Annotated in this window: 62 protein-coding genes, 3 tRNA genes and 1 pseudogene (1 of these 66 cut by a window edge); 18 read left to right on the top strand and 48 right to left on the bottom strand. The window is 44.1% G+C overall.

Annotated features, from left to right (window positions below; genetic code table 11):
• Positions 1-95: 95 nt before the first annotated feature.
• The 4 genes from AOC33_RS05375 to AOC33_RS05360 all read right to left on the bottom strand — a co-directional run bounded on the left by AOC33_RS05375 (position 96) and on the right by AOC33_RS05360 (position 4,094).
• Positions 96-183 (bottom strand) — tRNA-Leu (locus AOC33_RS05375).
• Between the two features lie 164 nt (positions 184-347).
• Complete coding sequence (locus AOC33_RS05370) at positions 348-2,267, bottom strand: TRAP transporter large permease (RefSeq protein ID WP_089515512.1); 1,920 nt, start codon at positions 2,265-2,267, stop codon at positions 348-350.
• A gap of 2 nt (positions 2,268-2,269) precedes the next feature.
• Positions 2,270-2,857: a TRAP transporter small permease subunit gene (locus AOC33_RS05365; protein ID WP_089515511.1), complete on the bottom strand. Its 588-nt coding sequence runs from the start codon at positions 2,855-2,857 to the stop codon at positions 2,270-2,272.
• 103 nt (positions 2,858-2,960) lie between these two features.
• Positions 2,961-4,094: a TRAP transporter substrate-binding protein gene (locus AOC33_RS05360; protein ID WP_089515510.1), complete on the bottom strand. Its 1,134-nt coding sequence runs from the start codon at positions 4,092-4,094 to the stop codon at positions 2,961-2,963.
• Positions 4,095-4,224: 130 nt separating this feature from the next.
• Between AOC33_RS05360 and AOC33_RS05355 the strand changes: the two genes are divergently transcribed.
• Entirely contained in the window at positions 4,225-6,798 is a 2,574-nt protein-coding gene (locus tag AOC33_RS05355; RefSeq protein ID WP_089515509.1) for a penicillin acylase family protein, read from the top strand.
• Positions 6,799-6,803: 5 nt separating this feature from the next.
• The gene (locus tag AOC33_RS05350; protein WP_089515508.1) at positions 6,804-7,400 is read left to right on the top strand and encodes a histidine phosphatase family protein; all 597 of its coding nucleotides are present in this window, start codon (positions 6,804-6,806) and stop codon (positions 7,398-7,400) included.
• 16 nt (positions 7,401-7,416) lie between these two features.
• Here AOC33_RS05350 and AOC33_RS05345 read toward each other — a convergent pair whose 3' ends face one another.
• Both AOC33_RS05345 and AOC33_RS05340 read right to left on the bottom strand, forming a co-directional pair.
• Positions 7,417-8,187: a 2OG-Fe dioxygenase family protein gene (locus tag AOC33_RS05345; protein ID WP_425439820.1), complete on the bottom strand. Its 771-nt coding sequence runs from the start codon at positions 8,185-8,187 to the stop codon at positions 7,417-7,419.
• Between the two features lie 106 nt (positions 8,188-8,293).
• On the bottom strand, positions 8,294-9,061 hold the full coding sequence (locus AOC33_RS05340; RefSeq protein ID WP_089515506.1) for a hydroxypyruvate isomerase family protein: 768 nt from the start codon (positions 9,059-9,061) through the stop codon (positions 8,294-8,296).
• Positions 9,062-9,099: 38 nt separating this feature from the next.
• Between AOC33_RS05340 and AOC33_RS05335 the strand changes: the two genes are divergently transcribed.
• Positions 9,100-9,708, top strand: coding sequence for an MOSC domain-containing protein (locus tag AOC33_RS05335; protein ID WP_089515505.1), 609 nt, complete (start codon positions 9,100-9,102; stop codon positions 9,706-9,708).
• Positions 9,709-10,197 carry a low molecular weight protein-tyrosine-phosphatase gene (locus AOC33_RS05330; protein ID WP_089515504.1) on the top strand — a complete coding sequence of 163 codons (489 nt, stop codon included), beginning with the start codon at positions 9,709-9,711 and terminating at the stop codon, positions 10,195-10,197. It begins immediately after the preceding gene.
• Between the two features lie 18 nt (positions 10,198-10,215).
• On the opposite strand, the gene AOC33_RS05325 is transcribed toward AOC33_RS05330, so the two are convergent.
• Both AOC33_RS05325 and AOC33_RS05320 read right to left on the bottom strand, forming a co-directional pair.
• On the bottom strand, positions 10,216-10,434 hold the full coding sequence (locus AOC33_RS05325) for a hypothetical protein (RefSeq protein WP_089515503.1): 219 nt from the start codon (positions 10,432-10,434) through the stop codon (positions 10,216-10,218).
• A 289-nt stretch (positions 10,435-10,723) separates the two neighbouring features.
• A complete protein-coding gene (locus AOC33_RS05320; protein ID WP_089515502.1) occupies positions 10,724-10,933 on the bottom strand; it encodes a DUF3820 family protein in 210 nt (69 codons plus the stop codon).
• 63 nt (positions 10,934-10,996) lie between these two features.
• Between AOC33_RS05320 and AOC33_RS05315 the strand changes: the two genes are divergently transcribed.
• The 3 genes from AOC33_RS05315 to AOC33_RS05305 all read left to right on the top strand — a co-directional run bounded on the left by AOC33_RS05315 (position 10,997) and on the right by AOC33_RS05305 (position 13,347).
• Positions 10,997-11,632, top strand: a complete 636-nt coding sequence (locus tag AOC33_RS05315) for an LON peptidase substrate-binding domain-containing protein (RefSeq protein WP_089515501.1) — start codon at positions 10,997-10,999, stop codon at positions 11,630-11,632.
• Positions 11,633-11,701: 69 nt separating this feature from the next.
• Complete coding sequence (locus AOC33_RS05310) at positions 11,702-12,970, top strand: MFS transporter (protein ID WP_089515500.1); 1,269 nt, start codon at positions 11,702-11,704, stop codon at positions 12,968-12,970.
• Positions 12,967-13,347 carry a hypothetical protein gene (locus AOC33_RS05305; protein ID WP_089515499.1) on the top strand — a complete coding sequence of 127 codons (381 nt, stop codon included), beginning with the start codon at positions 12,967-12,969 and terminating at the stop codon, positions 13,345-13,347. The genes AOC33_RS05310 and AOC33_RS05305 overlap by 4 nt, the downstream gene beginning before the upstream one ends.
• A gap of 40 nt (positions 13,348-13,387) precedes the next feature.
• On the opposite strand, the gene AOC33_RS05300 is transcribed toward AOC33_RS05305, so the two are convergent.
• The 3 genes from AOC33_RS05300 to AOC33_RS05290 all read right to left on the bottom strand — a co-directional run bounded on the left by AOC33_RS05300 (position 13,388) and on the right by AOC33_RS05290 (position 15,838).
• On the bottom strand, positions 13,388-13,924 hold the full coding sequence (locus AOC33_RS05300; RefSeq protein WP_089515498.1) for a hypothetical protein: 537 nt from the start codon (positions 13,922-13,924) through the stop codon (positions 13,388-13,390).
• A gap of 115 nt (positions 13,925-14,039) precedes the next feature.
• Complete coding sequence (gene umuC / locus AOC33_RS05295; RefSeq protein WP_089515497.1) at positions 14,040-15,350, bottom strand: translesion error-prone DNA polymerase V subunit UmuC; 1,311 nt, start codon at positions 15,348-15,350, stop codon at positions 14,040-14,042.
• A gap of 2 nt (positions 15,351-15,352) precedes the next feature.
• On the bottom strand, positions 15,353-15,838 hold the full coding sequence (locus AOC33_RS05290) for a LexA family protein (RefSeq protein ID WP_089515496.1): 486 nt from the start codon (positions 15,836-15,838) through the stop codon (positions 15,353-15,355).
• 84 nt (positions 15,839-15,922) lie between these two features.
• Between AOC33_RS05290 and AOC33_RS05285 the strand changes: the two genes are divergently transcribed.
• Positions 15,923-16,282 carry an HNH endonuclease signature motif containing protein gene (locus AOC33_RS05285; RefSeq protein ID WP_089515495.1) on the top strand — a complete coding sequence of 120 codons (360 nt, stop codon included), beginning with the start codon at positions 15,923-15,925 and terminating at the stop codon, positions 16,280-16,282.
• On the opposite strand, the gene AOC33_RS05280 is transcribed toward AOC33_RS05285, so the two are convergent.
• Both AOC33_RS05280 and AOC33_RS05275 read right to left on the bottom strand, forming a co-directional pair.
• Entirely contained in the window at positions 16,257-16,598 is a 342-nt protein-coding gene (locus tag AOC33_RS05280) for a hypothetical protein (protein WP_143744019.1), read from the bottom strand. The genes AOC33_RS05285 and AOC33_RS05280 overlap by 26 nt on opposite strands.
• Positions 16,599-16,618: 20 nt before the next feature.
• Positions 16,619-17,803, bottom strand: coding sequence for a GNAT family N-acetyltransferase (locus AOC33_RS05275; protein WP_089515493.1), 1,185 nt, complete (start codon positions 17,801-17,803; stop codon positions 16,619-16,621).
• A 102-nt stretch (positions 17,804-17,905) separates the two neighbouring features.
• On the opposite strand from AOC33_RS05275, the gene AOC33_RS05270 reads away from it, so the two are divergent.
• Complete coding sequence (locus tag AOC33_RS05270; RefSeq protein ID WP_089515492.1) at positions 17,906-18,556, top strand: DsbA family oxidoreductase; 651 nt, start codon at positions 17,906-17,908, stop codon at positions 18,554-18,556.
• Positions 18,557-18,563: 7 nt separating this feature from the next.
• Here AOC33_RS05270 and AOC33_RS05265 read toward each other — a convergent pair whose 3' ends face one another.
• The 6 genes from AOC33_RS05265 to AOC33_RS05240 form a co-directional block, all read right to left on the bottom strand.
• Positions 18,564-18,950 carry a hypothetical protein gene (locus AOC33_RS05265; RefSeq protein WP_089515491.1) on the bottom strand — a complete coding sequence of 129 codons (387 nt, stop codon included), beginning with the start codon at positions 18,948-18,950 and terminating at the stop codon, positions 18,564-18,566.
• A 328-nt stretch (positions 18,951-19,278) separates the two neighbouring features.
• Complete coding sequence (locus AOC33_RS05260) at positions 19,279-20,247, bottom strand: tripartite tricarboxylate transporter substrate-binding protein (protein ID WP_089515490.1); 969 nt, start codon at positions 20,245-20,247, stop codon at positions 19,279-19,281.
• A gap of 29 nt (positions 20,248-20,276) precedes the next feature.
• Positions 20,277-21,173, bottom strand: coding sequence for an NAD(P)-dependent oxidoreductase (locus tag AOC33_RS05255; RefSeq protein WP_089515489.1), 897 nt, complete (start codon positions 21,171-21,173; stop codon positions 20,277-20,279).
• Positions 21,173-21,550 carry a carboxymuconolactone decarboxylase family protein gene (locus tag AOC33_RS05250; RefSeq protein WP_089515488.1) on the bottom strand — a complete coding sequence of 126 codons (378 nt, stop codon included), beginning with the start codon at positions 21,548-21,550 and terminating at the stop codon, positions 21,173-21,175. The genes AOC33_RS05255 and AOC33_RS05250 overlap by 1 nt, the downstream gene beginning before the upstream one ends.
• A 161-nt stretch (positions 21,551-21,711) precedes the next feature.
• Complete coding sequence (locus AOC33_RS05245; RefSeq protein ID WP_180738101.1) at positions 21,712-22,380, bottom strand: GntR family transcriptional regulator; 669 nt, start codon at positions 22,378-22,380, stop codon at positions 21,712-21,714.
• 149 nt (positions 22,381-22,529) lie between these two features.
• The gene (locus tag AOC33_RS05240; protein WP_089515487.1) at positions 22,530-23,357 is read right to left on the bottom strand and encodes a DODA-type extradiol aromatic ring-opening family dioxygenase; all 828 of its coding nucleotides are present in this window, start codon (positions 23,355-23,357) and stop codon (positions 22,530-22,532) included.
• A 144-nt stretch (positions 23,358-23,501) separates the two neighbouring features.
• Between AOC33_RS05240 and AOC33_RS05235 the strand changes: the two genes are divergently transcribed.
• The gene (locus AOC33_RS05235; RefSeq protein ID WP_089515486.1) at positions 23,502-23,816 is read left to right on the top strand and encodes a TfoX/Sxy family protein; all 315 of its coding nucleotides are present in this window, start codon (positions 23,502-23,504) and stop codon (positions 23,814-23,816) included.
• Positions 23,817-23,838: 22 nt separating this feature from the next.
• Here the strand turns inward: AOC33_RS05235 and AOC33_RS05230 are convergent, their stop codons facing one another.
• From AOC33_RS05230 to pgsA, 5 genes are all read right to left on the bottom strand, one after another.
• Positions 23,839-24,159, bottom strand: coding sequence for a hypothetical protein (locus tag AOC33_RS05230; protein ID WP_089515485.1), 321 nt, complete (start codon positions 24,157-24,159; stop codon positions 23,839-23,841).
• A 12-nt stretch (positions 24,160-24,171) separates the two neighbouring features.
• Positions 24,172-25,020: an ATP-grasp domain-containing protein gene (locus tag AOC33_RS05225; RefSeq protein WP_089515484.1), complete on the bottom strand. Its 849-nt coding sequence runs from the start codon at positions 25,018-25,020 to the stop codon at positions 24,172-24,174.
• A 208-nt stretch (positions 25,021-25,228) separates the two neighbouring features.
• Positions 25,229-25,302: transfer RNA gene (locus tag AOC33_RS05220), tRNA-Cys, on the bottom strand.
• A 53-nt stretch (positions 25,303-25,355) separates the two neighbouring features.
• Positions 25,356-25,431, bottom strand: a tRNA-Gly gene (locus tag AOC33_RS05215).
• A gap of 130 nt (positions 25,432-25,561) precedes the next feature.
• Entirely contained in the window at positions 25,562-26,140 is a 579-nt protein-coding gene (gene pgsA, locus AOC33_RS05210) for a CDP-diacylglycerol--glycerol-3-phosphate 3-phosphatidyltransferase (RefSeq protein WP_089515483.1), read from the bottom strand.
• 120 nt (positions 26,141-26,260) lie between these two features.
• Between pgsA and AOC33_RS05205 the strand changes: the two are divergent.
• Together AOC33_RS05205 and AOC33_RS05200 are read left to right on the top strand one after the other, a co-directional pair.
• Positions 26,261-26,638 (top strand): annotated as a pseudogene (locus AOC33_RS05205) (type II toxin-antitoxin system RelE/ParE family toxin).
• A complete protein-coding gene (locus AOC33_RS05200) occupies positions 26,628-26,951 on the top strand; it encodes a helix-turn-helix domain-containing protein (protein WP_089515482.1) in 324 nt (107 codons plus the stop codon). The pseudogene AOC33_RS05205 and the gene AOC33_RS05200 overlap by 11 nt, the downstream one beginning before the upstream one ends.
• Positions 26,952-26,962: 11 nt before the next feature.
• Here AOC33_RS05200 and uvrC read toward each other — a convergent pair whose 3' ends face one another.
• Positions 26,963-28,837 (bottom strand): excinuclease ABC subunit UvrC, encoded by a 1,875-nt coding sequence (uvrC, locus tag AOC33_RS05195; protein WP_089515481.1) that lies wholly within the window; start codon positions 28,835-28,837, stop codon positions 26,963-26,965.
• Between uvrC and earP the strand changes: the two genes are divergently transcribed.
• Together earP and efp are read left to right on the top strand one after the other, a co-directional pair.
• Entirely contained in the window at positions 28,836-29,978 is a 1,143-nt protein-coding gene (earP, locus tag AOC33_RS05190) for an elongation factor P maturation arginine rhamnosyltransferase EarP (protein ID WP_089515480.1), read from the top strand. The two genes, uvrC and earP, sit on opposite strands and share 2 nt — an antisense overlap.
• Complete coding sequence (efp, locus tag AOC33_RS05185) at positions 29,975-30,535, top strand: elongation factor P (protein ID WP_089515479.1); 561 nt, start codon at positions 29,975-29,977, stop codon at positions 30,533-30,535. The genes earP and efp overlap by 4 nt, the downstream gene beginning before the upstream one ends.
• Before the next feature lie 286 nt (positions 30,536-30,821).
• Here efp and AOC33_RS05180 read toward each other — a convergent pair whose 3' ends face one another.
• Both AOC33_RS05180 and AOC33_RS05175 read right to left on the bottom strand, forming a co-directional pair.
• Positions 30,822-31,352, bottom strand: a complete 531-nt coding sequence (locus AOC33_RS05180; RefSeq protein ID WP_089515478.1) for a YeeE/YedE thiosulfate transporter family protein — start codon at positions 31,350-31,352, stop codon at positions 30,822-30,824.
• Position 31,353: 1 nt separating this feature from the next.
• Positions 31,354-31,947, bottom strand: a complete 594-nt coding sequence (locus tag AOC33_RS05175) for a YeeE/YedE thiosulfate transporter family protein (protein ID WP_281252748.1) — start codon at positions 31,945-31,947, stop codon at positions 31,354-31,356.
• Between the two features lie 154 nt (positions 31,948-32,101).
• On the opposite strand from AOC33_RS05175, the gene AOC33_RS05170 reads away from it, so the two are divergent.
• Positions 32,102-32,287, top strand: coding sequence for a hypothetical protein (locus tag AOC33_RS05170; protein WP_089515476.1), 186 nt, complete (start codon positions 32,102-32,104; stop codon positions 32,285-32,287).
• Positions 32,288-32,290: 3 nt separating this feature from the next.
• Here the strand turns inward: AOC33_RS05170 and nagZ are convergent, their stop codons facing one another.
• The 17 genes from nagZ to AOC33_RS05085 all read right to left on the bottom strand — a co-directional run bounded on the left by nagZ (position 32,291) and on the right by AOC33_RS05085 (position 47,955).
• Positions 32,291-33,367: a beta-N-acetylhexosaminidase gene (gene nagZ, locus AOC33_RS05165; protein ID WP_089515475.1), complete on the bottom strand. Its 1,077-nt coding sequence runs from the start codon at positions 33,365-33,367 to the stop codon at positions 32,291-32,293.
• Positions 33,368-33,434: 67 nt separating this feature from the next.
• Positions 33,435-33,875, bottom strand: coding sequence for a holo-ACP synthase (gene acpS / locus AOC33_RS05160; protein WP_089515474.1), 441 nt, complete (start codon positions 33,873-33,875; stop codon positions 33,435-33,437).
• Positions 33,876-33,903: 28 nt separating this feature from the next.
• Entirely contained in the window at positions 33,904-34,668 is a 765-nt protein-coding gene (pdxJ, locus tag AOC33_RS05155; protein ID WP_089515473.1) for a pyridoxine 5'-phosphate synthase, read from the bottom strand.
• A gap of 37 nt (positions 34,669-34,705) precedes the next feature.
• Complete coding sequence (gene recO, locus AOC33_RS05150; protein WP_089515472.1) at positions 34,706-35,431, bottom strand: DNA repair protein RecO; 726 nt, start codon at positions 35,429-35,431, stop codon at positions 34,706-34,708.
• Between the two features lie 6 nt (positions 35,432-35,437).
• Positions 35,438-36,343, bottom strand: coding sequence for a GTPase Era (era, locus tag AOC33_RS05145; protein WP_089515471.1), 906 nt, complete (start codon positions 36,341-36,343; stop codon positions 35,438-35,440).
• Positions 36,344-36,366: 23 nt separating this feature from the next.
• Positions 36,367-37,170 (bottom strand): ribonuclease III, encoded by an 804-nt coding sequence (rnc, locus tag AOC33_RS05140; RefSeq protein ID WP_089515638.1) that lies wholly within the window; start codon positions 37,168-37,170, stop codon positions 36,367-36,369.
• A gap of 20 nt (positions 37,171-37,190) precedes the next feature.
• Positions 37,191-37,997, bottom strand: coding sequence for a signal peptidase I (gene lepB / locus AOC33_RS05135; protein ID WP_089515470.1), 807 nt, complete (start codon positions 37,995-37,997; stop codon positions 37,191-37,193).
• Complete coding sequence (gene lepA, locus AOC33_RS05130) at positions 37,997-39,805, bottom strand: translation elongation factor 4 (RefSeq protein WP_089515469.1); 1,809 nt, start codon at positions 39,803-39,805, stop codon at positions 37,997-37,999. The genes lepB and lepA overlap by 1 nt, the downstream gene beginning before the upstream one ends.
• Before the next feature lie 159 nt (positions 39,806-39,964).
• On the bottom strand, positions 39,965-41,476 hold the full coding sequence (locus AOC33_RS05125; RefSeq protein WP_089515468.1) for a DegQ family serine endoprotease: 1,512 nt from the start codon (positions 41,474-41,476) through the stop codon (positions 39,965-39,967).
• A 195-nt stretch (positions 41,477-41,671) separates the two neighbouring features.
• Positions 41,672-42,907, bottom strand: a complete 1,236-nt coding sequence (fabF, locus tag AOC33_RS05120; protein WP_425439819.1) for a beta-ketoacyl-ACP synthase II — start codon at positions 42,905-42,907, stop codon at positions 41,672-41,674.
• Between the two features lie 15 nt (positions 42,908-42,922).
• The gene (gene acpP, locus AOC33_RS05115) at positions 42,923-43,159 is read right to left on the bottom strand and encodes an acyl carrier protein (RefSeq protein WP_089515466.1); all 237 of its coding nucleotides are present in this window, start codon (positions 43,157-43,159) and stop codon (positions 42,923-42,925) included.
• 63 nt (positions 43,160-43,222) lie between these two features.
• Positions 43,223-43,963 carry a 3-oxoacyl-ACP reductase FabG gene (gene fabG / locus AOC33_RS05110; RefSeq protein ID WP_425439815.1) on the bottom strand — a complete coding sequence of 247 codons (741 nt, stop codon included), beginning with the start codon at positions 43,961-43,963 and terminating at the stop codon, positions 43,223-43,225.
• Positions 43,964-44,022: 59 nt separating this feature from the next.
• Entirely contained in the window at positions 44,023-44,961 is a 939-nt protein-coding gene (gene fabD, locus AOC33_RS05105; protein ID WP_089515465.1) for an ACP S-malonyltransferase, read from the bottom strand.
• Between the two features lie 75 nt (positions 44,962-45,036).
• Entirely contained in the window at positions 45,037-46,035 is a 999-nt protein-coding gene (locus AOC33_RS05100) for a beta-ketoacyl-ACP synthase III (RefSeq protein WP_089515464.1), read from the bottom strand.
• Between the two features lie 12 nt (positions 46,036-46,047).
• The gene (gene plsX / locus AOC33_RS05095) at positions 46,048-47,085 is read right to left on the bottom strand and encodes a phosphate acyltransferase PlsX (RefSeq protein ID WP_089515463.1); all 1,038 of its coding nucleotides are present in this window, start codon (positions 47,083-47,085) and stop codon (positions 46,048-46,050) included.
• A 66-nt stretch (positions 47,086-47,151) separates the two neighbouring features.
• Positions 47,152-47,331 (bottom strand): 50S ribosomal protein L32, encoded by a 180-nt coding sequence (rpmF, locus tag AOC33_RS05090; RefSeq protein ID WP_089515462.1) that lies wholly within the window; start codon positions 47,329-47,331, stop codon positions 47,152-47,154.
• A 39-nt stretch (positions 47,332-47,370) separates the two neighbouring features.
• Positions 47,371-47,955, bottom strand: coding sequence for a YceD family protein (locus tag AOC33_RS05085; protein WP_180738100.1), 585 nt, complete (start codon positions 47,953-47,955; stop codon positions 47,371-47,373).
• A 28-nt stretch (positions 47,956-47,983) separates the two neighbouring features.
• On the opposite strand from AOC33_RS05085, the gene AOC33_RS05080 reads away from it, so the two are divergent.
• Both AOC33_RS05080 and AOC33_RS05075 read left to right on the top strand, forming a co-directional pair.
• Positions 47,984-48,616, top strand: coding sequence for a Maf family nucleotide pyrophosphatase (locus tag AOC33_RS05080; RefSeq protein WP_089515460.1), 633 nt, complete (start codon positions 47,984-47,986; stop codon positions 48,614-48,616).
• A gap of 10 nt (positions 48,617-48,626) precedes the next feature.
• Entirely contained in the window at positions 48,627-49,391 is a 765-nt protein-coding gene (locus AOC33_RS05075; RefSeq protein WP_089515459.1) for an SAM-dependent methyltransferase, read from the top strand.
• A 24-nt stretch (positions 49,392-49,415) separates the two neighbouring features.
• Here the strand turns inward: AOC33_RS05075 and AOC33_RS05070 are convergent, their stop codons facing one another.
• From AOC33_RS05070 to AOC33_RS05055, 4 genes are all read right to left on the bottom strand, one after another.
• On the bottom strand, positions 49,416-50,354 hold the full coding sequence (locus tag AOC33_RS05070; RefSeq protein ID WP_089515458.1) for a S49 family peptidase: 939 nt from the start codon (positions 50,352-50,354) through the stop codon (positions 49,416-49,418).
• A 76-nt stretch (positions 50,355-50,430) separates the two neighbouring features.
• On the bottom strand, positions 50,431-51,087 hold the full coding sequence (locus AOC33_RS05065) for an HAD-IA family hydrolase (RefSeq protein ID WP_089515457.1): 657 nt from the start codon (positions 51,085-51,087) through the stop codon (positions 50,431-50,433).
• 8 nt (positions 51,088-51,095) lie between these two features.
• Positions 51,096-51,971: a fumarylacetoacetate hydrolase family protein gene (locus AOC33_RS05060; RefSeq protein WP_089515456.1), complete on the bottom strand. Its 876-nt coding sequence runs from the start codon at positions 51,969-51,971 to the stop codon at positions 51,096-51,098.
• Positions 51,968-52,903, bottom strand: a complete 936-nt coding sequence (locus AOC33_RS05055) for an RluA family pseudouridine synthase (protein ID WP_089515455.1) — start codon at positions 52,901-52,903, stop codon at positions 51,968-51,970. Before AOC33_RS05055 ends, AOC33_RS05060 begins: the two co-directional genes overlap by 4 nt.
• 314 nt (positions 52,904-53,217) lie before the next feature.
• Here AOC33_RS05055 and AOC33_RS05050 point away from each other — a divergent pair, with 314 nt between their 5' ends.
• A protein-coding gene (locus tag AOC33_RS05050; RefSeq protein ID WP_089515454.1) for an Rne/Rng family ribonuclease crosses the window boundary here: on the top strand, positions 53,218-55,813 show its 5' portion. It continues 17 nt past the right edge of the window; only the first 2,596 of its 2,613 coding nucleotides appear in the window; its start codon is at positions 53,218-53,220; its stop codon lies beyond the right edge, outside the window.

Genomic DNA, 55,813 nt, shown 5'->3' with positions numbered 1-55,813 from the left:
GAATTAATTGGCAGTAACAAAGACAAAGCCCCTGATAGATAAACTATCAGGGGCTTTTTGTTTTTACTTGAATCACTTAGTCATGACTCAATGAGTGGTGCCCGAGGCCGGAATCGAACCGGCACGGCTGTTTAAGCCGAGGGATTTTAAATCCCTTACGTCTACCTATTTCGTCACTCGGGCAAACTTACTTCAATATTTTAGACGTAAATAGTTGTATTTTTAACCACTGATTCACTTCTAGCCCTGCAACAAAATAGATTAATTTTGGTGCAGAGTCAGCATTTTACATACATTAAAAATAAACCCCGCAAAAGCGGGGTTTATTAACTGAGTGAACCTGCTTTTTAACTGTACAACACGCTTGGTAACCACATACCAATTGCAGGGAACATGTATAACAAGATCAAGGCTAGGACTTGGATCGCCATGAATGGCATCATGCCTGCGAAGATCTGGTTGAGTGTCACATGCGGCGGGGCCACACCTTTGAGGTAGAAGGCCGCCATTGCTACAGGTGGTGACAAGAATGCTGTTTGCAAGTTCAAGGCAACCAATAGACCAAAGAACAATGGGTCAACTTGGAAGTGCACCAACAAAGGAATAAAGATCGGCATGAAAATCACGATAATCTCTGTCCACTCTAGTGGCCAACCCAACAAGAAGATGATGACCTGTGAAAGAATCAAGAACTCAATCTTGCTCAATCCGAGACCCAAAACCCACTTTTCAATCAACTCTTGGCCACCCAGCAAGGCAAATGCTGCTGAGAAGATAGATGAACCCACGAATAGCCAGCAAACCATGGCGCTTGTTTTAGCTGTCAAGAAGACAGACTCTTTAACAACATCCATGTTGAGCTGTTTGTAGGCCCAAGCCAAAGCAAAGCCACCGAAGGAGCCCAATGCAGCAGCTTCAGTTGGCGTTGCCAAACCAAACACAATCGCACCCAACACAACCAAGATCAGAGCTGCTAGCGGGAAGAAAGACCCCAACAACATCTTAAAGATCTCTAAACGGTGCATGGTCAGGAAGTAATAAAACAGGGCACCTATCAACAAACCAATGCCAAGGGTGATCCAATACCAAAGTGGTACAGGCGCGCGCTCTGCAGCAGCTCCATCAGTTGTTGGAATTTCTGACACACCAGTTGAAGCCATACTTGCAGCAGCTGGTTTTACTGGCTTAGCATCATCTTCAGCACCTGGAGGCAAAGCAACACCATCTGCTTGAGCCTGTGGCGAGTCTTCTGCAGACTCCAAGCTCATCATGCCGCCATCACTGACCATCTCTGTAACTACAGAGACTTCAACTGGCTTGGTCGCGACACCGTACATGGATGACATGACAACCACAAAGAAAATCAATGGGCCGATGATGATCATGAATTGCTTGAACAACTCTTTCATGCTCATATTGCTTGCAGCACGGCCTTTCATCACTGATAACAATCCAGGCAGAGCACGTTGACTGTACTTGGCCAAAATTTCTGAGGGAGGTGTTAGCTTTACCAAGCGATCGACATCAGCCATTGGTGGCGCAAGCTCAGGCTTGATTTTGGCGACGATGATCACATAACCAATGTACAAAGTTGCCAACATGATGCCTGGGAAGAATGCGCCGGCATATAACTTGACCACTGACACACCTGCAGTCGCACCATACACAATCAACATCACAGATGGTGGAATCAAAATACCCAAGCAACCACCAGCAGTGATGGCGCCCGCTGAAAGTTTGACGCTGTAGCCGGCCTTTAACATCGACGGCAAAGCCAACAAGCCCATCAAAGTCACGACGGCACCCACGATACCGGTTGCAGTAGCGAAAATAGCGCAAGTAACCAAAGTCGCAACAGCTAAGGCACCAGGAACTCTTGCCAAGGCCAGATGCAAGCTTTTGAAAAGCTTTTCAATCAAGTTAGCACGCTCAACCAAATAACCCATGAACACAAATAGTGGAATTGAGATCAAGACATCATTGGTCATCACCGAGAACGCTCTTTGCACCATGAGTGCCAAAGTTCGATCAACTGCTTGAGTGGTTCCCTCACCCTGACTTAAAAAAGCAAACAAGGCGAAGATCATGCCCATACCCATCAAGGTAAAGGCGGTTGGAAAACCCAACATGATGGCAACCACCACCAAACTGAGCATCAATAATCCTAAGTGACCATTGCTCATTTCTGAGAATGATGGCATCGCAATCAATGTGCCGACAACAATCGCGGCCATGATGCTAAAACCGAAATAAAGTTCCTTACGCATGATTAAGCACCCTTCTTTTCATCTTCATGGCTTACCATGGCTTTTAATTTATCAACGTCCACTTCTTCGACGTCATGCTCACGCTTAGGCCATTCGCCTGTTTGAAGACAAACAATACAGCGCACAATCTCAGCAAAACCTTGTAGCAGCAATAAGCCACCAGCAATTGGAATGATCATTTTGAATGGCCAGATGGGAGGGCCATTGGCAGTTTGTGTCGTGTGCTCGTTGATTGCGACAGACTCTGCTGCAAAATTAATACCAGCGTAGACCAAGGCGATGATGCCTGGAATGAAGAATACAAAGTAAAGAATTAGGTCGAATAGAGCCTGTGTTCTTGGTTGGAAAAAACCATAGAGAACATCGCCTCTCACATGTCCATTTTTAGACAAGGTATAAGCACCTGCCATCATGAACATAATGCCGTAGAGCATGTAGGTGAAGTCAAATACCCAGTCATGCGGGTTATTAAAAGCATACCGGTTGAAAACTTCCCAACAAATCAAAACAGTTAATAGAACCACTGAAATAGCTGAGAACTGTCCAGCTTTGGTAGAAATTTTATCCACCGCTAAAAGGATTTTTTGCATAAGTCTCTCGTATTATTCTTATAGTAAAAATACATAATCACAAAACTACAAACACCCACGCAGTATAACTGAGTGGGTGTTTGAGTTACAACAAAACTACGGATTAAGACTTAGCTGGAGCCTTCTTAGGTCCAAAGTAGTGGTTGTAAGCCATCTTGTAATCCACGTTGGTATCGTTCTGCCAGCGGCAAGCGCGCTGAGCAAATGTACGCATAGATTCAAGAACACGTTTGAAATCAGCATTTTCTGTTGATTTAGCAGCAATGATCTTGTCCCAAGAAGCTAACTGAGCACGCAAGATTGGGTCAGGCGTCTTGTAGAACTTAACACCTTGCTTCTGTTGCATTTCAATGTAGTCTTTAGAGTAACGGTCGATGGCTTTCCAGCTCATTTCTGCTGAAGAAGCTTGAACCGCTACGTTGATCATGGCACGCAATTCTGCAGGCATAGAGTCTAGTTTCTTTTTGTTGAAAAGAATTTCAAACTGCTCTGAAGCTTGGTGGAATGACTGCAACATACAAACTTTAGATACGTCTGGGAAGCCCAATAGACGGTCAGAAGATGCGTTGTTGAATTCAGCAGCGTCCAATAGACCACGGTCCATCGCAGGAACAATCTCAGCACCTGGCAAAGCGTTCACTGAAACTTCCATGTCTTTGAAGATGTCAATTGAAAGACCCACTGTACGGTACTTTAGACCCTTCATGTCTGCAACCTTGGCAACTGGCTTCTTGAACCAGCCGAGTGGCTGTGTTGGCATTGGGCCATAGAGGTATGACACAACGTCAATGTTCAATGATTTGTAGATGCTTTCCAACATCGCCTTACCACCGCCGTATTCGTGCCATGCAAGCACCATGTTGGCATCCATACCAAAAGCTGGGCCTGATCCCCATAATGCTAGAGCTGGGCTCTTACCGTACCAGTAAGCAACCACACCGTGACCACCGTCCAATGTACCTTTGCTAACCGCATCTAAAAGACCAAAAGCTGGAACAACTGAACCTGCTGGCAAAAGATCAATCTTCAAACGACCTGAAGACATTTTGTTGACCTTGTCGCAGAAATCTTGTGCGTACTCATGGAAAATATCTTTTGTTGGCCAAGTTGACTGGAAGCGCAAGTTAACAGTTTGCGCTTTTGCAATCATCGGGAAGCCAAGCGTACCTGCGCCAGCAGCAGCAGCTGTTGACGTGGCAATGAATTTACGACGTGATTGAACTTTCTTTTCTGACATTTATGTCTCCTCTTTTATGAACAGATCTACCAAGCTTGAGAATATATTTCACAAGTTGAGATTAATTTAGCACTCTGTGAAAAAATACGCACCTATATAAACGTTATTTTTGCTAGGGGTTTTACCTAATATGTATCTTGGAGCTTCAAATCAAAGACCCCGCCGAAGAGTTTTTTGGCGCCGCCTACTGCTAATTTTGGTACTTTTATTGATTTCAGCCCTCAGCGCCTTGGTGGTGTACTTTCTATCCACCAAAGATCAGTTAGATGCAGAGCTAATCACCCCCGGCATCAGCGCGCCAGTTACCATCAAATTTGATGAACATGCCCTTCCCCATGTCTTGGCGGCAAGCCAAGAGGATGCATGGCACACCCTGGGCTTTCTTCATGCCACTGAGAGACCTTGGCAGATGGAATTCAACCGTCGCTTAGCGTCTGGAAAATTATCTGAAATCCTTGGCAAAGATACGGTGGCGATTGATAAGTTCATGCGCACCTTAGGAATACGTCGCGCAGCTGAAAAGCAATATGAAAATTACCCCATTGAATACAAGCGTCATATTCAAGCTTACGTCGAAGGTGTCAACGAGGGTTTTGCTCGTTTAGGCTGGGCACTTCCACCTGAATTCATGATCCTGGGAGTCAAGCCTAGTAATTGGGGGCCTGCTGATTCCGTGGCCTGGTCTTTGATGATGGCTTTGGATCTTGGCGGCAATTGGCACAAGGAGTTTTTGCGCTTAGAAATGTCAGCTACTTTGAGTACCGAACAAATATGGCAGGTCTTACCGCCCTACCCAGGTGAAGCACCCGCAACTTCGGTTGATTTCGCCAAGATGTATCGCGATTTGGGCTTGTTCAAAGAAAAACCAGCAGCAAAGACCAATTCTTCATCCAAAGGTATTGAGCAAGGCCTAGCAACAGCCCCAAAAGCAAAAGAATTTTTAAACTTTCTACCAGGTGGTTCAGAAGGCATTGGATCCAATAATTGGGCAGTCGCAGGCAATAAAACTATCAGCGGTAAACCCTTATTGGCCAATGATCCTCATTTGGGTTTAACCACGCCAGCCATTTGGTACTTTGCTCATATTCAAGCACCAAAGCTGAATGTCATCGGAGCTACTTTGCCAGGCATACCCGGTGTGGTTTTAGGTCACAACACACACCTGGCATGGAGTTTCACCAATACAGATCCTGATGTTCAAGATTTATATATCGAGGCCTTGGATTCAAATAATCCTGGCCGATATAAAACATCGCAGGGTTATGAAAATTTTGTTCTTCGCGAAGAAACGATTGCCATCAAAGGTCAAGAGCCTTTCAAATTTTTGACACGAGAAACCAGGCATGGTCCTGTTATTTCTGATGCTTATCAACGTGCGCAAGATTTGATCAATACAGATAAATTTGCTATTTCACTGCGTTGGACTGCGCTAGAAGTTGCTAATCAAACTTTAAAGGCAGGTTTTCAAATGAATGAAGCGCAAAACTTGGAAGAGTTCAAGAGCGCGCTGAAAAATTATCATGCTCCTATGCAAAACGTGGTGATGGCTGATAAGGATGGTCAGATTGCTTACCGTGCTGCTGGCGTCGCTCCCAAAAGAACCAAAGGTAAAGGTTTGTTTGGAACAGCACCAGCCCTTGGCTGGGATGCGCAATATGACTGGGGTCCGTATTTTGGTAAAGATGAATTACCCAAAGAAACCAATCCATCAAGCTCATTCATCGCCACAGCGAATCAACGCGTGCACACTGCCAATGATCCACATCCTTTGACCACAGATTGGCACATGCCCTATCGTTATCAACGCATTGAACAATTGATCAGTGCCACCGACCAACATGATGTGGCCAGCATGAAAGCAATCCAAGCTGATGCTCTTTCATTATCAGCAGTGGATTTAATTCCGTTGTTACAAACCGCCAATTCAACACATAAATATGCCAATGATGCAAAAACCATCATCGCAAACTTTGATGGCAAGATGAGTGTTGATAGTTCAGGTGCCACCATTTATAACGCATGGGCTCATCAGTTAACCCGCTTGATGTTTGCTGACAAACTGGGCAAAAGCTTTGCGATTGAGTATGGCAAAAGAGATTTCCGCTCAGGCATTCATCACATCATGAAGATGCACCAAGCAGGCAATGATCAGGCAGCATTTTGGTGTGACAAGCCGAGCACTCCAGAAGTTGAAACTTGCGAAAATATCATCGATGAGGCCTTCACTTTGGCTTTAGAAGATCTGAGCAAGCGCATGAGTGGATCACCTCAATCTTGGAAGTGGGGCGAGGTGCACGTGGCTGTTTCAGAACATCGCCCATTCAGCAAAGTGTCTTTATTGAAAAATAAATTTGAGATCACGCGCCCGACTCCTGGCGATGCCTTCACAGTGAATTTGGGTTTCATGGACTTAGGCAACGCCACCAATCCCTTCACCGTGAACAAAGGGGCCAGCATGCGAGTGATCTATGACTTATCCAATTTAGATCAGTCTCAATTTATTTACCAAACAGGTCAATCAGGCTGGGTGAATAGTCGTCATTACTCCAGTTATGCAAACGCTTGGGCTAAGCAAGAATATGTACCCTTGACCATGAACCCGAACAAAATTGTTCACACCTCTGTTTTAAAACCTGACTTAAGTATTGCCGCTCAAAACAAAAAACGCTTAGAAAAAGAAGCAAAAGAAATTAAAAGAAAGTGATTTCTATGAAAAGTATTTCGCAAAGTTGGCAAATTCGACTAAGTCGTTTATTACTCAGCTGCTTTCTCTTGTCGGCCAGTCAGTTCACTCATGCAGGCTTGAAAGAAGATCTAGAAACTGGTTCTTATGTTTTGATGATGCGCCATGCCGATGCGCCGGGCTACAGTGATCCTGATGGATACAACTTGAATGATTGCAGTACTCAAAGAAATTTGGGCGCCACTGGTAAAAACCAAGCAAAGATGATTGGGCAATGGTTGAACAGTCAAGGTATCGAAAACGCTCAAGTTTTTAGCAGCCCTTGGTGTCGCTGCAAAGACACTGCAACTCTATTGAATAAAGGCTCCGTGACAGTTGAACCAAGCCTTGGCTCATTTTTTGAAAATCGCGGAAATCGCCAAGAACAAACTCGATTAACTCAAATCAAGATTGCACAACTCTTAAAAGTATCCCCGCGCAAACCAGTGATCATGGTCACTCATCAGGTGAACATTCAGGCTTTTGCAGGCCAATCTGTGAGCTCAGGCAGCATGGTCTTGGTGAAAGTCAACGCATCTGGTCAGTACATGTCCCATCAACTGATCAACCACCCTCACCCCTGAGGAGAGCTTCTCAGTATTAAGTGCTGGGACTGTCCTGAAAGCCACCACGTCTATAGGTGACCACCAAAGTATCTCGCCATCCTTGCTCTGAAGCTTTAGGATCCATCGGCTGTATGGGTGTGGTTTCATGAACCACGCGAGCATCGTCAAGTAATAACAAGCTAAAAGGTTTTTGCAAAGTGAAGCGCTGACCCTGCGGTCCATTTGATTCAAATACCCTCGTTTCTCCACCTTTGATACCGTGACGCTCAAGCATCAAAACTGCCACGTATTCAACACCATCACGATGAGCACCCTCAGGTGTTGGTCGACCAATGCCATCGGTCGTATCAATTCTGAATTGATGAACCTCCACAAACCAAGGTTTGGCTGAATCAACACTCTTCTGGGTTTGATCAAACTGAAGAGCCAAGTTCAATAAAAAATCTTTGAGTGCCACTGAGTTTGCAAAAGTTTCTTCACAAGGCTCAAACCATCGATCAATGCCGCCATGTAAAGCGTTATAAGAAACTGGTTGCCAATGGGCACGGTGAGGGGCCAATGTTACTGAATTATTTTTAATCACAAAACTGGCATGCCTTCTTTGACGGTAACGACCACCATCTTTCAAATAGGCATCAGCGGGTAAATTTTTCCAAGTACCCGATAGATCTTGCCATTCGTTCAGCTTGTGTTGAGACAGCTCAAAAAATTGCTCAGGGGATAAAGCGACATAGCCATTATCTTGAATAGCAGTTGGCACAGAAGCCAGCGATGTTTGTGGTGGATCTAATAGCATGTCAGAAATTGATAGGAGTGGCTAAGTAATGGCTCAATAAATTCTTGGATATTCATTATCTCCTGAATGCCCCACTTGTGGGCAAAGCCTTATTTCTCCGAATGAAACAGCACCATCAAGCTTTTAGAAAATTAGCTTGATGCAGTTCTTTGTATTCGCAGCCAACCCAACCTTCGTAACCCAAATCATCAAGTAACATGAAAAATTCAGGGTAATCAATTTCTCCCGTGCCAGGCTCATGGCGACCTGGATGATCTGCAATCTGAATGTGCTCAATAAAAGGCATCAGCTCTTCAATGTCCAAAATATCCTCACCCATGCGATGGGCATGATAGGCATCGTATTGAAGGTATAGATTATTAGATTGAACTGCCATGATGGTTTCTAAAGCGTGTTGACTGCTGGATAAGAAAAATCCTGGCATATCGAATGTGTTGATGGGTTCAATCAATAATTTGATGTTTGATTTTTTTAACTCTTCTGCTGCATAAGTTAAGTTTTCAACAAATGTTTTTTGGGCTTGATTGCGACTAAGACCCTCAGGCAAGATGCCAGCCAAACAATTTAATTGTTTCACGCCCAAATGTTGGGCATGGGCAATAGCATCAGCAATACCACTCCTAAATTCATCTACCCTGGCTGGATGACAAGCCAAGCCTCGATCACCTCTGGACCAATCACCCCCACGCAAGTTATGCAGCACCATCGGTAATCCATGCTGCACCATTGACCCTGCTATTTCCTGTAAGGCCGCACCAGAATTCTCTTGATATGGAAATTGGCACTCAATGGCTTCAAAGCCATCATCTTTTGCAGCCTTGATGCGCTCCAAAAAAGGCAGGTGCGCATAGAGCAAAGAGAGATTGGCGGCAAAACGAGGCATAAATGACCTAATTATCAATTCAGTGATTTAATTATGGCATGCGCATCATTTCAATTTCCACAGGCAAGATTGCACCCTTATTTGGCATTGACCATCCCGATCATCGCATGGTGAATTCAGGCATTAAAAAAGAGATCGTCAGCTCTTTGGATAATCCAATCAGCATCAAAGTCAGAACCGTTGGCTTGGATGGCGATGAACAAGCTGACTTCAGCGTGCATGGCGGGCTTGAAAAGGCAATCTACGCGTACCCAAGCGAGCATTACCCTTTCTGGAATGAATTGCTCAACAGAGAAGCCAAAAGAACCAGCCCAATTGGCTTTGGCTTTGTTGGAGAAAATCTGAGCGTTGAAGGATTTTTTGAAGATGCTGTTTGGGTGGGTGATAACTGGCAGATTGGTGATGTTGAGCTAGAGGTTGTCAAATTAAGAGAGCCCTGCTTTAAATTCAATGCGCGCATGGGCTACAAAGGTGCATCCAAAGCGATGATTCAATCCACTCGCTCAGGTTGGTATCTCAAAGTTCACAAAGGTGGCAACATCAAAGCTGGTGACGCCATCATCGTCACACCTGGTCGCAGAGAAATGAGCATCAAAGAACAAAATCATTTTTTATTGCGCAAAGAGTCGCAAAAGGATTTGTTTTAAATGAGCTCTATGAATATTCTCTTTGTGTGCATGGGCAATATTTGCAGAAGCCCAACAGCCCATGGCGTGTTTCGTCAATACATTGATGAATCTGGTCTATCCCATCAAGTGACAGTCGACTCTGCTGGAACGCATGCTTACCATGTCGGCGAAGCGCCAGATGCTCGATCTCAAAGACATGCGCTCAAGCGTGGCTATGATTTATCAGATCTAGCAGCCAGACAACTCGATGATCGAGATTTTGATCACTATGATTTATTGCTGGTGATGGATTGGGAAAACTATGCACTGACAGAACAGCGCTGTCCTGAGAATAAAAAATATAAGATCCGACGCTTGACAGAGTTTTGTAAAGTTAATCAGGCCAGCGTGGTCCCAGACCCCTATTACAAAGGCAGTGAAGGGTTTGAGGAAGTGCTTGATTTGGTCGAGGATGCTTGCGATGGTCTACTTGATCATGTGAGACAAAGACTTTCACATTCTTTATAAGAAAATAAAAGTCATCAATCATCGAGATACCTCTCTGTAGCGTTTAAAGAACCATTTCCTGATGTAGGTGGCAACGCCACCTCCCACTAACATTCCAAAGACAATTGGGTTGTCCATCAACAATTGCCAAATACCTTGTCCTGATTCAACACCCACCTGAATCGTTTCTGTGATTTCGCCTAACTCATCAGAATTAATCAATTTATCAACCAATAACTCGCACATCGCCTGGCTCATGACATGACCTTATAGTCTGCCAATGAAAACCAAGGTTGCTAACTTACCCAGGCCATAGCTCGCACTTTTTATCAGCTTGATACTTTTAGACAAAACACTGGGGCCCCTTCTGGTCGAGGTTTTTTTGTTTCTCTTGGGCGGTGCTTTTCTGACAATGTTCCTGATGATCATTTCCATCACGTTTTCTCCTTAAAGAAATCATGATGAATCAAGTTGATCCGAATCCGCAGGAAGAGTTAAGTAAGAAATCGCTGATTTATTCAACGAGAATTCTTACTATGGAAAAAAATTACTTTTTTAAATGAGTGAGCAGGTGCCGCAAGTTGTTGTGATCAATCTCGTGCATCAAGTGCAACAACTCCCCTATCTCCCCTCGCGGGAATCCCTCGCGAGCAAACCATGACAAATAATTGGCCGGTAAATCACAAAGCAATTGTCCAGCATGCTTACCAAAGGGCATTTTCATGCTGATCAATTTTTCTAAAGATTCGGGAGTCATGGCCAAGATATTAAAACAGGATGGCCATCAGCAATTTATTTCAGTCTTGAATACAATGGATTCATGTTAACCAAACTCACCACCATTCCTTTGTTCCCTCTTGGCCAGACGCTTTACCCCTCTGGCGCACTAGATTTGAAGATCTTTGAAGTGCGCTACTTGGACATGATCAAAGACTGTATTGCGAACTCGACTACTTTTGGCATTGTGACTTTGGATGAAGGTAAAGAAGTGGCTGAACCTATCGATAAACCTGCTGTGTTCTTTCCAACGGGCACTTTGGTAGACATCACTTATTTTGATACACCACAACCTTCTTTATTCTTTATTAAATGCCGTGGCACAAGACGCTTTAAAGTACACCAAAGCCAGCGAGAAAAAAATGGTTTATGGATGGGCGATGTTGAATTTTTATCTGAGGATGGCAATTATCCAATCCAAGCTGAACACCATAAGCTAGCAGATAATCTCGGCGCCATCATTGCATCATTGCAGAAAAAAGGCGTGCGAGAAGATCAGATGCCTTTTAGCCAACCCTATGATTTAGAGCAATGCGGCTGGGTCGCCAACCGCTGGTGCGAAATCCTACCTTTGACACCTGCACAAAAGCATCACTTATTGAGTATTGATAATGCTCAAATTCGCCTTGATTTAGTCAAAGAATTGATCGAAGAGATGACTGGACAAAGTCAGTCTTAGTTCTTTGTTTTTTCTAGATTCATCATCCATCAAATAGAATAAAGATATCACTTACATTGATGGGTAATTATGGCCATGATTCCTAAACGTTATTCCGCTGCTATTGCCGGTGCTACTGGCAACATGTTGGAGTGGTTTGACTTTGCCATTTATGGGTATTTCGCAACAGCTCTTGGGAAAGTATTCTTCCCCGCCAGTGATCCCACGCTTCAAACAATAGCTTCTTTTGGCATTTTTGCCATTGGTTATTTAGCAAGACCGATTGGTAGTTTGATTTTGGGTCCAGTGGGTGACTTGCTCGGTAGAAGAAAAATGATGATCTGGAGCATCATGATCATGGGAGTGGCCAGTTTCATGGTCGCCTTGCTTCCAAGCTACGCTCAAGTGGGTGCCATCGCAGCGTATGCACTGCTCTTCCTGCGCATGACCCAAGGGTTTTCGATTGGTGGTGAATACAGGGGTAGCATGGTGTACGCCGCTGAAGCCTCACCACAAGGTAAAGAAGGTTTGATGTCTGGCATTGCGCACGCAGGAGCATTGCTTGGATTTTTCTTAGGCTCTTTGATAGCAGCTCTCACTGCTTTTGTCTTTGGCGAAAATGCTGTGAATGATTGGGCTTGGCGCCTACCTTTTCTTTTAGGTGCCTTGGTAGCGATTGCTGGCTGGAAGCTAAGAGCTCATATGCCTGAGACCCTTGAGACCGCCATTGAACACAAGCTCAGCTTTAAAGAATTATTTGCTTTGATTACTCTTCGCTTAAAAGAAGTTGCGCATGGGTGGCGGGTATTGGTTCAAATTGCAGCGCTGATTTCTTTTTCTAATGTGCTCTTTTATGTTCAGTTTGTTTATTTTGTTGATTACGCCGCCAAACATGGTGGCTCGATGCAATCAGCCAACACTGTGGCCACTGTGATTCAATTTGTGGGCATTCCCTTGGTGGTTTTGGGTGGCTGGCTGGCCGATAAGATGGGCAGAATCAAGATCACTTGGTATGCCACATGGGCCGGTGCTATTTTGTGTATTCCTGCCATATTGGCTTCTCAATTGGGTGGCGTGGTAGGTCTAGCGATTGGTCAATCTTTGATCGTGGCCCCAGTGATGATGCTATTTGGTGCTCAAGGTATTTTGATCAGTCGCTTGGTCAAACCTGAACAACGTTGCTCCGTTTTTGCGATTGGCTACAGCTTGGCGGTTGCCATCTTTGCTGGCACAGCGCCGATGGTCACAGCTTGGCTCCTTGAAATCAATGCCTGGTCTTGGGGCCCAGCTGCCTATTGCTTTATTTATGCAATCCCAGCCATTTATGCATTGCACTCGTTAAGAAATGAAATCCAATGATCCCTGTTTTAAATGATCAAGAATTATTGGCGCTGGCCTCACAACAACACAATCAGCAGTGCTCACATTGCGCCTCTCATGATTTCTCTTGCTGGGAAACAATTCTGAGCACCTTTGATCGCGATGGCTTGAAGACAGTTGGCACACTCAAGCATCCTGATGCAGAAGAAAATTGGGATGAGTACCACCCTAATGGCACCACCATTTGGTCAGAGAATGCACCGATTGCGGTGAACTTCCATCCATACAATCGCTGCACGATTCACCAATGCCCAGAATGTTCAACCGTTTATTTGCGTTACACCGAATATGGTGGCTATTACGTTGATGAAAGAATTCGGGTGGTCAAGCCTGAGTTAATTACTCAGACTCTTTGACTCATGAAGCAAAGGTATTGATACAAATACTGATGTTGCATCAATGCTTGTGAGTTGAATGATCGTGCCCTTTGCTGTTATCTTTTTCTGAAGACATTTCAGCTGCACCATGAGCATGTCCGCCGGCAGATAGGTGAGCTTTGAAGTAATTGGCTGCATAGATCGATGCGATTGTGACGATGATGACACTGATGCCGCCATAAATAAGAACCCCTTTGATCTTGGCATGAGGTCTTCCCTCCATCCAATACACTGCGATCAAACTCATTAAGAATCCAACGGGCACAACCCATAAGCTTCTGTCTGGAGAATCCGGGAAATGCTGAAGACCGCCCGTGAAAAATCCCAAACCCACAGATGCAATCACGCCAATGGCCAATAAATTGGTCCATGTATTACTTGTTTGAGGATTTGATATTTTCTCTAAAACACCAGCAATCAAATAAATGGCCACACCAATTGCAGCTGTGATCATTGATCGTTGTTCACTGAATGCGCCGTGAGTCACAGCCCCAGCAATAAAACTGATGCCGGTGTATTTACATAAAGTAGCAATGTGGCCTAGAGAGAATTTCATGATGTTCACTTTAAATCTAAAAATTTAATTTAGCAGAAATTGTGACGTTTAGCTGAGGGTCCATAGCCCCTCAAGTGACAGGGCTATTGTTTTATTCATCAGTAATTTGAAGCTCTTAACGAACCACGGGTAATTGATCCCAATGGCTGGTGTACTTGGGAGAAACATTCTCTGACTTCATTTTCCAAGCTTGGTCCGTACCTGTAGCGGCCACTCGTAAGGCCTGAGCCCCATAACGCGTATTGATTGAATCCAAAGTTTTCATAAGACGCAGAGATTTTCCTTTGGCCTGATGATCTTCAAACAATGAAGACTGGACCACCGGCTTATCAGTCATCAAACCCAACATCACGCCAGCCTTTTTATATCTGAAGCCTTTTTTATAAATTTCTTTCAGCCCTTTGATGGCCATTTCAGTCAACACCAAGGTGTCATCCGTTGGATGCACCAAAGGTATTTGAATACTTTGACTGTACTGAGGTTCATTTCTCATGAACACATTGGTTTGAATGAACACACTGATTGAGCTGGTCAATGATTCTTGTTCTCTTAATTTTTCAGCAGCTCTGGCTGTGTGTGTGGCAACTGACTCAGCTAGTTCATCCAAGCTCAGTACTAATTTGCCAAAACTTCTAGAAGCGATGATTTGTTGCTTGGGTGGCGCCACCTCCTCCAGAGCCAAACAAGAGAGTCCACGTAATTCATAACAAAGTCTTTCAATCACCACCCCAAATTGCAATCTCATCATTTGCGGAGATACTTGCACCAGATCAAGCACTGTGTGTATGCCCATGCCCTCTAAACGTTTGGCAATTTTTCTACCAACGCCCCACACTTCAGCAGCAGATACCTCGCTCATCCATTGATAGAGTTCTTGTTTGGGCATATTGCTTAAATCACAAACGCCATTGAACGATGGATTCTTTTTAGCCAAGTGGTTGGCAAACTTGGCCAATGTTTTACTCGGTGCAATGCCCACACACACTGGCAAACCAGTCCACTGCTTGATACGCTGTTTGATCTCAGCGCCCAAATGAGTAGGAGATTCGTGAGCATTTAAAACAGATTCAATTTGCAGAAAGCTTTCATCCACACTGTAAACCTCTAGCTTGGGCGTGAACTGTCGCAGTATCTCCACCACACGCTGACTCATGTCGTGATACAGAGTGTAATTAGATGAACAAGCCAAGATGCCATGCTGCTTCGCCAAATCTTTCATCTGAAACCAAGGCGTGCCCATTTTGACACCCAAGGCTTTGACCTCAGCACTGCGTGCGACAGCGCAGCCATCGTTATTAGATAACACCACCATGGGTGTTTTTTCTAGCTGAGGAGCAAAAACTCTTTCGCAAGACACATAGAAATTATTCACATCCACCAAAGCAAACAATGGTGCATGGGTGGAGTTTTGATTGGGGGAGCTCATGATCAGACCCGAGATGAACTACTTGAATAACGTCTGACTACCCCAATGACCACGCCCCATATTTGTAGCTCATGGCCTTCACTGAATGTGATGTTGGGGTAGTCAGGGTTTTCTGGACGCAATTCAATGAGTCCCTTGTATTTGTACAAACGTTTGATGGTGTACTCACCATTGACCACCGCCACCACAATGTCTTTGTGTTTAGGCTTTAAGGCTCGATCAACGACCACCTTATCGCCATGATGGATGCCAGCCACAATCATTGATTCACCTCTCACAGTAAACATGAAAGTGGCTGGCTTATTCTGTATCAGATAGCTATTCAGATCCAATCCATCAGCCGCATAATCAGCCGCAGGACTTGGAAATCCTGCCGATAATGGGTGCATGATGAGTGGCGTCTCATTCACCGATAAATCACCAGACAAGCCTTGCGGTACCTGGCTCAAGCTGGTTTGATGAAGAAGTTGATTGATCGATTGAGTCATAATAGTACTGTATATTTATACAGTATATATGAATTAAGTCGAATTCAGCAAATTTGTTATTCCAACATTAAGATAGACCCCATCATGTTGGGGAAAATACGTCAAAAACTACTTGCTGATACGTTTCCGAAAGAAGTTTCGGTCACTGAACTTGTTTGCCCTATTTGCGATCGCCCAATCCCAACTGCCCAAAAAGATGCGCATCACTTTGTTCCAAAATCAAAAGGCGGTAAAGCAACTGAGTATTTGCATCGTATTTGCCACAGGCAAATACATGCCTTATTCACAGAAACACAGTTAGCCAGAGAATTGAACACGGCCGAAGCCATCAAAGAAAAAGCAGAAATACAAAAGTTCATTGCTTGGGTGCAATCCAAGCCCAATGATTTTTACCAGCGAAGCTCAAAGAGCCAGCAATTTAAAAGCGCCAAAAACCTGGTCTAGAAAAGTAAATCTCTCGGTACTTCTGCTCTTGCTTAAGAGATGTGACCAAGAAGCGCACGATTTCATCATGCTTGCTAGAGCAATCTAATTTGCGTTGTGCGATGCGCTCTTTGGCAGCAGCAACAATCGCAACATCTAAATCAAACGCTTGGCTGTCCATGCCTGTTTGAGCTCCCAAACAAAGTTGGAAGTCACTCATGGTATCAATGCGTTGGGTGATCTGCTGTGAAGTCAAAGAGGCGCAGCCACTGAGCAGCACCCATGCCAGTAAAGCAATGCGCTTACTCAATCGATGCATGGAATATTGTTTCAACATGGTCATACTTTAGCAAATATTCATAGAGTCACGCTACTTGCTTTGAGTGGTGAGTGTTCAGCCAGTTCATCAATGTAGTTTTCAATACCACCGCTCTCTCGAATCAAGAATCGCTCAACTGCTTTTGAGAACTCAGGATCTTTGATCCAGTGCGCAGATTGCATCTTGACCGGCATGAAGCCTCTGGCCATTTTGTGCTGACCCTGAGCCCCTCCTTCGAAAACATCAATGCCATGACTGATGCAATATTCAATCGCTTGGTAATAGGCTGTTTCAAAATGCAGGCAAGGCACATACTCCAATGCACCCCAATACCGACCATAAGCAGTTTTAGTTTGTCCCGAGCGATCAACAAAGAGTAAGGATGCTGCGATTGCTTGCTCATTTCTATGAGCCACAATCAGATGAAGATTTTCGGGCATGGTTTGGGCCAGCATTTGAAAAAATGACTCACTCAAATAAGGTGAGGAGCGGTGTTCGTAATAGGTGTTTGCGTAGCAACGATAGAAAAATGCCCAATCTTCTTTAGTAGCATCCGGGCCATCAATATGCCGAAACGATATTCCGGCCTTTTGAACCTGAGAACGTTCACTTCGAATATTTTTACGGCGCTTCATATTGAGCTGACTCAAAAACTCTTCCATGTTTTGATAAGCATGGTTTTGCCAATGGAACTGAATGGCATCTCTGGCCATGAATCCTTGTTTCAATAGAAGTTCTTGCGTATTTTGCTCAGCGAACAGAACGTGTGCCGATGAAATCTCATTTTGTATCAATAGTTGCTTTAATTGCTCTATCAGCTGAATACGTATTGCATCAGACTCCTTGCCCTCACCCACCAATAGGCGCGCACCTCTAACTGGCGTGAAGGGTATGGCACAGAGTGCTTTGGGGTAATACGACAGACCATGTTGTTGATAGGCTTCAGCCCAAGACCAATCAAAGACATATTCGCCATAAGAATGACTTTTTAAATACAGAGGCATCAAACCAATGGGATTTTCATGATCAGATGCATAAATGGCCAGGTGCGCTATTTGCCAACCGGTATTGCCACCAACGCAAGCACAATCCTCTAGGGCGCTTAAGAATTCATGGCGTAAAAAAGGAGTTGGGTCTTTCCCCAAAAGATGATTCCAGCCCTCTTTTGAGACCAGATGAATGCTATTGAGGATACGACATTCAAAGCTATTATTTGCAGACACTTTTATTTGCCGTGATTTCTAATGAGTTGGAACAGAATTTGATTGTAATTTATGCGCAAATTATTTTTTTAATGTTTTAATTAGCTTTTATCCCAAAAAAACATGAAACCAATTATCAACATCGATTTTGTTTCCGACATTGCCTGCCCTTGGTGCGCTGTCGGTTTTGGCAATTTATCTCAAGCCATGAGCCAGTTAGAGATGGTGGTGGACTTTAAAGTTCATTTCCGTGCATTTCAACTGAATCCCCACATGCCTCCTGGTGGCCAAGATGCCATGGAGCATCTCACTCAAAAGTATGGCTTGAGTCTTGATCAAGTTAAAACAAATCAAGCTCAAATCAGAGCCAGAGCTCTTGAAGCAGGTTTTAAATTCCATCCAGATGGTCGCAAACGTGTATACAACACATTCAATAGTCATCGCTTGTTGTACTGGGCTGCTAATGAATTAGATCTTGAGAAACAAGCGACTCTTAAAAAAGAGCTTCTCAATACCTATTTTTGCTTGGCAGTCAGCCTTGATGATGAAAAAAACATCTTAGATGCTGTGATTCGAGCAGGATTGGATAAAGTCAGAGCTGCTGAGATACTGGCCAGCGATGAGTTCACTGCCGAAGTCAAAGCTGAAGAAGAATTTTATAAGAACTTGGGCATTCAGTCAGTGCCGTCACTCATTCTTAATGAAGAGTATTTACTACAAGGCGCACAAGAACCAGAGTCACTGATCAGCGCCTTTGAGCAACTGATCAAGTAACTGATCATCAGAATTTAGGAAACTCACTCTCATCATCCACAACTTTGATGAATGCCAATTTTGTTGGTGTGAAAAACAATTGGTACAAGCAATAAGCTTTGATACCTAATTGAATCAATACAAGTAAGGTCATACCAAGACTGCTGCCGTGCATCAAAAACAGCACGCTCAATGGCAAGAAAATCACAAGCGCGTAAGCCAAAAATAGATATCTGGCGAGGTTACTTCCACCAGAAATTTTCCAAATGATGAATAAATAAAAGGCTGCCTGGACCAAGGGGCCGTTCAGACTATTCTCCGCAAATGACGGTGAACTAAAAGCAAAGTAAGCGACCGGCAATAACTGCAATGCCAAATCAATCAGAAGTAATTGGCTAGTTAGTTTTAATTTCATTTTTTGGACTATTAAAAGGTGGGCAAACTTGATTTATTACATTTTTTAAAGAATTGCTATCCCTGCTATTCAATGATGATAATGCGACATCAAACTGGGTGGCAGGTAAATACATTGTAAGTTAAAACAAATGAACACTTGACACCATGATTGATGTTCCAAGAACCGCCATTGGTTTCTGAGGCCAATTTTTAAATGACGATCTTTACTTCCTCAAATTCTATAGTAAAAACATGTTGAATAATGTCACCAGTCGCTGGACTGGTGACAAGAAAAACTGAAGTTTATGGGGCGGAAGTATTAATCGTCATTGATAGTCAAATTAACGTTATTGAGGCTGAACTCCAGCATTCTTCATAGCAGCCTTCCAACGATCAACCTCAGATTTGGTGAAGTTCAGTAGGTAGCCTGGATTAGCCGTTGCTGGCGTTGCCAACATGGCATTCATCTCATTGAACTTTTGAGACAACATTGGATCTTTTAGGGCTGCATTCAGCGCTTCATTTAAACGATCTACAACTGGTTTTGGTGTTCCAGCCGGAGCATACATTCCATGCCAAACCGCTAATTGAAAACCAGGCAGGCCAGACTGGCCAAAGGTTGGGGTGTTTGGCAAAGAACTAATACGATCTTTGGTCGCCACTGCTATGGCCTTAATGTTGCCGGCTCTGATGTGTTGCAATGTACTTGCAGGTTGATCGCAAATAACATCAACTTGTCCAGCCAAAAGGTCATTCAATGCTGGGCCAGTACCTTTGTATGAAATTGAAGACCACTCTGCAGATAATGAAGATTTAATGAGTGCTTCACACAGATTAGATGTGGCACCAATTCCAGCGTTTGCAAAATTCAATTTACCTGGATTAGCTTTAACGTATTTAATAAAATCTTGAAGCGTGTTAGCTGGGAAATCTTTTCTTGCAACAAGAACCATTGGCACTTCCGTCACCATACCAATAGGAGAGAAATCTGTTACTGGGTCATAGGCTAATTTTGCATAAAGGGCTGGTGCTGATGATTGAGCCATGTTATGAAAAAGTATGGTGTAACCATCGGGCTTTGAACGAGCCACACGACCTGCACCAATAGTTCCACCGGCACCAGCAGTGTTATCAACAAGCACTGTTTGCCCCAAGTTTTTCGACATAACTTGAGCAAGTATTCTTCCTAATACATCAGTAGAGCCTGCTGGGGCATAAGGAATCACCATTGTTATCTGTCGGTCTGGAAATTGTGCAAATGCCGCTGAGCTTGCTATGCAAAATAATCCAATAATAATTTTTTGAAAATTTTTCATTTTTCCATCCTTATTTAATGTGATGAGTTCTATTGAAAAGATTTAACGTATTTAAATACAGCTGTATGGTCGGCACCCTTACCCAATGATTGATTTGCCTCTTCTGATGTTTTTACACATTGTTGAGCCAAATTAGAGTAACACCCCATATCCTCTATAAACTTGAGAGCAATCTGAACGTCTTTGCTCATTAAAGCCAATGAAAATCCAGAATTAAATGCTCCACTCAGCATAAAGTTCTCTACTTTATTTTCAGTTGTGTTGTTTTTGCCAGTAGAAGTGTTGAATACCTTATTAACCACATGTGTATCCAGCCCAAATTTCTCAGCGGCGATCAATGACTCACTCACAGCAATTAATCCAGCAGCTGAAATGTAGTTATTTAAAGCTTTAACGGCATGGGCTGCTCCTGCTGCCCCAACGTGAGTAATGCTTTTACCCATCACCTCAAGCAAAGCGTGTGTTTTTTCAAAATCTTGTGAAGATCCACCAACAATGATTGAAAGCGTTCCATCAATTGCCTTCTTAACGCCGCCAGATACTGGAGCGTCAACATAGTTGATACCAATTTCATTTAACTTTTGATTGTTAGCTCTTGAAGACACTGGACTTGCAGAACTCATATCCACAAGAAAACTTCCCTTTTTCAAGTGCGCTGAAATACCTTCCTGACCAGCATTGCCCCAAATGACACCATCGATGATTGAACTATCAGGCAACATCAAAATAGTCACTGCTGCGTCACTAACAGCCTCAACTGCGGATTTGGAGAATTTAAAATTATTCTGTCCTGAAAATTTTTCAGCCACTTCAGAATTTAGATCAAACCCAGTCACCCTGAATCCAGCCTTTAATAAATTATTGACCATGGGCACACCCATCAGGCCCAAACCAATAAATGTAATGTGAGTATTCGATGGCTTCATTAAATACCCATTTCTTTGAACACTTCTTTAGCAATTCTGAAGCTATCAATCGCTGCTGGAACGCCACAATAGATGGCAACCTGCATAAATACTTCTCTTATTTCATCTTTGGTCAATCCATTATTGATGGCGCCACGAACGTGTAATTTAAGCTCATGAGGGCGATTTAATGCAGCAATCATGGCTAAATTTAAAAAGCTTCTTGTCTTTCTTTCGAGTCCAGGACGATTCCAAATTTCATTCCAGCAATACTCAGTAACCAATTCCTGCATCGGCATATTGAAATCATCTGCATTTTTTATTGAATTCTCAACGTACTCTGCACCCAAAACTTCTTTGCGAGTTTTTAAACCTTTTTCAAAAGAATCTTTATTCATATTTGCTCCAAAAATGCCCTATTTAAATTATTCAAACTTAAAATTTATGGTACTGCACTTTGTATTACAAAGTTACAATATTACGATAGTGGTTTACCCTGAATTCAAAAACAATGAATAAAAAAAGGCGCCGCAGCGCCCTTTCATATAAATGCGATAACTTATTTTTGCTCTGCTGCAATTACAGCTAATGCAACTTTTGCCGCTGCTTGAATATGGTTATATGCCGCGTCTTTTGCAGCCTCATAGTTTTTGGATTTGATGAACTTAAACATCTGATCAATTTCTTTTAAACTTTGCGCCATTCTATTAGGCTGCAGCAGTGACGTTCCTCTGAGCAAGCTAATTCGGTCCAATAACTTCAACAAACTCTCTCTAACTAAGTTGTTTCCACAGCCACTCAATATAACGTTATAAAGATCCGCTTTTGAATTCAACAATAGCTGCTTATCTCCCTTGTCAGATACTTCATGAAGTTTTTTAATTGCTAAAGAAAGATCATTGATTTGTTCATCTGTTGCTAGACGTGAAAATTCTGCTACTGCAAAACTTTCTAAAAGTGCACGAAATTTATAAAGCTCTTCGGCTTCTTCATAGGACATAGATGAAACTATTGGCCCACGATGAAGTTCATTTGAAATTAACTTATCAGCCTCGAGTTGTCTTAATGCCTCTCTGACTGGAGGTCTACTGACATTTAGGATTTCACAAATTTCTCTTTCAACGAGCCTATCCCCAGATTTGTATTTTCCAGATAGGATCGCTTGGCGCAAATAGTCTTCAACATAACTTCTCAGACCTTGAGGCTTTGGCGGCGTAATTTTTTCCATAAGAGTCTTCAACTTTGTATTACAAAATACTACATCATTATCGACTGCGATTGCTGATGACTGACTCTACTCTCAAAATTTCGCCAGCAACGACTCACAACATAAGAGAATATCCTGACCATTTCAACATTGATCAGCTATTACCACTCTTACCGAAAAACAAATGCAGATATGGAAGTTTCTAATACACGATCTGTGAAAACCTTATAACCTTGTTCTTTTGAAGAAGCGCCAGCCACCACCATGAGAGGCAGCAAATGTTCCTCTTGCCTAAGAGGATGACACAACCTTGCTGAGGGGGCATTGGCCCAATCAATCAAGGCTTGCTTTCTTGTCACTGGATCTGACTCAACAGTCTTGGCTAACCACTCATCAAATTCATCAGAAATAGGGCCAAAGGTAGGTTGACCATACCCACGCATATTATGAAAACTCATACCACTGCCAATAATTAAAACTCCTTGATCACGAAACTTTTCAAGAGCCACTCCTAGGTTGAAATGAGTTTGGGGATCAAGGTTGTTGTGGAGTGATAACTGTATAACCGGGATATCTGCTTTTGGAAACATCATTAGCATTGGAATAAACATGCCATGATCAAAACCACGTGAAGCATCTAGCTTGGCTTTAATTTGAGAACTCGCCAAAGTTTCTATTATTTCTTGAGCGAGCGCTGGGTCACCTTTGGCAGGATACTGAAGATCATAGGTGTGAGCTGGGAAACCATGATAGTCATAAATTAACTCTGGATTTTGTGCCCCAGTCAGACTAATTGTTGATTCCATCCAGTGTGCTGAAATCATCAAAATTGCTTTTGGTTGATTTGATAAGGTCAATGGCAAGTCTTTTAGGAACTTGCCAGTTTTATTCCAAGCATCCTTTGGATTCCAATCCATAAAAAAACAAGGCCCTGCCCCATGAGGAATAAACCAAGTTGGCATTCTGACTGAACTGGTATTTTGATGAATGAAAGACATGAAATTATTTTAACGCAGTGATCCTTCAAATATTGACTTATCCTTTGGTGATCAATGGCTTCCTACTTACTATTATTTAAGCGAAATCAAATCTTTACTCTTTAGACACCTACAATTGAGATTAACCAATAAAAATTCTGATTCATGCCGACCTCCCAAAAAACAATCACCTATTTAAAAGATCAGCTTGCAAGTTTGCATACTGTGTCGACTAAGAGGATGTTTGGTGAGTATTGTTTGTATTTTGATGGCGTACCAATCGCATTTATATGCAGCGACCAATTATTCATTAAGCCCACCAAAACTAACAAACAATTATTAATTAAAGAATTGATTGGCTTCCCTTACCCTGGGGCCAAGCCTTATTTTTTGATCCCAGCGGATCAATGGGAGGATGCCGAGTGGCTCAGAGAACTCATTGTCAGAACGGCTAAAGAACTTCCTCGAGGCAAGAAATAAAGTTTAGAGCGCTACAAATGTCTTACTTCCAATTACACTGAATGGTGCGCGTGAACCATTGGTCTGATTGATTGTTCAGTTGATGAATCAACTGTTCTACCTCATTAACATTCAAACCTAGCGCTTTTTTATCTCCTAATAATTTTTTCATCGTGGCTGAGAAATCATGACTGGCATTAATCCACATCACATCTAAAACACCTATATCAGATAACATTTTTAGAGTGTCGGCTTGAAACTCTCCTAACTTAGAGCCGCTCAAGGTTTCATCATAAGCTTTAGCAATTAAGCCCCAGTGAGTGGTTAACAAATCAATTAAGTCAGAATTTTTGGATAACTTCATGAGGTTAATTAATCATTTATCGAGATGAAATTTAATTGCTGCAGCCAATCGAATTGATGCTTGAGGAGCAATAGGTAAGAACAACTCTGGTTCAATGGCTTCAAGCTCCATCAATAGCCATTGATTTTGATACTTCACCAAGTCAACTCTTGCGTACAGTGAAAAATCTGGCAAATAACTTAATACCTGATCACCAATCTTTTGTGCCTCAATCTCTGGCTCATATAAAGCATTCGTTCCACCATATGCGTCCTGAACCCTGTAATCACCTTGTTGAGGCTTTTTGAGAATCGAATGTGAATAAGCCCCATTGAAATAAATCAATGACAGCTCACCAAAATCAGCCACGCTTTCTAAAAAAGGCTGGATCATGACATCGCCCTTTCTAACTTCTTCCTCAAGATGCTGCTTCACATGATTATCTTTGGATTGACCTTTCAAGGCTCCAATTGCGCCAATAGACACTGCGGGCTTCACCACCACAATGGGCCATTCGGTTGAGTCTATTAAATCATCACATTGTTGGTTCTTGTTTACCCATAGCGTTGGCACAGTTGGTACACCAAAACTTGATAATTCCTTTAGGTATTTTTTATGGCTATTCCATCTAAGAATGCGACTTGAATTCAGAACTTTTGTAACTTGCTCAACATTCTCAACCCAAGATAAGAATTCTTCTAAATGTAAAAAATAGTCCCATGGTGTTCGAATAACAACCAAATCAAACAAAGACCAATCCAGAGATGCGCGCCAAGAAATCAATTCAGATGAGATGCCTAAGATACCTAATTCATGAATCAGCAAATGGGATTCGGGGTCTGGTTTGGCCATCTCTGCACCAGTAATTAAAGCAACACGCATCAAACACCTTTGAAATTTGAAAAATTAGAACTCTGACTCTGTAGCCTTGGATTGTAGGATAGGTTGAAATTCACTAAAACACCGCATCTAAAATGTACCCCTAGGATTTTTAGCGGCATAGATACGATTTATCTTACTTAGAATAATCTGGAGGACTAAAAAGAATTGGTTATGCAATCTAACCATCTTATTTATTGGGAGAAATCGTTGGAGGCGGAACCCAGAATCGAACTGGGGTACACGGCTTTGCAGGCCGCTGCATAACCACTCTGCCATCCCGCCTGGGATGAGTTGTTAAATTAAAAAGGGAAGCTGTTTAAGCTTCCCTCGTAATTTGGAGCGGGATAAGAGGCTCGAACTCTCGACCTATACCTTGGCAAGGTATCGCTCTACCAACTGAGCTAATCCCGCATAACAACAAGACCGTCACTTTACCATAATTTCAGCCTATGTCAAATAAATGGGCTTTTGAGCTGTCTTCAGCTATTGCTATTACCCACACCAAAGTCTTTGTTTTTACTGACTTTTAATGAATCCGGGGTCAGAGTTCAGCTTTAGACTTGATCATGGGCCAGGCTTTTTGGAGATAGTAGAACATCGACCAAACGGTCAGAAGTGCTGCGATCCAAATGAGGGGCTTACCAATCGTTTTCGTGTGGAAAAGATTGAACAAGGTGTCGTTAAAAAGCAAGAATGGAATTGCTATCAATTGAGCAGCTGTTTTGAGCTTACCCACAAAGTGCACTGCCACACTTTTCGATGCGCCAATTTGCGCCATCCACTCTCTTAAAGCTGAAATTGTGATCTCACGACCAATGATGACCAATGCCACCCAAACTTCTACACGATCAAAGTTAAGTAAAACCAATAATGCTGCCGCCACCATGAGTTTGTCAGCCACTGGATCTAAAAATGCACCAAAGGCAGATACCTGACCCCACTTGCGAGCCAAATAACCATCTAACCAATCTGTGATGGCTGCACCAACAAAGAAGATCGTTGCCCAGAGGTTTTTTTCATGAACATCTAACCAAGATTCAGGCAAGTAAAAAATACCAACCACCAAAGGTATGGTCGCAACACGTAACCAAGTGAGGAAAATCGGTAAATTAAAGGGCATGACGCAAGGATAAAGGAATTTCTTATTCTTGAGATGCTTTGAAGAGCCATTCAATGAGAATTAGTCAATTCAAAAAATAACCCTTCTAATTACTATACCACTAAGTGATATAGTAATGAAATGAGACGAGTACTTAAAACACGCTACTTCAGCCGATGGATGAGAAAAACAGAGCTGACCGATCAATCATTGTGCAAAGCCGTCATTGAGATGACATAAGGTTTATTCGACGCAAATCTGGGAGGTCATGTATTCAAAAAAAGAGTTGGTATGGGAAATCGAGGAAGAAGATCCAGCGCCAGAACCTTGATTGCAACCAACCAAGGGAGTAAATGGTTTTTTATGTACGGATTTGAAAAAAATGATAAATCTAATATCGCTGATAATGAATTAGAAGGACTTCAGGATCTTGCAAAAGATCTATTGGCAAGAACTCAAGTCCAAATTGAAGAAGCTATTTCAGCAGGAAAATTAGAGGAGATTTGCCATGGTCCGTAAAGTCAAAGCCAAAACAGACATCTTGGCCGCCGTTCATGAAACAGCAAAGGACTTACATGAGTTGGGTTTTATTGATAAAAGAAAAATGCATAAATATAATTTATTGTGCCTTGATCCAATTCCTGACTATGACAGCAAAAAGATTCGTAAACTCAGAAGCCAATTGCATCTGAGTCAATCCGTACTAGCAGCAGTTTTAAACACTAGCTTGTCAACGGTTCAAAAATGGGAAATTGGAGAAAAGCATCCAAGTGGCTCATCACTAAAACTACTTCACTTACTTGAAAGAAAAGGGCTTGAAGCAGTTTTGTAAATCGTAGAATTTCAGTGCAATTGCTTATAAATAATCTCAGCCAAAGCTTTTGAAATGCCTTCTACTTGCTGAAGTTCTTCAATGGTGGCGCTGGTAACACCTTTTAATCCGCCGAATCGCGCCAAGAGTTTTTGACGTCTCTTCGCCCCTATGCCTTCGATTTCTTCTAGGCGCGAGACGTTTCTGGTTTTCTGTCTCTTGGCTCTCATACCAGTGATGGCAAAGCGATGAGCTTCATCTCTGATTTGGGCAGTGAGTAAGAGTGCAGGACTTTCTAAGCCCAGGGTCATGGGCTCACGCTGATCAGCAAAGATGAGGGTTTCTAAACCAACTTTCCTGCCCTCTCCTTTGGCAATACCAACAATCATGTGATTGTCCAAGCCCAATTCATCAAAGACCTCCTTGGCCATGCTGACCTGCCCTTTACCACCATCAACCAAAACAATGTGGGGCTGTTTCTCAGGCGGAATTTCTTGAAAGTTGGCATAACGCCTGTGAAGCACTTGGCGCATGGCGGCATAGTCATCGCCAGGGATGATGTCATTGATATTAAAGCGGCGGTACTCGCCACTTTGCATGTCGTGCTTTTGATAAACCACGCAACTGGCTTGCGTGGCTTCGCCTGAGGTGTGGCTGATGTCAAAGCATTCAATGCGTAAATCTTCGGCATTTTCAAGATCAAGATTGAGCACCTCAATCAATGATCGTGTTCTAGCTTCTTGCCCACCCGCCTCTGTGAGGCGTTTGGTCAGGGCCAGCTCAGCATTGTTTTGCGCCATGATCAACCAGTGCTTGCGTTGACCTTGCGGTTGCTTGAGTATCTGCACCTTTTTATTGGCTTTGGTATTTAAGAGTTCTTGTAACTCATCATTTTCTGGAGAGTCGCTGAAGTCTTGAATGACCATGACTTTTGGAATGAGTTTGAGTGATTCAGCATCATCACTCAAATAGTGTTGGGTGATAAATGCTTGCATCACTTCATCACTATTGGGCATGGCATCTTCTTTGAAGCGACCCATTTTTGGAAAGTACGCACGGTCTCCCAAATGACGACCACCTCTTACCATGGCCAAGTTAATACAAGCCAAGCCACCCTTCATTGCAATGGCCAAGATATCAACATCACCCTCACCATCGGCAACAGTGTCCATAGATTGTTGTTGCAGCACTTGTGACAAATCTGCGATTCGATCACGCATCATGGCAGCTTGCTCAAACTGCATGTTGTCACTGTAAGACTGCATCGCCTGCTCGAACTCAGCCATGACACTGGCGTGATCACCCTCTAAAAATTGAACTGCCTTGTGGATATCTTGAGCATAGTTTTCTTCAGTGATTCTTCCGACGCAAGGTGCACTGCACCGATGGATCTGATGCAATAAACAAGGTCTGCTTCTATTTTTAAAAATAGTGTCTTCACAAGTTCGTATCTGAAACACTTTTTGCAATATTTGAATACTGTTTCTGACGGCCCATGAATTGGGGAACGGTCCGTAATACTGATGGCGCTTATCCACACGGCCACGGTAATAAGCCAAACGTGGATACTGATGCCCTGAGAGCATCACATAAGGGTAAGACTTATCATCTCTGAATAAGATGTTAAATGGCGGCGAGAGTTCTTTGATGAGGTTATTCTCTAGAATCAAAGCCTCGGTTTCTGTGCGAGTAACTGTGGTTTCTAAGGAACGAATGCGGGTAACCATGCGCTCAATGCGCGGTGATGATAGATTGCGCTGAAAATAACTGTTGACGCGCTTTTTTAAGTCTTTGGCCTTACCAACGTATAAGATTTGTCCTGCTTCATCAAAAAAGCGATACACACCTGGCAAACCAGGTAATTTTTTAACATCATTTAAGAGGGATTCAGGGGTCTCATTCGACATGCGTTGGGATATCTTTTGTCAAATCGTCGATAACTATGGTGATGCTGGTGTTTGCTGGCGTCTGGCCAGGGCCTTGTCACGATTATCGTCCTCATCTATTAATACTGTAAGTTCTATTGATTGTGATGATAGTCGCATTCGTTTATTTTGCGATGATTTAAATGTTTTAAATGTGATTGCCCACGGAGACGCTGTGAGTCACGGCGCCAGTCTGGGTATCGAGGTCTTACCATGGTCGGCTGCTGAGTCACCGACTGTTTTAGCTTCCGTGGGTGATGTGGTGATTGAGGCGTTTGCCTGTCACTTACCAACACCATATATTGAGGCCATGGTTCAAAAGGCTTCTACCAAGCAGCCGATCTGGATCAATCTCGAATACCTCACGGCAGAGACTTGGGCAGACAACATGCACTTGATGCCGTCTCCGCAAAATAATGGCCTGAACAAGTATTTTTATTTCCCTGGCTTCACCTCTAAAACAGGTGGCGTTCTTTTGGGTGATTGGGATGAAGTAACATCAAATTCTTTAAAAATTCCCCAATCTTTGTCTTTGGCCTTTGAGTCATGTCGCCCAACATCAAAAAAAGTATCTGTTTTTAATTACAAACAGGCACCTTTGGATACCTGGCTTGATTCAGTGAATCAAGCCGCTTTAGCTCATGACGATAAGGTTGATGTGTTTTTGTGTGCGGATCAAAACGTATCTGCCGCCACATTGAAAAAATTTGCTTCAACTCACTCGAATGACTCAGCAGTGCAACTGATTCAACTGCCCTTCATCCCCCAGGAAGATTACGATTATTTGCTGTCCATTTGCGATATTAATTTGGTCCGCGGAGAAGATTCTTTTGTGCGAGCCCAATGGGCAGGCAAACCATTCATCTGGGACATCTATCCGCAGTCGAATTTGGCTCATGAAGTGAAGTTAAATGCCTTTTTAGAACGTTATTTTGAACCTTCCACCGCTGAATTAAGATCCACAGGGGTGGCTGCCATGAAATGGGGCCCTGCTTCTGATTGGTGGCCACATTTAAGTGCCTGGACCAAGCATTCTGAGGATTGGAGACAGAACTTAATGGGTCTTGGGCATTTAGAGGGTAAAATCTTAGACTTTGTGAAATCTCAGGAAATATCGCGATGAAAATTGCTCAAGAACTCCGCGTAGGTAACGTTGTAATGTTGAATGGCCAACCTTTGGTGATTCAGAAATCAGAATACAGCCGTTCAGGTCGTAATGCTGCAGTGGTAAAGATGAAGTTCAAGAACTTGATCACTGAAGCACCTAACGAAGGCATTTTTAAAGCTGATGACAAATTTGAAGTTGTGATCTTGGAGCGCAAAGAGTGCACATACTCCTACTTCGCAGATCCAATGTATGCATTCATGGACACAGAATTCAACCAGTATGAAGTTGAAAAAGACAACATGGGCGATGCTTTGAATTACTTAGAAGATGCGATGCCAGTTGAAGTGGTTTTTTACGAAGGCAAGGCATTGTCTGTTGAATTGCCAACCATTGTTGTTCGTGAAATCACTTACACAGAGCCAGCTGTTAAGGGCGACACAAGCTCAGGCCGTGTTTTGAAGAACGCAAAAATTGCTACCGGCTACGAACTACAAGTTCCATTGTTCTGTAGCGAGGGTGACAAGATTGAAATTGATACACGCACTGGCGAATACCGCAGCCGCGCTAACTAATTGCATGCTAAAAAATCAATCTAAAACCACTCTGCGGAGTGGTTTTTTCTTTGGTGCACTCTGATTAATTTTTAAGCAAACAACCTAGTATCTTGAATCGAGAAGGTTTAAATTGAATTCAATAGTAGTTATCAACATTTTCTGTGGATAACTCATCGAGAAGATTTGTTTTCATGTGCCATAAGGGTGCAAAAAATATCTTGATTTGAGCGCATGACTGACTGAATTAAAAAAGCCACCGCATAGATTTTCATCCATGCAGTGGCTTTTATTTTTTGCTTAAGTATTAAATACCCTTTTTCTCAAACCATCTGAACATGATCAAAGTAATGATTGTGAAAATCACGGCAATCACCCAGTGATTAATGCCCAATACCTCTGGCAAACCAATCTTGCCAAAATCAGCCCACGATAAAACAGTGGATTTGAAGAATGGGAATAACTCAGCATAAACACCAGCACCCACAATCATGCCAATCGCACCAAATACAGCGTGCCAACGGCCTTCACCGATTGCACCCACAGATGTACCCGGGCAAAAGCCCATCACTGCCCAACCAATACCAAACAATGAACCGCCCACCAAAATAGCGCCGACGTTCATGGCTTTATGACTGAGTTTGATGAGGCCCATGTCATGCATCGCAAGAATGCCAAACATACCAACAATGATGGCGGATAACATGAACTTAAAAATTGTCATGTCTTTAAATAACATCGCACCCACTTGCTTGTCGTAACGTAAAACACGACCTTTTTGTAATAAGAAGCCAAAAAAGATGCCGGTCACTAAACCTAAAATTTGTTCTGTTGACATGTTATTGTCCCTTTCTGTACATCATGTTGGCCACCAAAGCTCCGACTCCAAAGAAGAAGGCCAAAGCAATGAATGAACTCATGGATAGCTGCATCATGCCGCTCAATCCATGGCCACTCGGACAACCATCGGCCATGCGTGCTCCGATCATCGCAACAATACCTCCCAAGAATGAAAAGATGGCGCGCTTAGCGATCGATGATCCAAAACGTTTTTCCCATGTTGGCGGCACTGCTTCCAACTTAAAACTTTTATCCATCAATGAAGAGATCAAGGCACCAAAGAAGATACCGATGATCATCATGAACTGCCAATCAACCTTCACTTTTTCTTTGACGTAATAAGCATTTTCAGCAACGTGAGCTGGGTCAACACTTTGGAACAACAAGCCTGCCGCTCTCACAAACGTTGTTGAAGCTCCTAGATAGTTAGACTTACCCATCAAGGTCGTGGTGAGATAAACGGAAATAATTGCCAAGAGCCCCACCAATGCTCCAGCTAGATACGGACTCCAACCAGTGGACTCCCCACCCTTGTTTTGGACTTGTTCTGACATTTTTACCTTCCTTTTTAAGTACTTATTAATTTGCTTCAATACAATATATATTATTATATATTAATAAAGATTTAAATGTCAAATGAGGGTGTAAGGTTCACAATAGCTAGGGTTATGGCAAACACTGATAACTATATCTAGTAGTTCGTGTTAAGTTATTGGTAGTTTAAAAGGAGCTTTATTAAGCCTAACTATGAAAAAAATAGTCGACGTATTTAAAAGAAAAGACCGCAGCTTGGTTTGGACTTATGTGATTTTTTTGGATCGCAATCGTCTCACCTCGGGCATCATTGAATTCGAACATGAAGCTTTGCGTTTATCCGAATTAGAAGAGCGTGGTGGCGCCGAGTCATTAACTGCCAGAGTCAGGCCAGCTTAAACCTTAAGCAATCAATTTCAGCTGTTTAAGAAGTTGCTTTGCTCTTAGATAATCCGGACTGACTTGTAACTCAGCCCATGTCATCGCAACAGATGTGGGCATTAATTTCTGAACTCTGGCTCGTGACACCTGATACGCTTTTTCATCATAGGTCAATTCATTGAGCAACTGATCTGCCAAATCTGGGCGATTACAAATCAACACTTGATCACACCCTGCTTCAAGAGCTAACTTAGCGCCTTTAACGACGCTTCCAGCCACTGACGCACCCTCCATCGATAGATCATCACTAAAAATCACACCCGTGAACTGTAGCTGCTTTCTTAAGATCTCTTGCAACCAAATCTTAGAAAAGCCCGCTGGATTTTTATCAACCTTTGGATAAATCACATGAGCTGGCATCACCGATGCCAAACCAAGACCTAAGTACTCATAAGGTTTTGCATCATCACTCAGGATTTGCTTCAAAGAGCGCTCATCAACAGGAATAGCCACATGAGAATCCGCTTCTGCAAAACCGTGCCCTGGGAAATGTTTGCCGCAGTTTGCCATGCCCGCTAATTGCAGACCGTGATTCAAGCTCTTAGCCAAGGTGGCTGCAATTAGTGGGTCACGATGAAACGAACGATCACCAATCACACCACTGCGTCCAAAATCTAAATCCAATACAGGTGTAAAACTAAAATCCACCCCGCAAGCTCGTAACTCAGATGCCAACACATAGCCAGCAGCTGTTGCGGCTTCCATGGCCTTTAATGCGTGTTCCGCATTGGCTTTCTTACCGTGGTTCACCCAAATATCACCCAACTTTTTCATGGCAGGCAAATGTGTAAAACCATCCGTTCTGCAACGCTGCACACGGCCGCCCTCATGATCAATGCTGATCATCACGTCACTGCGAATCGCCTTGATGGCTTTAGTTAAAGCAGTTAACTGGGCCCTGTCCTGATAATTGCGTCCAAATAAAATCACACCGCCAGTTTTAGGGTGAGCAATGCGGCGAATATCTTCTTTGCTAAGAGTTTTACCAATAACATCAAGAACGATGGGGCCTGCTTTGAATGAATTTAATTTGCTCATATAGTTTTAGATGAATGGTTTATTTGTTTATTTGATTATTTGTCTTTTTAGTTTTCTTGTTTTTTGATCATGAACCCATCAGATCTTTTGGGTCAGTCACACCCGTGACCACTGGCGTGCCATAAATCACGATCACAAAGGCCATGGCCATATCAACTTCATCTGTGATACTGACTTGAGCTGTGTAGAACTTCTCTTCCATGAATGTCTGTAGCTGACCAGAGCATTTGATGATGGGCTTGCCACTCGGATCATTCAGGGTTTGCATGGCTCGCCAAGACATCGGACTGCGCATGCCCAAACCAATCGCTTTAGAGAAAGCTTCTTTGGCAGCAAAGCGTGTGGCCAAGTAAGCCATACCTCTGGATTCATTGCGAGCTAAACGTCCTTTGAAGACTTGCATTTCATCAGGCCCAAGAATGCGTTCAGCCAAACGACCATTGGTGCGTTGATAAGCCGCTTTAAGGCGATCAATCTTTAATAGGTCGGTCCCAATGCCTGCGATCATGATGGTTATCGTTATTTAATATCTAAGATCAATGCTTCTGATTCATGGCACGCTGGCGAGCACCTTGCATGAGAGTTCTCATGTCTTGGATCGCAGCCTTCCAACCTTTAAAAACAGCCTCAGCAACAATTGCATGTCCAATGTTCAATTCTGCAATTTCTAATATTTCGGCAATTGCCTCAACATTACCTTCATGCAAACCATGGCCCGCATTAACTTTTAAACCAATCGAGTAAGCAAACTTGGCCGCTATTTTGATGCGCCCCAATTCTTTAGCTTGCTCAGCTCCAGAAGTGTCAGCATACTTCCCTGTGTGCAATTCAATCACAGTAGCGCCAGTTTCTTTGGCCTTGGTGATTTGCTGCTCATCCGGGTCAATAAAGATCGAAACCGTGATACCAGCTTGCAATAAACGTTGCGTGGATTTTTTAATATTGTCAAAGTTACCAATGACATCCAAACCACCTTCAGTTGTGACCTCTTGGCGTTTTTCTGGAACCAAACAAACATCGTGCGGCTTCACCTGACAAGCAATCTCAATCATCTCAGGTGTGACAGCACACTCTAAGTTCATGCGAGTCTTGATCAAAGGGCGCATAGCAATCAAATCAGCATCCTTGATATGACGACGATCTTCTCTTAAGTGCAAGGTGATCAAATCAGCACCATACTCTTCCGCTAACTGAGCGGCCTTCAGAGGATCTGGGTAGTGCGTGCCTCGCGCATTTCTGAGCGTGGCAACGTGGTCAATGTTGATGCCTAGATCAATGATGTTTTTAGGTTTTTGTGACATGTTTTGAATTATGCCTATTTAATGACCATGGTGTTATTTAGATCTTTTTCAAATCAATCAAAATTTGCCGAGTCATCATGGCTTGATCGGGTAAGTGCAGACCCAACAAGAAACGTGTGAGCGCCTTGCTTTGAATCAGGGTTTCTGGATCTTGATAGTTTTTATCATTCATACAAAGCAGGTGCTTACCTGTCATCACTGGCCAATGACCTGGATCATCAGCTTGAAGCTTGCGAATACCTCTCTCTGGCTGATAAACATAATGCTCATCTTCTTCAGGAGTGGTTTGAGTGTCGATGCAAAAGTTCAAGGCTGCCGCAAAGCCGGCTTCTTTTAATAAACTAAGCTCAAAGGGGCGCAATATTGGTTCTAGTTCTTTAGGATCTTGCCCAAGCAAGTGAACCGTTTTGGCGTACTCTTCGTACAAGTCTTCATAAGAGTCTTCTCTAGCAATGAATTTAACCAAGAGTTCATTGAGATAAAAACCACACAACAAAGCATCACCCACCAATGGGGGAACTCCACCCAACCACTCTGCCTTGGTCATGGTGCGCAGTTCACTTTTACCGCTCCAAGAGACTGCTAAAGGTTGAAAGCGCTGCAAGACTGGTCGCAAAACAGAATGTGGACGCTTAGCGCCCTTGGCAATCAAAGCCATCCGCCCATACGAGCGCGTGAAGACATCAAGAATTAAGCTGGTTTCTTTGTACGGAATACTGTGAAGTACAAAGGCAGGTTCATCGTTGACGCGAGTCGACATGATCGTGGATTACTCTATGCCCTGCTCGCGCAGAATGACGCGATCATCTGCCCAACCACTCTTGACCTTGACCCAAGTCTCTAAAAACACCTTGCCATCAAATAGCTTTTCCATGTCTTGGCGAGCCTCAGTGGATATGCGCTTGAGTTTTGCCCCTTTTTCACCAATCACCATGGCTTTGTGACTATCGCGGTCTACCAGAATAGTGGCAGCAATGCGACGCATCGTGCCATCCATCTTGAACTGGTCAATGATCACTGCGCTGGCATAAGGCAACTCATCGCCCGTATGACGAAATACTTTTTCTCTCAAAATTTCGGCAGCCAAAAACTTCTCACTGCGATCAGTCAACATGTCTGGTTCGTAAATCGCTTCTTGCTCAGGCAAGTACGGCTCCAAGAATCCTAACAAGCGCTTCACATCATCGGTATTTTTAGCTGTCATGGGGATGATTTCTGAGAACTCAAACTTCTCACTCATCTCACGCATGAAGGTAAATAGCTTTTGATCGCGATCTTCTGGGGCATCTGCTCTTGAAGCAAACACATCGAGCTTATTAGCCAATAAAACCACTGGGATATTTTTTGGTAATATCTCCAAAACTTGTTCGTCCGCCTTACTCCAGTAACCAGACTCAACCACAAAAAGAATCACATCAACGTCCGCCATGGTGGTTTTCACCGTGCGGTTCATGACTTTATTCATGGCGTTGTTATATTTTGTTTGAAATCCTGGTGTATCAACCAAAATAAATTGTGCTGTCTCAGTGGTGTTAACACCCAAAATACGATGGCGAGTTGTTTGAGCTTTGCGGGAGGTGATGCTGACTTTTTGGCCCACCAATGCATTGAGAAAAGTTGACTTACCCACGTTTGGGCGACCTACAAGTGCTACGGTTCCACATCGAAATGACATCGATTATTCCTTGAGTTATTACTTTACTCTGGCTTCAACTTTAAATTCAGTTGATCATCAGTAGGATCTTTAGCGGTGACTAAAGATGCTTTCTTTTTTGTTGCTTTGGTTTTCTTAGGCTTTCTGCCAGATTGAGAAACAATCTTCTGAGCAGCATCTAAGGATAACTTGGCAGCGGCTTGCTCGGCAGCTCTGCGCGATGCGCCCTTACCATTGAGAGTCACTTTCAAACTTGGGATTGAGCATTCAACTTCAAACTGCTGATTGTGAGCCACACCCGTGGTTGCAACGACCGTGTAGATAGGCAAAGGTAATTGGTGGCCTTGAAGATATTCTTGCAAGAGGGTCTTGTCATCTTTACCCAAAGTTCTTGGATCGACATGCTCCAAAATTTGCGAATACCACTTCCTCAATACTTTTTTAGAAGCTTCAAAGCCAGAATCCAAAAAGATGGCTCCCACAATTGCTTCAAAGCTATCAGCCAAAATCGATGGTCGCTTAAAGCCACCACTCTTGAGCTCACCCTCACCTAAACGCAGGCAGTCAGAGAGCTGCAAAGCTTGGGCGATTTCATACAAAGCTTGTTGCTTGACCAAATTGGCGCGAACTCTGGATAAGTCACCCTCATCCAAGTCGCTGTAACGCTCATAAAGCATTTCAGCGACTGTGCAGTTCAAGACTGAATCGCCTAAAAACTCCAAACGCTCATTATTTTTTTTGCTGTGACTGCGATGAGTCAGGGCCTGCATCAGTAAATCAGGCTTTTGAAATGTGTAGCCCAAGCGCTCCTGCAAGAGTTTGATGTCTAGAGGTGCGCGAGGAGTCATATCGCTCTTAGCCAACTTGCTCACTCAAAACGCCCAATGCGTTTCAGGTCGCCTAAATTCATCCAAACAAAAAAGGCTTTACCAACCAAATTATTCTCAGGGACAAAGCCCCAAAAGCGCGAGTCTGCCGAATTGTCTCGGTTATCACCCATCACAAAGTAATGACCTTTTGGCACAGTGCAAGTCACACCAGTCATGGTGTAAGTACAGTTTTCCGCATAAGGGAAACGATCTTGTACAAAAATTCCTGGAGGACGCTCAGGATGATTTAAAACGTTATAAGAATGGCCACCAAATTCTTTAGGGAATGTCTCCTTAAAGAATTTTGCATAGGTCATGCCCTCAGGATCGAGGTAATCTGGCTTAGCTTCAGATTGAAATTCTTGACCATTGATGGTCAAGCGCTTACCTTGATAAGAAATCACATCACCTGGCAAACCAATCACACGCTTGATGTAATCGACTGATTCATCTTTGGGAAAACGAAAAACCGCTACATCACCACGCTCCGGCGAATTCATTTCAATCACTTTTTTATTGATGACTGGCAAACGAACACCATAAGTGAATTTATTGACCAAAATAAAATCACCAATCATCAAAGTAGGAATCATGGAGCCTGATGGAATCTTGAAAGGCTCAAACAAGAATGAGCGCAGAAAGAAAACCGCAAAAATCACAGGGAAAAAGCTGGCCGTGTACTCCAACCACAAAGGCATGCGATCAATACCCGCCGCTTTTCTTTGAGGAGCAAATACCAATTTATCGGCAATCCAAGCGATACCTGTGACAACCGACAAGATCAAAAGAATCAAAGCGAAGTTCATTACTTGTCCTCCACTTGCAAAATGGCTAAGAAGGCTTCTTGTGGAATCTCCACACTGCCCACCTGCTTCATGCGGCGCTTACCTTCTTTTTGCTTCTCCAATAGCTTCTTTTTACGAGTGATGTCGCCACCGTAACACTTGGCCAACACGTTTTTACGCAAGGCTTTCACGTTTTCACGAGCAATGATGCCGCTACCAATCGCTGCCTGAATCGCCACATCAAACATCTGACGAGGAATGATCTCGCGCATCTTGGCCACAACTTCACGGCCACGGTATTGACTATTACTTCTGTGAACGATGATTGATAGAGCGTCGACTTTCTCACTGTTGATCAAGATATCGACCTTGACAACATCAGATGCGCGGTACTCTTTGAACTCATAGTCCATTGATGCGTAACCACGAGAAATCGACTTTAAGCGGTCAAAGAAATCGAGCACGATTTCAGCCATCGGCATCTCATAAGTCAGCTTCACTTGACGGCCAACATACTGCATGTCCATCTGAATGCCGCGCTTACCTGTACACAAGGTGATCACTGCACCAACATATTCCTGCGGCATGAACAAGTTCACGACCACGATTGGTTCCATGATCACTTCAATGCGACTTGGGTCTGGCATTTTTGATGGGTTATCCACCACAATCTTTGAACCGTCTTTGAGGTCTACTTCGTACACCACGGTTGGAGCAGTGGTGATGAGTTCCATATCGAACTCACGCTCTAAACGCTCTTGCACAATCTCCATGTGCAATAAACCCAAGAAGCCGCATCGGAATCCAAAACCAAGAGCTTGAGACACCTCTGGCTCATACATCAAAGCCGCATCGTTTAACTTTAACTTTTCTAAAGATTCGCGCAAGGCATCGTATTGATTTGATTCAACAGGATACAAACCTGCGAACACCTGAGGCTGAACTTCTTTGAAACCTGGCAAAGGGGCAGATGCTGGCGTTCTGTTCTGTTGACCTGGTGCATGTGTGACCGTGTCACCCACCTTGGCAGCTTTGAGCTCTTTGATACCAGCAATGATGAAACCCACTTGTCCAGCAGATAAGTCAGGACGATCAACTGACTTTGGCGTGAAGACACCAACGTGCTCAACCAAGTGTTGAGTGCCCGAAGCCATCAATAAAACTTTGTCTTTTGGTTTGAGTGTGCCGTTGATGACGCGCACCAGCATCACCACACCCACGTAGTTATCAAACCACGAGTCAACAATCAATGCTTGCAAAGGTGCACTTGCATCACCTTTTGGTGGCGGTACTTTTTTAATTAAATCTTCAAGAACATCTTGAACGCCTAAACCGGTTTTTGCCGAACACGACACTGCGTCGGTGGCGTCGATACCAATCACATCTTCGATTTCTTGCTTAGCGCGATCAGGATCAGCCTGAGGCAAGTCTATTTTGTTTAAAACAGGCACAACTTCCACACCCAACTCGATGGCTGTGTAACAGTTGGCCACTGTTTGAGCCTCAACACCCTGGCTGGCATCTACTACCAACAAAGCACCTTCACAAGCAGACAATGATCGACTGACCTCATAAGAGAAGTCGACGTGCCCTGGGGTATCAATCAAGTTGAGGTTATAAATCTTGCCATCGAGAGCTTTGTAGGTCAAAGCCGCCGTTTGGGCTTTGATTGTGATACCGCGCTCTTTCTCAATGTCCATAGAATCAAGGACTTGAGCTTCCATTTCGCGATCTGAAAGACCACCACATAGCTGAATAATTCGGTCCGCTAGGGTCGACTTTCCGTGGTCGATATGGGCAATGATAGAAAAGTTACGTATATGGTCCATGGATTCCTTAAAACGGCTTGCCGCAATGCAACACCATATTGCACTGCAATAAGACGCCTCTACCCTCTATTGTAGTCGGAACGGGGGTCTCCCCCCCCGATTTCCAATAAAGGTGATTAAAACTAAAGGGTTATCTGGCCTAAAACAATTGTTTTAGGTTTATTTTCCTGGTTTGACAGGAATCACCAAGGTGCTATCGCCTCTGCGAATAAATACAGCCACTGATTTGTTATTTTTCACCACAGCCTTCATGGCAATCTCAAATTGCTTTGCAGCAATGATGTCAACGTCACTTAAACGCACAATCACGTCACCCACTCTTGCGCCCGCTTTTGATAAGACACCATCTTCAGCCATCGCTGTGATTTCAACACCAGCTTTGAGTGATAACTCTTTTTTCTTGGCTTCTGACAAATCAATCACAGCCACTCCAAATGCATTTTTAGTGGAGGCCGCTTCCTCTGGTTCAGCTTTTTTAGCAGCTACCTTTGGCGTAGGCTCTAAATCAGCCACAGTGATATTAAATTCTTTTTGCGTACCCTTGCGCCACACCACGATCGGCGAAGTAGTGCCTGGTTTTGTGTCTCCAACAATTCTAGGTAGGTCAGATGATTTCTCAATCGGCTTGTCACCGAAACTCAAAATAACATCGCCTGGCTCAAGCCCTGCCTTATCAGCTGGCGCCCCCACTTCGATGTTACGAATCAAAGCACCGCGTGCCTTAGGCAATCCTAAGCTCTCTGCAACCTCTTTGCTGACTTCTGCAATTGCCACACCAATACGGCCACGACTGACTTTACCGCTGGACTTTAACTGGTTAGAAACGCGCATCGCTTCATCCATCGGAATCGCGAAAGAAATGCCCATGTATCCACCAGAACGTGAAAAGATTTGTGAGTTGATGCCGACCACTTCACCGCGCGTGTTCAACAGTGGACCACCAGAGTTACCTGGGTTCACTGCCACATCAGTTTGAATGAACGGCAAGTAATCACCGGTGTCGCGACTCTTGGCAGACACAATACCTGCAGTCACTGTGTTTTCTAAACCAAACGGTGAACCAATCGCTAATACCCATTCGCCAACGCGCACTTTTGAAGAATCGCCGATAGTTAAACGCGGCAGACCAGCGGCCTCAATTTTCACCAAAGCCACATCGGTGCGCTTATCAGCACCAATCAATTTGGCTTTGAATTCGCGCTTATCGGTCAATGTGACATAAATTGTTGTTGCACCCTCAATCACGTGCGCATTGGTCAAAATGAAACCATTGCTTTCAATGATGAAGCCTGAGCCAACGCCACGGTTTTGCTCTTCTTGCTGAGGTTTGCGATTGTTGGGACCTTGTTGCTTAGGTGTTGGCAAAGGAACACCAAAGAAGCGGCGGAAAAACTCAGCCTGGTCCTCATCCAAACCTGGCATTCCAGGAATACCCGAAGCAGAACGAACATTGACCTTTTCAGTCGTACGAATATTGACCACGGCAGGGTTGGCTTTTTCAACCAAATCAACAAAGTCTGGATAAGTTCGCACAGCGCTGACAGGTGCGGGTGCACTGACTGTGCTCGCCACCGAAGCGGCTTTCCCAGAATTATTTTGGGCAAAAGTTGGCAGAACAAGCAAAGAACTTGTTGCCACAGACAGAGTTAAAGCAGAAATGATTTTTTTCATGGTGTTGATACTTTAGAGCATTCAGGAAGTATTTGCAGGAAAGCCTTTAAATACTATCTGAGCATGGTTATTAATGAGGTTTTATATGAGTATTTTTAGTTTATTTTCAATGGTCTTAATACAAAAAAGCCTCCGAAATCATCTAGAGGCTTTATTTGATGCACAACCAAGCTAAGCTGGTGTTGAACAAATGATTTAAATACGGCGGAACACGATCGTGCCGTTAGTGCCACCAAAACCAAAGTTGTTTTTAACAGCCACATCAATCTTCATATCTCTAGCAGTGTTCGCGCAGTAGTCCAAATCGCACTCTGGATCTTGATTGAAGATATTGATGGTTGGCGGAGATTTTTGATGATGCAAAGCCAATACAGTGAACACTGATTCCAAACCACCTGCACCACCCAATAAGTGACCAGTCATTGATTTGGTTGAGTTCACAACCACCTTCTTCACAGCATCACCCAAAGCTGCTTTCAAGGCATCCGTTTCGTTCTTATCGCCTAATGGCGTTGAAGTACCGTGGGCGTTCACATAGTTCACTTGATCAGGATTAACTCCAGCATCTTTCAATGCATTGACCATGCAACGACGAGGACCGTCCATGTTTGGAGCAGTCATGTGATAAGCGTCACCACTCATACCAAAACCGGCTAACTCAGCATAAATCTTAGCGCCACGGGCTTTGGCATGTTCATATTCTTCGAGGATCATCACGCCAGATCCCTCACCTAGAACAAAACCATCACGGTCTTTGTCCCAAGGACGAGAAGCAGTCGCTGGATCATCATTTCTTGTTGATAGTGCTCTGGCTGCAGCAAAACCACCGACCCCCAAAGGAGAAATCGTGGATTCAGCGCCACCGGCAATCATCACATCCGCATCACCATACTGAATCAAACGAGCCGCTAAGCCAATGCTGTGTAAACCGGTTGTACAGGCAGTGACAGCAGCAACGTTAGGGCCTTTGAGATTCAAATTAATGCTCAAGTGGCCTGAAATCATGTTGATGATTGAGCCTGGCACAAAAAACGGTGAAATACGGCGAGCACCACGGGTGGTGTACTCGGTGTGGGTTTCTTCAATCATTGGCAAACCACCAATGCCTGAACCTACCAAAACACCAATTCTTTCAGAATTGGCTTCTGTAACTTCTAAACCAGAGTCTTTAAAGGCTTGTGTTCCAGCAGCAATTCCATAATGGATGAATGTATCCATATGGCGAGCTTCTTTAGCAGAAATATAGTCTTCAATATTGAAGCCCTTTACTTCGCCGCCGAAATGCACGCTTAAGCCAGAGTGATCAAACTTAGTGATCGTGGCAATACCAGATCGCCCCGCCAATAAATTTTCCCAGGCATCACCAACGGTATTACCCACCGGTGAAACCAAGCCTAACCCGGTAACAACTACCCGGCGTTGCCCTTTGATCTGGCTCACAGCTAATTAGCCCTGCTTGGACTTGGCGAAATCGATTGCCAATTGCACAGTCGTGATTTTTTCAGCTTCTTCATCAGGAATTTCGATGCCGAATTCATCTTCCAATGCCATTACCAATTCAACTGTGTCGAGAGAATCTGCGCCCAAGTCATTAACGAAAGAAGATTCATTCTTGATTTCTGCTTCGTCTTTGCCTAATTGCTCGGCTACGATTTTCTTAACGCGTTGTTCGATGTTATCCATTTAATCCCCCAAGGGTTGTTGTAAAAATATTGAAAAGAGATTTTATCAGCTTATTTGACCAAATTAGCTCAAATAAAGTCCGCCATTCACATGAAGTGTCGTTCCCGTGATGTATCCAGCCCCTGGAGACGCCAAAAATGCTACCGCATGGGCAATATCTTCGGGTGTTCCAAGGCGTTGGAGGGGAATATTCGCTTTTAGTGAATTTTGTTGGTCTTCTGAGAGGGCTTTGGTCATATCGGTGTCAATAAAACCTGGGGCCACGCAGTTAACTGTGATGTTACGGCTACCGATTTCTCGCGCTAAAGCACGACTCATACCGGCCACACCTGCTTTTGCAGCTGCATAGTTGGCCTGACCTGGGTTACCGCTGCTGCCCACCACGGAGGTGATATTGATGATACGCCCACCTTTGGCCTTCATCATTGGGCGTAAAACACCTCTGGCCAAGCGGAAAACAGCGCTCAAATTGGTATCAATCACTGATGACCATTCTTCGTCTTTCATGCGCATCGCCAAGTTATCTTGGGTAATGCCCGCGTTATTCACCAAAATATTCAAAGCGCCGCGTTCTTTAACAATGCTATCGATCAAAGCTTCACAAGCAGCGGCATCATTCACATTCAAAACTGCACCAGCACCGCCAGTTGGTTTTAATGCCGCATCAATGTCTTTAGCGCCTGATTCACTTGTTGCAGTGCCAATCACCACAGCGCCCTGCTTTGCTAACTCCATTGCAATGGCACGGCCAATACCGCGAGAGGCTCCGGTGATCAAGGCAATTTGTCCAGTTAATGTGCTCACAATTTCTCCCAAACTAAATTCAATGCTTTATCAGATTGATAATCTCTGATCGTTAATCTTTACGCTTTAATGACAGCCATCACTTCAGCCATCGTGGCAGGGTCATAAACAGCCAAACCATTTAAATCGCCATTAATACGCTTGGTCATACCTGTTAATACTTTTCCAGGACCACATTCCACCACATGAGTGATGCCAAGGGCTGCAATTGCTTGAACTGTCTCAACCCAACGAACTGGGGCTGCAGCCTGTCTGACCAAGGCATTCTTTATGGCTGCTGGATCTTTTAAGACACTCACATCCACGTTATTGATCACATCAATGCTTGGCGCCTTGAATGCTTTATCAACCAAATAAGTTTCTAATTTTTGAGAAGCCGGCTTGAGCAATGATGAATGGAATGGTGCAGATACAGGCAAAGGTAGAGCACGTTTTGCGCCAGCTTCTTTGGCAAGCTCACACGCTTTTTCTACACCTGCTTTTGAACCAGCGATCACGACCTGTGCTGGTGCGTTGTAGTTAACAGCTTCAACCACTTCACCAGTGGCTGCTTGCGCATCAGCACATGCTTTGCGAACGGCATCATCATCCAAACCTAGAATAGCGGCCATACCACCTGTTCCAACTGGCACAGCATCTTGCATCGCTTGCGCACGGAATCTGACCATTGGCACAGCATCTTTGAATTCAATCACACCTGAAGCAACCAATGCACCATACTCACCCAAGCTGTGACCCGCCATCACTGATGCAGCAGGACCACCAGCAGCAATCCACGCGCGATAACAGGCAACGCCTGCAGTTAACATCACGGGCTGAGTATTGGTTGTCAAAGAAAGTGCTTCAGCAGGACCTTCTGCAATTAATTTTGCAATATCTTCACCCAAAGCTTCTGAAGCTTCAGCCAAAGTTTTTTTGACTTCAGCGTTGTCGCCCCAAGCATTCAACATGCCGACTGCTTGAGAACCTTGACCGGGGAATACAAATGCAAATTTCATGAAAATTCCTGTGATTTTTTTAAGTGATTGAGCTTATTTAACTTTTTGCTTAATTTTTATTTGACGTTGTCACCATCAGTACTTAACGACTGCAGCAGCCCAGGTGAAACCACCACCCACGCCTTCCATCAACAGATGTTGTCCACGCTTGATTTGGCCTGCACGAATCGCTGTATCGAGTGCCAATGGAATCGAGGCCGCCGATGTGTTGCCGTGATCTTGAACAGTCACGACCACATGATCCAAAGCGATGCCTAATTTTTTGGCCGTGCCTTCCATGATGCGGATATTGGCTTGGTGAGGAATCAACCAATCAATGTCTGCAGGCGTTAGTTTTGCAGCCGTTAAAACTTCTTGAGCTACCTGCTCTAAAACTTTCACAGCTAATTTAAATACTGCTTGGCCATCCATCTTCAAAAAGGCAGAGCCTTCTAGGGCACCATGCTCAGTTCTGCCTGGTACGCACAAAATCTCACGATGACTTCCATCCGCATGCATGGCAGCAGCCAAAATACCTGGCTCATCACTCGCGCCTACCACCACTGCTCCAGCTCCATCACCAAAGAGTACGCAAGTGCCGCGATCTTTAAAATCTAAAATTCTTGAGAATGTTTCAGCACCAACAATCAATACTTTTTGATACATGCCGCTGCGAATAAAACTATCAGCCACAGCCAAAGAGTAAGCAAATCCAGAGCAAACTGCTTGAACGTCAAATGCTGCGCATTGGTTGGTAATACCTAATTTATCTTGCAACACGCAAGCAGTGCTTGGAAAGCCACCTAAATTATCAGGCGTTGATGTTGCCAAAATAATTAAATCGATGTCATTCGCAGTAATGCCAGCTGCTTCAATCGCTTTTTTCGATGCTTCCAAAGCAAGGTCGCTGGTGAGTTGATCAGCAGCAGCGAAATGACGCGCACTGATACCGCTTCTTGAAAAAATCCATTCGTCACTGGTTTCAACACCATCTTTAGCGAGTCGTTCAGTGATCTGAGCATTGGTCACCTTGTTGGCCGGCAAGTAGCTGCCTGTGCCAAGTATCTTTGCGTATCGTTGAGTCAATTGAGTCATTGAATTGAATCCTTATGCCACGGTCTCATTATGAGAGTTTGTCGCATGCGTCACCATGAATGCATCAGCCACTTTTCCAACCATATTATTTTTTGCACCTTCATACGCTCTGCGCAAAGCAGTTGTGAATGCCTTTTTATCAGCTGAGCCATGACTTTTCAAAACTAAACCGCGCAAACCTAAGAGTACTGCACCATTGTAATTACGGTGATCCACACGCTTTTTAAAACGCAATAAAACAGGCATTGCAGCCAAAGCCATCAAACGACTGATCCAATTACGACTGAATTCTTCTTTGATCAGTCCAGAAATCATGTAAGCCAAACCTTCACTGGTCTTTAACGCCACGTTTCCAACAAAACCATCGCACACCACAATATTGGTGGTGCCTTTAAATATGTCATTGCCTTCTACGTTGCCATAGAAGTTCAAGCTACTCTGGCGCAATAACTCACCAGCCTCTTTGACCACTTGATTACCTTTGATCACTTCTTCGCCAATATTCAAAAGACCAATCGTAGGATTAGCGATTCCGTCTACGGCCCTGGCCATCACATCGGCCATCTGTGCAAATTGCAATAAATGAATCGCTTCACAATCCGCATTGGCGCCCAAATCTAAAACAATCGTGCCTCGACCTAATTGATTAGGCATCACTGCGGCAATCGCAGGACGATCAATACCATCCAAAGTTTTTAAAACATAACGAGAAATTGCCATCAAGGCGCCCGTATTGCCTGCTGAAATAGCGGCTTGCGCCAAGCCTTCTTTGACTTGCTCAGCAGCCACACGCATCGATGAGTCTTTTTTCTTGCGCAAAGCCACCTCAATGGAATCATCCATCGTGACAACTTCTGAAGCGTGAACGACCGTGATCCTGCTCTTTATTTCAGAGGGAACTTGAGATAACGCTTGATTGATTAGATCAGCGTTACCGACGAGTCTTATATGTAAATCTGGCAACTCTGCCAGAAGGCCTGTGCTGGCGGGTACTGTGACCACTATACCGTGGTCTCCACCCATCGCATCAACAGCTAGCGTGACGCTCATGAAAATTGTTTTTTTAAGAAAAAAGCGGCCACCAGGAGTGCCGCTTGATCTTTTCCTGTGAGGGAATTAGTCGTTCTTAGTCTTAACAACTTTACGACCACGGTAATAGCCATTTGGGCTAATGTGGTGACGTAAGTGAGCTTCACCAGTCGTTGGCTCAACTGCCAATGAAGGTGCAGACAAGAAGTCGTGAGCACGGTGCATGCCACGCTTTGACGGTGATTTTTTATTCTGTTGAACAGCCATGTTTTTACTCCTAAACGAATCCGAGATTCTAGCATAAAGTCATTGTTTCTTGAGCTTTTCTAGGATTGCAAATGGATTGGGCTTTTTGATGATGATCTCTTCTGACCCCGATTTAAGGGTTTTGCTCACTTTTTGCAGGTCTTCTGGCTTGCACTCGCCCAAAGGGTGTTTGGCAATCAAAGGCAGGTTTAAAAGCAGTTCCTCTTCAATAGTTTCCAATAGATTAAAGGCCTCAGAGGACACCAGAGCATCCTCAGCATCTTGATTTTCCTCATCAAAATCCCAGGCTTCAGCCTCTTCTTCAGTCTCAAAAAGGATGTAATCACGGTCGGAGTCCAAAGATTCGATGTAAGGCTGCAAACAGGCCTGGCAGGTCAGCGGCAAATCCAGCGCTAGACGTAAGTGCATGTATTGCATAGGAATTGTTCCAAAACGCTCCTCAAACCAAGTACTCATTTCCCAATGAAGCCCTGAAGGCTGGAAATTAGCTTCAACCGTCATTTCCTGTAACAATCGTGGAAAGTGAGATAGTTCGAGCACCCCCTGGCCAATGTAAGTCAGCCCAGACCGCATATCGATGGATTGAAGGTCCTTGGCATTATTCGGCAAAATGTGGGGTGTCATATTTTTTGAATTCATACCGAAAGCATAAATGAGTGCCGCCCCGAACCCAAGCAATTTATCCAAGAATTCTGCCAGCCAAAGCAAAAGATTGATCTTGGCATCTACTTCTAAGTACAGAAAAGAATTGCTGGGTCGCCTAGGCTTGTCATTTGAAACCATCTCCCCAGAAGTGGATGAAGCACCCTTGCCCAATGAAACGCCAGAATTGATGGCCATTCGTTTGGCTCAAGCCAAAGCTTTGGCAGTTTCATTGAGTCACCCATCGGCTTATGTGATTGGCTCAGATCAGGTGGTTGATTTAAATGGTGTGGCCATGGGCAAACCAGGTAACCATACAAATGCAATGGTGCAACTACAAAAATTACGCGGTCAAACTGTGAAATTTCATACAGCTGTTTGCGTGGCCCATGCGGGATCCGCAAAAACTGTGAACGCTATCACCGAAGTTAAATTCAGAGAACTCGACGATGCTACTTTGGAAGCCTATCTTATAGCTGAGACACCCTACGATTGCGCGGGCAGTGCCAAATCAGAAGGTATGGGTATTTGTCTTTTAGAGTACGTTCGCAGTGATGATCCCACCGCCTTGATTGGCTTGCCCTTGATAACAGTGTGCACACTTTTGCGTGAAGCAGGCTTTTCTATTCCTCTCAATCAATAAAAAAGAAAAAATGCCAGGCACTCTTTATTTAATTCCAAACACCCTGGGCGACGAAGATCGCGAATCTCAGCTCAACCATGTCTTGCCCCATGACACGATCGAACAAGCTTCTCAGCTTCGCTATTGGATTGTTGAAAACGCAAAAACTGCGAGAGCTTTATTAAAGGCTGTTGGCTCACAATCACCATTGATCTGCCCCATCCAAGAAATGCAAATGACAGAATGGCGTGGCCCTGGAAAAGAGTCTGCTCATGGCTCTACCAATTTAAAAGCAATGCTTCAGCCATTGCTCGATGGCCACGACATGGGCTTGATGTCTGAAGCGGGTCTTCCAGCAATTGCCGACCCAGGCTCTGATGTTGTGAATACCGCTCATCAAATGGGCATTCCAGTGCGAGCATTGATTGGACCTAACTCTTTGTTATTGGCATTGATGTCATCGGGCATGAATGGTCAGAGCTTTGCTTTCCATGGCTATATTGCCGTGAAAGATCCAGAGAGAACAGCCACACTCAAACAATTAGAGCAAGAGTCGAAAAGAAAACATCAAACTCAATTGTGGATTGAAACCCCTTATCGCAACGCAGCCATGATTGAAGCAATGCTGCAGTCACTACAGGGAAATACCCAAATGTGTGTGGCGGCAGATTTGAGTTTGCCCAACGCCTTGGTGATCTCTAAAACTGTCAGTGCCTGGCAAGCGCAGATAAAAAAAGAGCCTGGATTACTCCAAGCCCTTCATCAACGACCGGCAGTTTTTTTAATCTTGGCTTAACCTTGATTTTAGATGAGCTGTTGATCAGCGCATCTGACCACCGTACATCAATACCCGAGTAGCGCCCTCGCCCATTGCAGCGCCGAAACGCTTGGCCACTCGCTCAGCCAAATTATCTTTCATGGTGTAGTCAACAATTGTTGATGCTTTGAACACATCGCGCGCAACTCCATCAACACTGCTCAAGCCATCACTCAAACCTAACTCAACACTCTTAGCACCATTCCATACCAAACCTGTGAACATGTCAGGAGTTTCTTTCAAACGATCACCGCGGCCATCGCGCACCACCTTGATGAATTGCTCATGCACTTCACTGATCATGCCTTGAACAAATTCTTTTTGCTTTGGGTCTTGTTTGCTGAATGGATCTAACAAAGCTTTATTTTTCCCAGCAGTGATGGCACGACGCTCAATTCCCAACTTCTCCATCAAACCAGTGACTCCAAAGCCGTTCATGATCACACCGATTGAGCCAACCAAACTGGCTTTATCAACATAAATATTTTCCGCAGCAGATGCCACGTAGTAACCACCGGATGCGCAAATTTCTTCAACCACCACATGCAATGATTTTTCAGGATACTTGGCACGCAAGCGCAACATTTCATCGTGAATAATGCCGGACTGAACCGGGGAGCCGCCAGGGCTGTTGATGCGCAAAATCACACCAACACTCTCAGAATTTTCAAATGCTGCTTGCAAAGATGCATTAATCGCATCTGCGCTGGCTTTACTGTCAGGCGCAATCTCACCTTGCAAATCAACCAACGCCGTATGCTTACCCATGCTGGACTTGCCACCAATATCAATATCAAACAAATTGATCGCAACCCCGATAAACACCAGCAAGGTCATCATGCGTACAGCTGTTCTCCAGCGACGACCGCGACGCTGCTCCTTGAGGTTCTCCAACAACAAATGTTCTAAGGCCTGTTTTTCCCAGACTTTTTCATCAGACATGAATAACTTTCTTAATTAATCTAACTAATTTAGGTAATACGATAAATTTAATACTTCAAGTAAGAGCTTAATCTTTTTATGCGTTAGCTGCTAACCAATCAGATAACTCTTGAACATTCTTGACACAAGCCAAAGGATTTTCAGTTTTCAATACGTGCTCTGGGTGTGCACCATAAGTCACGCCCACGGCATCAGCTCCTGCAGCATTGGCCATACCCAAATCATGCGTCGTATCACCAATCATCAAGATTTTTTCCATCGGCACCAACAAAGCATCCGATAAATCTAAAAGCATGCCAGGATGAGGCTTCGATTTTGATTCATCCGGTGTGCGACTGTCCGCAAAAATATCCTCAAGCCGATGAAAACCCAAGGAGCGATCCAGGCCCTTGCGACTTTTACCGGTGGCCACCGCCAAAAGATGTCCTCGATCTTTTAATTGATACAACAAATCCTTGGCGCCCTCAAACAAACTTAATTCATGATCTTTGCTCAAGTAATGAAATCTGAAGCGATCAATTAATTTGTAGTGATCATCCACCGAAACAGTTGGGCAGGCTTTACGCAATGATTCTTGAATACCCAAGCCAATCACATGGCTAGCAACAGAATCTTCGGGCACAGGCAAGGCCAAATCGCGGCATGCATCTTGAATACAACGCACGATGGTGGGCGTGGAATCCATCAAGGTTCCATCCCAATCCCACACAATTAATTCATAACGAAGTGACATCGATACCCTTAAATCACAGGATTTTCTAAAGTGCCAATGCCATCAATTTCAATCTTGACGGTATCGCCCTTCTTCAAAAAGCGAGGTGGCTTAAAGCCCATACCCACACCACTTGGCGTACCGGTGGCAATCACATCGCCTGGATATAGAGTCATGCCCTTTGAAATTGCCTCGATGATGGTTGGGATATTGAAAATCAATAATTCCGTGGTGGCATCTTGTCTTAACTCACCGTTCACCCAACACTTGATGGATGCTTTGGATGAATCTAGCTCATCTGCAGATACCAACCAAGGACCCATGGGACAGAAAGTGTCAAAACTTTTACCCAAATGAAATTGCACATGCTTTGCTTGCACATCACGAGCACTGATGTCATTAATGATGGTGTATCCCCAGATATATTTCATTGCATCAGCTTGACTGATGGTTTTGCCTTTTTTAGCAATCACCACCGCTAACTCAGCTTCGTAATCCATCTCTTGAGTTGCGTGAGGATGACTATCAATGCCAACGAGGGGACCAATCACAGACTCAGGCACTTTACTGAACACCACTGGGTGCTTCGGTAAGTTGGCCATGGCGCCCTGCGCCTCACCCAATTTACTGTCTTTGATTTCTTTGACGTGATCCAAATAATTTTTACCCACGCAAAAAATATTTCTCTTTGGCTTGGGGATCGGAGCCAACAAACAGACATCTTTTAATGCAACAGCAGAACCCAAAGCAGGCAGAGCTTTGCCTTCAGCCATCAACTCAATGATTGCCAATGCTCCGCGCGAAGCATCCTCTTTACTCAGTTGATACGGTGTGACTGTTTGTAAATCTTGAGCAATAACACCCACGTATTGTTCGGCTTGGTATTGGTAAGCAGCCAGTTTCATGTTGTCTCCATTTTTTCAAATGCTTCGGGGATATCAGCCTCGAAAGTCATTTTTTCTTCTGTTTTAGGATGAATAAATGATAAATGTCTTGCATGCAGTAATAGTCTTTTTGGTTTTAATACTTTATCTAATTCTTGATCACCGTACTTGTCATCACCCAAAATAGGATGGCCGTAGGTTTGTAAATGCACCCGGATTTGATGGGTGCGCCCCGTTTTAAGCTGTGCCTCGACCAAACTGCATAAACCATCACGATAATTTGCCTTGACCCGGATATTGGTATGACTTGGCTGACCGCCATCTTCTGCCACCCTGACTCGACGCTCCCCATTGGGAAGCAAGTATTTGAGTAATGGGTATTTGAGTGGAATTGACTTTGCGCTGACCGGTAATTGACCATGCACTATTAATAAGTAGCGTTTTTCCATCTTCCCTTCACGTATTTGCTCGTGAAGATGGACCAAAGCACTGCGTTTTTTGGCCAACATCAAAATGCCAGAGGTATCTCGATCCAGGCGATGGACCAATTCCAGGAATTTAGCGTCTGGTCTTTGAGCCCTCATGGCCTCAATCAAGCCCAAAGAGACCCCTGAACCACCATGCACAGCGATCCCAGAAGGCTTATCTACCACTAAAATGCTGTCATCTTCATGCAAAATCTTTATTTCTGCATTTATCTTCTTCGAAATGAAGTCATTTGTCGGGGCTTTTACCTCCGAAACACGCAATGGTGGCAGGCGTAAAACATCCCCTTCTTGGATTTTTTGGCTCGCATCGGCCCTTTTTTTGTTCACCCGGACCTCGCCAGAGCGAATAATTCGGTAAATATGGGTCTTTGGCACCCCTTTTGCCATGCGAAACAGGAAATTATCTAGCCTTTGGCCAGCTTCCTCAAATAAAACAATGTGTTGGGTTACCGAATTACTGTTCATATGACATATAATGACCTATCTTGCTGCGCAACATCAAATTTATTGTTTGCATGGTAGCGCCCCAAGCTGGGTTTGAAATAGCCAAAAATATTTCCAGGGTTCGCCTCTCCCCTGATGTAATGAGACGCAAAGTTGGCTGGCATAGTGCCGCGAACTGCGAAACAGATAAAAGAATTTAAGCGCACGCTGACCCGCAAAGAAGAATAAGTCAGCGAGTGTAGTGAAGTTTGACATCACAGAGATTGCCTTGCGCAATCCCTTCAATTCCGTTTCGCTCACCGCGATGGCTGCCTGGCTGCAGGACGGAGATTTAAATGAAACGAATGTTATTTAACGCTACCCAGCAAGAAGAGCTGCGCGTAGCCATTGTTGATGGTCAAAAACTGATCGACATTGATATTGAAACAACTGGACGTGAACAACGTAAAGGCAATATCTACAAAGGCGTGATCACACGCATTGAACCCTCATTAGAAGCTTGCTTTGTGAACTATGGTGAAGAGCGTCATGGCTTTTTACCGTTCAAAGAGGTTTCAAGAGCTTATTTCAAGGACGGAATTGACGTTCGCACAGCAGGCATCAAAGATGCATTGCGCGAAGGACAAGAAATCATCGTTCAAGTTGAAAAAGAAGAGCGCGGCAATAAAGGCGCTGCTTTAACCAGCTTCATCTCTTTAGCCGGTCGTTATTTGGTTCTCATGCCAAACAATCCAAGAGGCGGTGGTGTTTCTCGCCGCATCGAAGGCGAGGATCGCACTGAGTTGCGTGAAGCCATGGGTCAGTTAACAGTTCCAGATGGCATGAGCATCATTGCCAGAACTGCTGGAATTGGTAGAAGTGCCGAAGAATTGCAGTGGGACTTGAGCTACTTGATGCAGCTTTGGACAGCGATCGATGAAGCTGCCACCGGCAACCAAGCACCACTATTGATTTATTTAGAGTCTAGCTTGGTGATCCGTGCCATCAGAGACTACTTCCAACCAGATATCGGTGAAATCCTCATCGATACCGATGAAATTTATGAGCAAGCCAGCTCTTTCATGTCTGTGGTGATGCCTGACAACATGTCACGCGTGAAACGCTATCAAGACGATGTGCCTTTGTTCTCACGCTTTCAAATTGAGCACCAAATTGAAACCGCTTACTCTCGCACAGTGACCCTGCCATCTGGTGGCGCGATCGTGATTGACCACACCGAAGCTTTGGTTTCTGTGGACGTGAACTCTGCTCGCTCAACCCGTGGTTCAGACATTGAAGAAACAGCGGCCAGAACAAACTTAGAAGCTGCCGACGAATTGGCACGCCAAATGCGCTTGCGCGACTTGGGTGGTTTGATCGTGATTGACTTCATCGACATGGAGTCATCGAAGAATCAAAAGGATGTTGAGCAACGCTTGAAAGACGCTTTGCGTCATGACCGTGCTCGCGTTCAAATGGGCAAGATCTCACGCTTTGGTCTACTAGAACTATCACGTCAACGCTTGCGCCCTGCATTATCAGAAAGCAGCAACGTTACTTGTCCTCGCTGTAATGGTACAGGTCACATCCGTGACACCGAGTCTTCAGCACTGCAAGTTCTTCGCATCATTCAAGAAGAAGCGATGAAAGAAAATACGGCGGCAATTCACTGTCAGGTACCAGTTGATGTTGCAGCATTCTTGCTCAACGAGAAACGTGCTGAAGTGATCAAGATTGAAAGTCGTTTCAAAGTGAACGTCTTGCTATTGCCAAACAAGCACTTAGAGACTCCTCATTACAAGCTTGAGCGTTTACGCCATGATGATCCCCGTTTGGATGATCCAAAAGCAAGTTACGCGATGGCCGATGAAGCCAGCAAAGAACTTGAATCTGACACCATCTTGAACCGCAAAGCTGAAGAAGCCAAGCCACGTCAAGAAGCGGCTGTCAAAGGTGTAAGACCAAGCCAACCTGCCCCTGCCAGCGTTCCACGCGCAGAGCGCAAAGTGGCTGGTGAAAAACAAGCGTCTGGTGGCTTGATTGGTTTCATCAAGAAACTTTTCGGCGCCAAAGAAGAAGTTAAGTCTACTGATAAGCGTCCAAACAATGGTCGTGGTCGTGGTGAAGCCAGCGATAGAAATGGTGATCGCAATAACCGCAATCGCAATAACCGCAATCGCAATAACCGTAACAAAAATGAAGCGGGCGAACGCAATCAAACTCCACGTGATGGCGAAGAGAAAGCTGACAACAAAGAAGCACGTCAACCAAACCAACGCAATGGCCGCAATCAACAGCGTCCAAATAAACCTGAAGCCAATCAAGATGTGAAAGCAGATCAAGCCAAAGATTTGTTGACGCATGCTGAAGTTCCTCAGAATGGTGAAGCCGCTGAAGGTGATGAGCGTCGTCGTGGTCGTAATCGTCGTGGCCGCAACCGTGGGCGCGATCGTGCAGATCGTCCAGAAAATGCGCAAGATGTCAACGTTGATGGTTCAGATGCCTCAGCAACAGTTGCAGTGGCTGCGGTAGCTTCAGCAGTGACTTCATCAGCTATTGACGCTTCAAGTGAATCATTCAGCAATTCTTCAATGAATACGGAAGCTTCAAGCCCTGCTCCAACTGCTCCAGTAGTTGTGGCTGAAGCATCGCCAGCACCAGCATTTGTTGCGCCAGCAGTAGTTGCACCAGCAGCTGTATCTGTTGAAGCTCCAGTAGCTGCTCCTGCGCCGTTGCCAAAAGTTGAGTTTCAGCCATTAAAAACGTCTGAATTAACTTCAGTGATTGAGTCTGCCGGAATGGTATGGGTGAACACAGATCATCAGAAATTAGAAGAAGTTCGTGAACAAATTGCTGCTGAGCCAGTGATTTCTCACCCGCCGCGTGAGCCAAAGCCGCCTGTTGAAGTATCAACTGGCCCTATGGTTCTAGTAGAAACTGGCGGAAAAGAAC

The sequence above is a fragment of the Polynucleobacter cosmopolitanus genome (assembly GCF_002224225.1).
Taxonomy (GTDB): domain Bacteria; phylum Pseudomonadota; class Gammaproteobacteria; order Burkholderiales; family Burkholderiaceae; genus Polynucleobacter; species Polynucleobacter cosmopolitanus.
The sequence above is the reverse complement of the archived record's forward strand: the minus strand, read 5'-3'. Positions and strand labels throughout refer to the sequence as shown.

Coding starts and splice junctions, on each gene's coding strand:
- AOC33_RS05235 (WP_089515486.1), top strand. CDS start 23,502: ATGCCGACCTCCCAAAAAACAATCACCTATTTAAAAGATCAGCTTGCA.
- AOC33_RS05060 (WP_089515456.1), bottom strand. CDS start 51,971: ATGAAACTGGCTGCTTACCAATACCAAGCCGAACAATACGTGGGTGTT.
- AOC33_RS05055 (WP_089515455.1), bottom strand. CDS start 52,903: ATGAACAGTAATTCGGTAACCCAACACATTGTTTTATTTGAGGAAGCT.
- AOC33_RS05280 (WP_143744019.1), bottom strand. CDS start 16,598: ATGTTGAAACAATATTCCATGCATCGATTGAGTAAGCGCATTGCTTTA.
- AOC33_RS05370 (WP_089515512.1), bottom strand. CDS start 2,267: ATGCGTAAGGAACTTTATTTCGGTTTTAGCATCATGGCCGCGATTGTT.
- AOC33_RS05315 (WP_089515501.1), top strand. CDS start 10,997: ATGTTAACCAAACTCACCACCATTCCTTTGTTCCCTCTTGGCCAGACG.
- AOC33_RS05225 (WP_089515484.1), bottom strand. CDS start 25,020: ATGCGTGTTGCTTTAATTACTGGTGCAGAGATGGCCAAACCAGACCCC.
- AOC33_RS05230 (WP_089515485.1), bottom strand. CDS start 24,159: ATGAAGTTATCCAAAAATTCTGACTTAATTGATTTGTTAACCACTCAC.
- AOC33_RS05240 (WP_089515487.1), bottom strand. CDS start 23,357: ATGTCTTTCATTCATCAAAATACCAGTTCAGTCAGAATGCCAACTTGG.
- AOC33_RS05285 (WP_089515495.1), top strand. CDS start 15,923: ATGTTGGGGAAAATACGTCAAAAACTACTTGCTGATACGTTTCCGAAA.
- pgsA (WP_089515483.1), bottom strand. CDS start 26,140: ATGCCCTTTAATTTACCGATTTTCCTCACTTGGTTACGTGTTGCGACC.
- uvrC (WP_089515481.1), bottom strand. CDS start 28,837: ATGTCGAATGAGACCCCTGAATCCCTCTTAAATGATGTTAAAAAATTA.
- AOC33_RS05255 (WP_089515489.1), bottom strand. CDS start 21,173: ATGAAGCCATCGAATACTCACATTACATTTATTGGTTTGGGCCTGATG.
- fabD (WP_089515465.1), bottom strand. CDS start 44,961: ATGAAATTTGCATTTGTATTCCCCGGTCAAGGTTCTCAAGCAGTCGGC.
- AOC33_RS05070 (WP_089515458.1), bottom strand. CDS start 50,354: ATGTCTGATGAAAAAGTCTGGGAAAAACAGGCCTTAGAACATTTGTTG.
- AOC33_RS05245 (WP_180738101.1), bottom strand. CDS start 22,380: ATGGAAAAAATTACGCCGCCAAAGCCTCAAGGTCTGAGAAGTTATGTT.
- umuC (WP_089515497.1), bottom strand. CDS start 15,350: ATGAGCTCCCCCAATCAAAACTCCACCCATGCACCATTGTTTGCTTTG.
- AOC33_RS05075 (WP_089515459.1), top strand. CDS start 48,627: ATGCCAGGCACTCTTTATTTAATTCCAAACACCCTGGGCGACGAAGAT.
- AOC33_RS05350 (WP_089515508.1), top strand. CDS start 6,804: ATGAAAAGTATTTCGCAAAGTTGGCAAATTCGACTAAGTCGTTTATTA.
- plsX (WP_089515463.1), bottom strand. CDS start 47,085: ATGAGCGTCACGCTAGCTGTTGATGCGATGGGTGGAGACCACGGTATA.
- AOC33_RS05080 (WP_089515460.1), top strand. CDS start 47,984: ATGAGTGCCGCCCCGAACCCAAGCAATTTATCCAAGAATTCTGCCAGC.
- rpmF (WP_089515462.1), bottom strand. CDS start 47,331: ATGGCTGTTCAACAGAATAAAAAATCACCGTCAAAGCGTGGCATGCAC.
- AOC33_RS05200 (WP_089515482.1), top strand. CDS start 26,628: ATGGTCCGTAAAGTCAAAGCCAAAACAGACATCTTGGCCGCCGTTCAT.
- earP (WP_089515480.1), top strand. CDS start 28,836: ATGCGTTGGGATATCTTTTGTCAAATCGTCGATAACTATGGTGATGCT.
- AOC33_RS05065 (WP_089515457.1), bottom strand. CDS start 51,087: ATGTCACTTCGTTATGAATTAATTGTGTGGGATTGGGATGGAACCTTG.
- era (WP_089515471.1), bottom strand. CDS start 36,343: ATGTCATTTCGATGTGGAACCGTAGCACTTGTAGGTCGCCCAAACGTG.
- AOC33_RS05125 (WP_089515468.1), bottom strand. CDS start 41,476: ATGAAAAAAATCATTTCTGCTTTAACTCTGTCTGTGGCAACAAGTTCT.
- AOC33_RS05180 (WP_089515478.1), bottom strand. CDS start 31,352: ATGTCAACAGAACAAATTTTAGGTTTAGTGACCGGCATCTTTTTTGGC.
- acpS (WP_089515474.1), bottom strand. CDS start 33,875: ATGATCGCAGGCATTGGGACCGACCTATTAAAGATTGATCGCCTTAAA.
- AOC33_RS05320 (WP_089515502.1), bottom strand. CDS start 10,933: ATGACTCCCGAATCTTTAGAAAAATTGATCAGCATGAAAATGCCCTTT.
- AOC33_RS05335 (WP_089515505.1), top strand. CDS start 9,100: ATGCGCATCATTTCAATTTCCACAGGCAAGATTGCACCCTTATTTGGC.
- AOC33_RS05300 (WP_089515498.1), bottom strand. CDS start 13,924: ATGAAATTCTCTCTAGGCCACATTGCTACTTTATGTAAATACACCGGC.
- AOC33_RS05100 (WP_089515464.1), bottom strand. CDS start 46,035: ATGACTCAATTGACTCAACGATACGCAAAGATACTTGGCACAGGCAGC.
- AOC33_RS05325 (WP_089515503.1), bottom strand. CDS start 10,434: ATGAGCCAGGCGATGTGCGAGTTATTGGTTGATAAATTGATTAATTCT.
- AOC33_RS05260 (WP_089515490.1), bottom strand. CDS start 20,247: ATGAAAAATTTTCAAAAAATTATTATTGGATTATTTTGCATAGCAAGC.
- AOC33_RS05355 (WP_089515509.1), top strand. CDS start 4,225: ATGTATCTTGGAGCTTCAAATCAAAGACCCCGCCGAAGAGTTTTTTGG.
- AOC33_RS05330 (WP_089515504.1), top strand. CDS start 9,709: ATGAGCTCTATGAATATTCTCTTTGTGTGCATGGGCAATATTTGCAGA.
- rnc (WP_089515638.1), bottom strand. CDS start 37,170: ATGACTCCTCGCGCACCTCTAGACATCAAACTCTTGCAGGAGCGCTTG.
- AOC33_RS05310 (WP_089515500.1), top strand. CDS start 11,702: ATGGCCATGATTCCTAAACGTTATTCCGCTGCTATTGCCGGTGCTACT.
- nagZ (WP_089515475.1), bottom strand. CDS start 33,367: ATGAGCAAATTAAATTCATTCAAAGCAGGCCCCATCGTTCTTGATGTT.
- AOC33_RS05170 (WP_089515476.1), top strand. CDS start 32,102: ATGAAAAAAATAGTCGACGTATTTAAAAGAAAAGACCGCAGCTTGGTT.
- AOC33_RS05085 (WP_180738100.1), bottom strand. CDS start 47,955: ATGACACCCCACATTTTGCCGAATAATGCCAAGGACCTTCAATCCATC.
- AOC33_RS05365 (WP_089515511.1), bottom strand. CDS start 2,857: ATGCAAAAAATCCTTTTAGCGGTGGATAAAATTTCTACCAAAGCTGGA.
- pdxJ (WP_089515473.1), bottom strand. CDS start 34,668: ATGTCACAAAAACCTAAAAACATCATTGATCTAGGCATCAACATTGAC.
- AOC33_RS05250 (WP_089515488.1), bottom strand. CDS start 21,550: ATGAATAAAGATTCTTTTGAAAAAGGTTTAAAAACTCGCAAAGAAGTT.
- efp (WP_089515479.1), top strand. CDS start 29,975: ATGAAAATTGCTCAAGAACTCCGCGTAGGTAACGTTGTAATGTTGAAT.
- acpP (WP_089515466.1), bottom strand. CDS start 43,159: ATGGATAACATCGAACAACGCGTTAAGAAAATCGTAGCCGAGCAATTA.
- AOC33_RS05265 (WP_089515491.1), bottom strand. CDS start 18,950: ATGAAATTAAAACTAACTAGCCAATTACTTCTGATTGATTTGGCATTG.
- AOC33_RS05340 (WP_089515506.1), bottom strand. CDS start 9,061: ATGCCTCGTTTTGCCGCCAATCTCTCTTTGCTCTATGCGCACCTGCCT.
- AOC33_RS05305 (WP_089515499.1), top strand. CDS start 12,967: ATGATCCCTGTTTTAAATGATCAAGAATTATTGGCGCTGGCCTCACAA.
- lepB (WP_089515470.1), bottom strand. CDS start 37,997: ATGAACTTCGCTTTGATTCTTTTGATCTTGTCGGTTGTCACAGGTATC.
- AOC33_RS05270 (WP_089515492.1), top strand. CDS start 17,906: ATGAAACCAATTATCAACATCGATTTTGTTTCCGACATTGCCTGCCCT.
- AOC33_RS05290 (WP_089515496.1), bottom strand. CDS start 15,838: ATGACTCAATCGATCAATCAACTTCTTCATCAAACCAGCTTGAGCCAG.
- lepA (WP_089515469.1), bottom strand. CDS start 39,805: ATGGACCATATACGTAACTTTTCTATCATTGCCCATATCGACCACGGA.
- AOC33_RS05360 (WP_089515510.1), bottom strand. CDS start 4,094: ATGTCAGAAAAGAAAGTTCAATCACGTCGTAAATTCATTGCCACGTCA.